This is a genomic window from Paenibacillus sp. BJ-4, from assembly GCF_020404765.1.
GTDB lineage: Bacteria > Bacillota > Bacilli > Paenibacillales > Paenibacillaceae > Paenibacillus.
Genome location: NZ_JAIVEM010000052.1, coordinates 57672 through 115342 on the forward strand (window position 1 = coordinate 57672; position 57671 = coordinate 115342).

The 57671-nt window shown below is 45.3% G+C and carries 55 protein-coding genes and 2 pseudogenes (2 of these 57 cut by a window edge); 41 read left to right on the forward strand and 16 right to left on the reverse strand.

Annotation, left to right across the window (positions count from 1 at the left end; genetic code table 11):
- From LCF57_RS10140 to LCF57_RS10150, 3 genes are all read left to right on the forward strand, one after another.
- On the forward strand, positions 1-87 hold the 3' portion of the coding sequence (locus LCF57_RS10140; protein WP_226000576.1) for a hypothetical protein. The gene continues 336 nt to the left of window position 1, outside the view; only the last 87 of its 423 coding nucleotides appear in the window; its start codon lies off the left edge, out of view; the stop codon is at positions 85-87.
- Positions 88-299: 212 nt separating this feature from the next.
- Complete coding sequence (locus tag LCF57_RS10145) at positions 300-1460, forward strand: rhamnogalacturonan acetylesterase (protein WP_226000577.1); 1161 nt, start codon at positions 300-302, stop codon at positions 1458-1460.
- 188 nt (positions 1461-1648) lie between these two features.
- Entirely contained in the window at positions 1649-1972 is a 324-nt protein-coding gene (locus tag LCF57_RS10150) for an MGMT family protein (RefSeq protein WP_226000578.1), read from the forward strand.
- A 141-nt stretch (positions 1973-2113) separates the two neighbouring features.
- Here the strand turns inward: LCF57_RS10150 and LCF57_RS10155 are convergent, their stop codons facing one another.
- Positions 2114-2302: a hypothetical protein gene (locus LCF57_RS10155; protein WP_010346071.1), complete on the reverse strand. Its 189-nt coding sequence runs from the start codon at positions 2300-2302 to the stop codon at positions 2114-2116.
- A 318-nt stretch (positions 2303-2620) separates the two neighbouring features.
- Between LCF57_RS10155 and LCF57_RS10160 the strand changes: the two genes are divergently transcribed.
- The 9 genes and pseudogenes from LCF57_RS10160 to LCF57_RS10200 all read left to right on the forward strand — a co-directional run.
- Entirely contained in the window at positions 2621-3784 is a 1164-nt protein-coding gene (locus tag LCF57_RS10160) for a TolC family protein (RefSeq protein ID WP_226000579.1), read from the forward strand.
- 13 nt (positions 3785-3797) lie between these two features.
- Complete coding sequence (locus LCF57_RS10165) at positions 3798-5255, forward strand: efflux RND transporter periplasmic adaptor subunit (RefSeq protein WP_226000580.1); 1458 nt, start codon at positions 3798-3800, stop codon at positions 5253-5255.
- A 6-nt stretch (positions 5256-5261) separates the two neighbouring features.
- The gene (locus LCF57_RS10170; protein WP_226000581.1) at positions 5262-5981 is read left to right on the forward strand and encodes an ABC transporter ATP-binding protein; all 720 of its coding nucleotides are present in this window, start codon (positions 5262-5264) and stop codon (positions 5979-5981) included.
- Positions 5978-7189, forward strand: a complete 1212-nt coding sequence (locus tag LCF57_RS10175; RefSeq protein ID WP_226000582.1) for an ABC transporter permease — start codon at positions 5978-5980, stop codon at positions 7187-7189. The genes LCF57_RS10170 and LCF57_RS10175 overlap by 4 nt, the downstream gene beginning before the upstream one ends.
- Positions 7190-7420: 231 nt before the next feature.
- Complete coding sequence (locus LCF57_RS10180; RefSeq protein WP_226000583.1) at positions 7421-8041, forward strand: helix-turn-helix transcriptional regulator; 621 nt, start codon at positions 7421-7423, stop codon at positions 8039-8041.
- Positions 8042-8054: 13 nt separating this feature from the next.
- Entirely contained in the window at positions 8055-8858 is an 804-nt protein-coding gene (locus tag LCF57_RS10185) for a pyruvate, water dikinase regulatory protein (RefSeq protein ID WP_226000584.1), read from the forward strand.
- A gap of 204 nt (positions 8859-9062) precedes the next feature.
- Positions 9063-10040 carry a class II fructose-bisphosphatase gene (gene glpX / locus LCF57_RS10190; RefSeq protein ID WP_226000585.1) on the forward strand — a complete coding sequence of 326 codons (978 nt, stop codon included), beginning with the start codon at positions 9063-9065 and terminating at the stop codon, positions 10038-10040.
- 807 nt (positions 10041-10847) lie between these two features.
- Positions 10848-11672 (forward strand): thioesterase II family protein, encoded by an 825-nt coding sequence (locus tag LCF57_RS10195; RefSeq protein ID WP_226000586.1) that lies wholly within the window; start codon positions 10848-10850, stop codon positions 11670-11672.
- 216 nt (positions 11673-11888) lie between these two features.
- Positions 11889-12410, forward strand: a pseudogene (locus LCF57_RS10200) (ABC transporter transmembrane domain-containing protein); the annotation flags it as partial.
- Here LCF57_RS10200 and LCF57_RS10205 read toward each other — a convergent pair.
- Positions 12299-12544: a condensation domain-containing protein gene (locus LCF57_RS10205; protein WP_226000587.1), complete on the reverse strand. Its 246-nt coding sequence runs from the start codon at positions 12542-12544 to the stop codon at positions 12299-12301. The pseudogene LCF57_RS10200 and the gene LCF57_RS10205 overlap by 112 nt on opposite strands.
- Before the next feature lie 125 nt (positions 12545-12669).
- Here LCF57_RS10205 and LCF57_RS10210 point away from each other — a divergent pair, with 125 nt between their 5' ends.
- A complete protein-coding gene (locus LCF57_RS10210) occupies positions 12670-13389 on the forward strand; it encodes a hypothetical protein (protein WP_226000588.1) in 720 nt (239 codons plus the stop codon).
- Between the two features lie 104 nt (positions 13390-13493).
- Positions 13494-16529: an endonuclease gene (locus LCF57_RS10215; protein WP_226000589.1), complete on the forward strand. Its 3036-nt coding sequence runs from the start codon at positions 13494-13496 to the stop codon at positions 16527-16529.
- A gap of 294 nt (positions 16530-16823) precedes the next feature.
- Here the strand turns inward: LCF57_RS10215 and LCF57_RS10220 are convergent, their stop codons facing one another.
- Positions 16824-17183 (reverse strand): hypothetical protein, encoded by a 360-nt coding sequence (locus LCF57_RS10220; RefSeq protein WP_226000590.1) that lies wholly within the window; start codon positions 17181-17183, stop codon positions 16824-16826.
- Positions 17184-17435: 252 nt separating this feature from the next.
- Between LCF57_RS10220 and greA the strand changes: the two genes are divergently transcribed.
- Complete coding sequence (gene greA / locus LCF57_RS10225) at positions 17436-17915, forward strand: transcription elongation factor GreA (RefSeq protein WP_226000591.1); 480 nt, start codon at positions 17436-17438, stop codon at positions 17913-17915.
- Between the two features lie 134 nt (positions 17916-18049).
- Here greA and LCF57_RS10230 read toward each other — a convergent pair whose 3' ends face one another.
- Complete coding sequence (locus tag LCF57_RS10230) at positions 18050-18589, reverse strand: transcription repressor NadR (protein ID WP_226000592.1); 540 nt, start codon at positions 18587-18589, stop codon at positions 18050-18052.
- Entirely contained in the window at positions 18586-19737 is a 1152-nt protein-coding gene (locus tag LCF57_RS10235) for an IscS subfamily cysteine desulfurase (protein WP_226000593.1), read from the reverse strand. Before LCF57_RS10235 ends, LCF57_RS10230 begins: the two co-directional genes overlap by 4 nt.
- Positions 19738-19904: 167 nt before the next feature.
- Here LCF57_RS10235 and nadA point away from each other — a divergent pair, with 167 nt between their 5' ends.
- From nadA to LCF57_RS10260, 5 genes are all read left to right on the forward strand, one after another.
- Positions 19905-21011, forward strand: a complete 1107-nt coding sequence (gene nadA / locus LCF57_RS10240) for a quinolinate synthase NadA (protein WP_226000594.1) — start codon at positions 19905-19907, stop codon at positions 21009-21011.
- A 103-nt stretch (positions 21012-21114) separates the two neighbouring features.
- On the forward strand, positions 21115-21444 hold the full coding sequence (locus tag LCF57_RS10245; RefSeq protein WP_226000595.1) for a hypothetical protein: 330 nt from the start codon (positions 21115-21117) through the stop codon (positions 21442-21444).
- Entirely contained in the window at positions 21410-22243 is an 834-nt protein-coding gene (gene yidC / locus LCF57_RS10250) for a membrane protein insertase YidC (RefSeq protein WP_226000596.1), read from the forward strand. The genes LCF57_RS10245 and yidC overlap by 35 nt, the downstream gene beginning before the upstream one ends.
- Before the next feature lie 228 nt (positions 22244-22471).
- Entirely contained in the window at positions 22472-23248 is a 777-nt protein-coding gene (locus LCF57_RS10255; RefSeq protein ID WP_226000597.1) for a GNAT family N-acetyltransferase, read from the forward strand.
- A 67-nt stretch (positions 23249-23315) separates the two neighbouring features.
- Positions 23316-23960 (forward strand): phosphatase PAP2 family protein, encoded by a 645-nt coding sequence (locus LCF57_RS10260; protein ID WP_226000598.1) that lies wholly within the window; start codon positions 23316-23318, stop codon positions 23958-23960.
- A gap of 65 nt (positions 23961-24025) precedes the next feature.
- On the opposite strand, the gene LCF57_RS10265 is transcribed toward LCF57_RS10260, so the two are convergent.
- Complete coding sequence (locus LCF57_RS10265; RefSeq protein ID WP_226000599.1) at positions 24026-24676, reverse strand: undecaprenyl-diphosphatase; 651 nt, start codon at positions 24674-24676, stop codon at positions 24026-24028.
- Positions 24677-24822: 146 nt separating this feature from the next.
- On the opposite strand from LCF57_RS10265, the gene LCF57_RS10270 reads away from it, so the two are divergent.
- The gene (locus LCF57_RS10270) at positions 24823-25533 is read left to right on the forward strand and encodes a response regulator transcription factor (RefSeq protein WP_226000600.1); all 711 of its coding nucleotides are present in this window, start codon (positions 24823-24825) and stop codon (positions 25531-25533) included.
- The gene (locus tag LCF57_RS10275) at positions 25530-26906 is read left to right on the forward strand and encodes a sensor histidine kinase (RefSeq protein ID WP_226000601.1); all 1377 of its coding nucleotides are present in this window, start codon (positions 25530-25532) and stop codon (positions 26904-26906) included. The genes LCF57_RS10270 and LCF57_RS10275 overlap by 4 nt, the downstream gene beginning before the upstream one ends.
- A 52-nt stretch (positions 26907-26958) precedes the next feature.
- On the opposite strand, the gene LCF57_RS10280 is transcribed toward LCF57_RS10275, so the two are convergent.
- Complete coding sequence (locus tag LCF57_RS10280) at positions 26959-27432, reverse strand: C40 family peptidase (protein ID WP_226000602.1); 474 nt, start codon at positions 27430-27432, stop codon at positions 26959-26961.
- Positions 27433-27794: 362 nt separating this feature from the next.
- Between LCF57_RS10280 and LCF57_RS10285 the strand changes: the two genes are divergently transcribed.
- Together LCF57_RS10285 and LCF57_RS10290 are read left to right on the forward strand one after the other, a co-directional pair.
- Complete coding sequence (locus LCF57_RS10285; RefSeq protein ID WP_226000603.1) at positions 27795-28814, forward strand: glycosyltransferase; 1020 nt, start codon at positions 27795-27797, stop codon at positions 28812-28814.
- 20 nt (positions 28815-28834) lie between these two features.
- Positions 28835-29569 (forward strand): succinylglutamate desuccinylase/aspartoacylase family protein, encoded by a 735-nt coding sequence (locus LCF57_RS10290; protein WP_226000604.1) that lies wholly within the window; start codon positions 28835-28837, stop codon positions 29567-29569.
- 130 nt (positions 29570-29699) lie between these two features.
- Here the strand turns inward: LCF57_RS10290 and LCF57_RS10295 are convergent, their stop codons facing one another.
- Together LCF57_RS10295 and LCF57_RS10300 are read right to left on the reverse strand one after the other, a co-directional pair.
- Positions 29700-31043 (reverse strand): sugar phosphate nucleotidyltransferase, encoded by a 1344-nt coding sequence (locus LCF57_RS10295; protein WP_226000605.1) that lies wholly within the window; start codon positions 31041-31043, stop codon positions 29700-29702.
- A gap of 71 nt (positions 31044-31114) precedes the next feature.
- A complete protein-coding gene (locus LCF57_RS10300; protein ID WP_226000606.1) occupies positions 31115-31951 on the reverse strand; it encodes a DUF6492 family protein in 837 nt (278 codons plus the stop codon).
- A gap of 210 nt (positions 31952-32161) precedes the next feature.
- Between LCF57_RS10300 and LCF57_RS10305 the strand changes: the two genes are divergently transcribed.
- From LCF57_RS10305 to LCF57_RS10315, 3 genes are all read left to right on the forward strand, one after another.
- Positions 32162-32953, forward strand: a complete 792-nt coding sequence (locus LCF57_RS10305) for a YheC/YheD family protein (protein ID WP_226000607.1) — start codon at positions 32162-32164, stop codon at positions 32951-32953.
- 288 nt (positions 32954-33241) lie between these two features.
- Positions 33242-33889, forward strand: a complete 648-nt coding sequence (locus LCF57_RS10310) for a DUF421 domain-containing protein (RefSeq protein ID WP_226000608.1) — start codon at positions 33242-33244, stop codon at positions 33887-33889.
- Between the two features lie 266 nt (positions 33890-34155).
- Positions 34156-34935, forward strand: a complete 780-nt coding sequence (locus LCF57_RS10315) for an ABC transporter ATP-binding protein (protein WP_226000609.1) — start codon at positions 34156-34158, stop codon at positions 34933-34935.
- 16 nt (positions 34936-34951) lie between these two features.
- Here the strand turns inward: LCF57_RS10315 and LCF57_RS10320 are convergent, their stop codons facing one another.
- Together LCF57_RS10320 and LCF57_RS10325 are read right to left on the reverse strand one after the other, a co-directional pair.
- Positions 34952-35878, reverse strand: a complete 927-nt coding sequence (locus tag LCF57_RS10320) for an AEC family transporter (protein WP_226000610.1) — start codon at positions 35876-35878, stop codon at positions 34952-34954.
- Between the two features lie 223 nt (positions 35879-36101).
- Complete coding sequence (locus tag LCF57_RS10325; protein WP_226000611.1) at positions 36102-36995, reverse strand: rhodanese-related sulfurtransferase; 894 nt, start codon at positions 36993-36995, stop codon at positions 36102-36104.
- Between the two features lie 211 nt (positions 36996-37206).
- Between LCF57_RS10325 and LCF57_RS10330 the strand changes: the two genes are divergently transcribed.
- From LCF57_RS10330 to LCF57_RS10345, 4 genes are all read left to right on the forward strand, one after another.
- Positions 37207-38496, forward strand: coding sequence for a glycoside hydrolase family 27 protein (locus LCF57_RS10330; protein ID WP_226000612.1), 1290 nt, complete (start codon positions 37207-37209; stop codon positions 38494-38496).
- Between the two features lie 235 nt (positions 38497-38731).
- The gene (locus LCF57_RS10335; RefSeq protein ID WP_318840654.1) at positions 38732-39775 is read left to right on the forward strand and encodes a carbohydrate kinase family protein; all 1044 of its coding nucleotides are present in this window, start codon (positions 38732-38734) and stop codon (positions 39773-39775) included.
- Positions 39776-39839: 64 nt separating this feature from the next.
- Entirely contained in the window at positions 39840-40520 is a 681-nt protein-coding gene (locus LCF57_RS10340; protein ID WP_226000614.1) for an adenylate kinase, read from the forward strand.
- Between the two features lie 349 nt (positions 40521-40869).
- Positions 40870-42591, forward strand: a complete 1722-nt coding sequence (locus LCF57_RS10345; RefSeq protein WP_226000615.1) for a proline--tRNA ligase — start codon at positions 40870-40872, stop codon at positions 42589-42591.
- Here LCF57_RS10345 and LCF57_RS10350 read toward each other — a convergent pair.
- The gene (locus LCF57_RS10350; protein WP_226000639.1) at positions 42564-43328 is read right to left on the reverse strand and encodes a spermidine synthase; all 765 of its coding nucleotides are present in this window, start codon (positions 43326-43328) and stop codon (positions 42564-42566) included. The two genes, LCF57_RS10345 and LCF57_RS10350, sit on opposite strands and share 28 nt — an antisense overlap.
- 218 nt (positions 43329-43546) lie before the next feature.
- Here LCF57_RS10350 and LCF57_RS10355 point away from each other — a divergent pair, with 218 nt between their 5' ends.
- Positions 43547-44266, forward strand: a complete 720-nt coding sequence (locus LCF57_RS10355) for a YebC/PmpR family DNA-binding transcriptional regulator (protein WP_013310214.1) — start codon at positions 43547-43549, stop codon at positions 44264-44266.
- A gap of 434 nt (positions 44267-44700) precedes the next feature.
- Here LCF57_RS10355 and LCF57_RS10360 read toward each other — a convergent pair whose 3' ends face one another.
- Positions 44701-46293 carry a hypothetical protein gene (locus LCF57_RS10360; RefSeq protein WP_226000616.1) on the reverse strand — a complete coding sequence of 531 codons (1593 nt, stop codon included), beginning with the start codon at positions 46291-46293 and terminating at the stop codon, positions 44701-44703.
- Positions 46294-46757: 464 nt separating this feature from the next.
- Between LCF57_RS10360 and LCF57_RS10365 the strand changes: the two genes are divergently transcribed.
- A complete protein-coding gene (locus LCF57_RS10365) occupies positions 46758-46931 on the forward strand; it encodes a hypothetical protein (protein WP_226000617.1) in 174 nt (57 codons plus the stop codon).
- A 123-nt stretch (positions 46932-47054) separates the two neighbouring features.
- Here LCF57_RS10365 and LCF57_RS10370 read toward each other — a convergent pair whose 3' ends face one another.
- The 3 genes from LCF57_RS10370 to LCF57_RS10380 form a co-directional block, all read right to left on the reverse strand.
- Positions 47055-48248, reverse strand: a complete 1194-nt coding sequence (locus LCF57_RS10370; RefSeq protein ID WP_226000618.1) for an oxalate decarboxylase family bicupin — start codon at positions 48246-48248, stop codon at positions 47055-47057.
- A 78-nt stretch (positions 48249-48326) separates the two neighbouring features.
- Positions 48327-48806: a Cys-tRNA(Pro) deacylase gene (gene ybaK / locus LCF57_RS10375; protein WP_226000619.1), complete on the reverse strand. Its 480-nt coding sequence runs from the start codon at positions 48804-48806 to the stop codon at positions 48327-48329.
- A 43-nt stretch (positions 48807-48849) separates the two neighbouring features.
- Positions 48850-49185 carry a ribosomal protein L7/L12 gene (locus tag LCF57_RS10380; RefSeq protein WP_226000620.1) on the reverse strand — a complete coding sequence of 112 codons (336 nt, stop codon included), beginning with the start codon at positions 49183-49185 and terminating at the stop codon, positions 48850-48852.
- Positions 49186-49594: 409 nt separating this feature from the next.
- Between LCF57_RS10380 and LCF57_RS10385 the strand changes: the two genes are divergently transcribed.
- The 8 genes and pseudogenes from LCF57_RS10385 to LCF57_RS10420 all read left to right on the forward strand — a co-directional run.
- Entirely contained in the window at positions 49595-50503 is a 909-nt protein-coding gene (locus tag LCF57_RS10385) for an ROK family protein (protein ID WP_226000621.1), read from the forward strand.
- 219 nt (positions 50504-50722) lie between these two features.
- Positions 50723-52138: a glycoside hydrolase family 1 protein gene (locus tag LCF57_RS10390; RefSeq protein WP_226000622.1), complete on the forward strand. Its 1416-nt coding sequence runs from the start codon at positions 50723-50725 to the stop codon at positions 52136-52138.
- 367 nt (positions 52139-52505) lie between these two features.
- Positions 52506-52886 carry a VOC family protein gene (locus LCF57_RS10395; RefSeq protein ID WP_025718240.1) on the forward strand — a complete coding sequence of 127 codons (381 nt, stop codon included), beginning with the start codon at positions 52506-52508 and terminating at the stop codon, positions 52884-52886.
- A gap of 422 nt (positions 52887-53308) precedes the next feature.
- On the forward strand, positions 53309-53860 hold the full coding sequence (yfcE, locus tag LCF57_RS10400) for a phosphodiesterase (RefSeq protein ID WP_226000623.1): 552 nt from the start codon (positions 53309-53311) through the stop codon (positions 53858-53860).
- A 167-nt stretch (positions 53861-54027) separates the two neighbouring features.
- On the forward strand, positions 54028-55059 hold the full coding sequence (locus LCF57_RS10405; protein WP_226000640.1) for an agmatine/peptidylarginine deiminase: 1032 nt from the start codon (positions 54028-54030) through the stop codon (positions 55057-55059).
- A gap of 35 nt (positions 55060-55094) precedes the next feature.
- Positions 55095-55970, forward strand: coding sequence for an N-carbamoylputrescine amidase (aguB, locus tag LCF57_RS10410; RefSeq protein ID WP_226000624.1), 876 nt, complete (start codon positions 55095-55097; stop codon positions 55968-55970).
- A 383-nt stretch (positions 55971-56353) separates the two neighbouring features.
- Positions 56354-57127 (forward strand): annotated as a pseudogene (locus tag LCF57_RS10415) (2,4-dienoyl-CoA reductase); the annotation flags it as partial.
- Between the two features lie 121 nt (positions 57128-57248).
- Positions 57249-57671: the 5' end (the start) of an aminoglycoside phosphotransferase family protein gene (locus tag LCF57_RS10420; RefSeq protein WP_226000625.1), read on the forward strand. It continues 495 nt past the right edge of the window; the window shows 423 of its 918 coding nt (coding positions 1-423); the start codon lies at positions 57249-57251; its stop codon lies beyond the right edge, outside the window.

Genomic DNA, 57671 nt, shown 5'->3' on the forward strand with positions numbered 1-57671 from the left:
GTGTATACAGCTTTTGTTTCTTCTAACCTGCTGGGTACGGTACGGGTAGGTCCAGAGAGCTTCGACGGTATTTTGGTTGGAGACTAATGTCGCTACTAAATACAGTAATTGTGAAATAAAGAATTTAGATTCACGAAGCTTCGCAGATGTACCTGCGAAGCTTTTTTGTGCTGCTTTTCTTTTGCATAGAAATCAAATAGGTACAAACTTGTATCTATGTGGTAAAATAATGTATGCGCTTACAATAAAATTTAAAATGCTCTTTTAGTACAATATAAACTTTGGAGGAGGAATGAAGATTGAAGTGGAAAAAAGGATTGACAGGTATGCTTTTAGCTGCTTTTTTATGTGGTGCACCAAGTTTGGGCGTAGCTACGCCGGCATATGCAGCCACTGGCGAGTACAAGTTTGATTTTGGGGGAGGCACGGTCGAAGCGGGCTATACCGGAGTGAGCGCTTCGCTGTCCTACGACAAGGCACGTGGCTATGGTTTCCGTACTCCTGAGAATATGCGCAATGTCAGTGCCTCTGGGACTGGAGTGGCTAGTGATGCGGTACAATTTATGGCTACCGGAACAAAAAGTCAAAACACCTTTGATGTTGATCTTCCTCCCGGGTTATATGAGGTATCGGTTACGTTAGGAAATACCTCTCGTTCGAGTATTGCCGCCGAGGGTGTGTATCAGGTTATTAATATGACAGGGAATGGAGCGAAAGATCGCTTTCAAATTCCGGTGACAGACGGACAGCTCAACCTGCTGGTTACAGAAGGCAAAGAGGGTGCAGCTTTTACACTCAGTGCATTGGAAGTCAGGCAATTGTCTAGCAGCCCGGTTACCAATCGAACGATTTATATCGGCGGGGATTCTACCGTATGTAACTACTATCCGCTAGATAGCAGCGTGCAGGCCGGGTGGGGGCAACTGCTGCCAGCGTTTGTGAATAAGAATACTTTCCAAATTCGCAATATGGCTTCAGGCGGCCAAATTGCTAGAGGCTTCCATCAGGATGGTCAGTTGGAGGCCATTGTGAAATATATTAAGCCGGGAGATTATTTTATTCTGCAGTTAGGCATTAATGATACCAATCCAAAGCATAATGAAAGCGAAGCGGAGTTTAAGAACTGGATGCGGGATATGATCCGTCAGGTCAAGGCCAAAGGAGCGACTGTAGTACTGTCGACACCGCAAGGCCGAGCTACTGATTTTAATGCGAACAATGTACACAACGCTGAAAACAGATGGTATAGAAGTTCTATTTTGGCGTTGGCTCAAGAGGAACAAACACCTTTGGTCGATCTGAACGTTCTGAGCTCAGCTTATTTCACTTCTATTCGCAAAGAGGCTACACTCGCCCTCTATATGAATGGAGACACGCTTCATCCGAACTTTGCAGGTGCAAGGGAGCTGGCACGATTGGTAGCGCAGGATTTAAAAAGACAGGGTTTGAGCGGATTCTGAGTTTACAGTTGGGATTTTGGGGTTGTCCCTAAAGTAACTTCTCTACCGAATAAGACAGTCCTGTTTATTTGGAACAATGGTCCGTTCGCGGAACGTCCACACGAGCGTCAACGCATATCCTACTCGAAAAACAACGGGGGTGATATAATTTGTAGAAAAAGCAATAGTAATGCAGGAGGAATCAGAGCATGCAGCCTTTCACTACCCGTGTGCTTCAAATTATATTGCTGATCCCTGAGGGAAAAGTAATGACTTATGGGCAAATTGCGGCAGAAGCCGGCAGTCCGAGAGGAGCCAGGCAGGTAGTCCGCATTTTGCATTCACTAAGCCAAAAACATCGGCTTCCCTGGCATAGAGTAGTTAACCGCTTGGGCGAGATTGCTTTGCAGGAGGACGGGGCCGCATCGTTGCAGCGTCTGTATTTGGAGGAAGAAGGCATACGTTTTAATGCAAACGGACGTATCCCGCTGGATCAATATCTGTATGATCCGCAGGCGGAGATGGAAGAATAGGCGAGGTAAAGCGAAGATTGGATTATCACCAAAAGAGCCGGGACAAATCGTAGTTTGATTTGTCCCGGCTCTTTTTAATCTAGCATGTCATGCGGCGATAGGGATGCCCGTTCATATATAGCCTAAAATTCGCCTGTCGGCTTATCCAATCAGGTGCTGCTGATTCCGCTGGGCAAGATGAAAAGAAATACTGTTCATCAGCGGTATATCGTTATTTTTCCGTGCTTCCCGGATCAATTGCATCTTTTGCTGTTCCGATTCACGTAAAAAACGGGTCATCCACAAATCAGACGGTTCGTTAGTAGTTGTCATGCGAGATTCTTTTATCATCTATTAACCCTCCTAGTGAGCGGCTGTTATTCTTTCTCTAGTATATGTCCCAAACCTTAATAGATGCTGTTGTTTTCCTTAAAATTAGCTGAAAATCAGGTAAAGTTCAGGTAAAAACAGACTAAATCTGATATTTTCAGTGCACGATGGGGCTTAGGTACGATTGGAGTGAAAGCAAAGGTTACAAAAATGTATTGTTTTTACACCTTGTACCTACATAAACCGGAAAGTACAATAGATTGCGATAGAGAGTGGAAATTTCTGTCGAATTGAATTGAAATGATGCGAATAACGCACGGAAAGGGGAGAAATTCATCTATGAAGCAAAAAGCGGCTGCCACGCTGCTTGTATTGTCCTTATCAGCAGGTCTGGCCTCGACTGTCCAAGCCGACAGTGCGCCCGGAAATACATCAGCAAGTACGTCAGGTGCTTCATCTTCTGAGGTTACATCAAAGACAGCATCCACAACGGGACAGGCTTTGCCTACATTAACACTTAAGCAGGCAGCAGAATGGGCACAGACCAACAGCTACAACACGCGTACCACCGAGCGTGATATAGAGCGTCGCAGAATCGAGTTTAAGAATGCGGAAAAGAGTCTGGGAAATTCATTCGTCGATTTTATAGACGGTGAATTTGTTGATGATGACGTTTCCTGGAGAAATTATAATTCGTCGACGTTATCTTATCTAGCCAGTAAAAAGCAGGCCCAGTACGCCAAAGATCAGATTTATTTTAACGTGATGAAAAGCTACCAGAGCGTGTTTGTAGCAGAGAATCAAGTGAAAAATGATCTGGAAGCGCTTGAAATTGCAAAAGCGGAGGAACAGATTGCACTCGCCAAGTTTGCCCGCGGGAAGCTGTCTGAGTATGCGAAAAACGAGAGCGTGCAGGCTAGAAGTCAGGCACAGCAGACCATAGAGCAGAGCAAGATAGCGCTGCAAAAATCACGGGATGCACTGAATTTTCTCATGGGTCAGCCTAACGGAACAGTCTATGAGTTAGTGGATCGGCCTGTGTATAAGGAACCGAAGAAACTGGATATAGAAATACATATACAACAGCTGATGGATATGAATCCGAATTTATGGAAGCTGGAAGACAACATCAAGACTTCGGAACTCAATGTAAGATATTTTGACTTTAACAGCGGCGCCAGTGCTTATGATCTGGCCAAGTTGGATATCGATACAGCTAAAGACGAGCTGGACAAGGGACAAAAGGATTTTGCCGAATCGCTCCGCAATCTTTATGCCACGGTCAAGGAAAACCAAAAAAAATACGTACAACTGGAAGAAAGTCTGCGTACGGCCAAAGAGGGACTGGAGTTGTCACGCAAAAAGTGGGCCAGAGGCTTAATTATTGAGCTGGAGCTGAAAAATAGCCAGTTGAAGGTGGACCAAATTGAACGGCAAATGGAAGAACTGGCGATTGAGTTGAATCAGAATGAGTACACGTTGAACAAGCCATGGAGCACATAGGGAGGAAACGGCGTTGGCAGAAACGGTTTTAAACGATGCTTTAATCAAGTTACGGAGAAAACGGAGAAAGAAATGGATCTGGACTGCAATTGTTCTGTTGGTTGTAGGCGGGGGCGGAACGGCAGTATATATGAATCTGCCCAAGGAGCAGGCCGCACCAATGGTTCAGGACGAGACTCTTAAAGTGGAGCGCGGGGATGTGAGCGAGAAGCTGGATACGTCCGGCACAGTGCAAGCGTCCAAGGAAGTAAAGCTGAACTTCACGAGCGCAGGTGAAAATAAGCTGGCAGCGGTACATGTGAAAGCCGGGGACAAGGTAAAAAAAGGACAGGTGTTAGCGCTTCTGGACAGTTCTGAAATTAAAATGAAAATCCAGAGTGCGTCTGATAATTTGGAAATATCCAAATCCAAGCTGGCAGAATTGGAGAAGGGGCCAAAGGCGGAGGATATTGAAATACAGGAGACAAACGTACTTCGGGCCAAAATGGCTGTCGATACAGCCAAGGAATCATTTGAGCTGGAAGAAGCTGAAAGTCAGAAGAAGGCTTCCCAAAAGCAGTTACAGCAGGCACAGAAGGCATATGATGATCAAAAGTTTTTACATGATGCCGGGGCAGTGTCCAACAGCGAATTGGAGCAGGCAGAGCAAGCGCTCGATAAAGCACAGACGGACTATGATGGTCTGGATTTACAATTCCGCAAAATCATGTCACAAAAGCGTCGCGCCATCTCAGAGGCTGAAATTGGCTACCGTTCGGCTAAGGCTGAGCTTCGCAAGACTCAGGTTCCGGCTGATGCTTCCAATATTCAAGCCTCGCGGATAGAGGTTCGAAGACTGGCGACTGAGCTGGAGCAGAAAAAAAATGAACTTAACAAGCTTCAGGTCACGGCACCGTGGGACGGAGTGATCTTGAAGGTGAACGGGGATGTCGGAACCAGTCCGACGGCTCCATTTATTGTCATGAATAACTCGGATTCCAACGATCTTAAGGTGGTTGTGAAGGTTAGTCAAACCGACATTGTCAAGGTGAAAAAAGGTCTTTCGGCGGTGTTATCCACCAATGCATATCCGGGTGAATCTTTTCCGGGGAAAGTACAATTCGTTTCACCGGAGGCATCTACAGATGAAGGGATGACGACGTATCTGATGGAGCTGTCCGTTCATGACCCGAAAGGGAAGCTTAAAACAGGTATGATTATGAATGTGGCCGTTATTTTGGGAGTGCACAAAAATGTACTGTTCGTACCTGCGACTGCGCTGAGATCCGAAGGTGGACAGGATGGCGTCTATCTTGCTGCGAATCCTGCAAATCCGGGGGCGCGCATGTTCAAGCCCGTAGAGCTTGGATTTTACACGCCAGACCGGGTTGAACTGAAATCGGGTGTAAAGGAGGGCGACACGATTGTCATACCAGCTCCTGAAGCACCGCCAGACCCTTCCAACATGGGTGGCATGCAGGGAGGATTTTAATAGGTCATGAGATACGTCATTCAAATTGAAAATCTGAAAAAGGTGTATCAGGTCGGGGATCAGGAAATTCATGCCCTGCGTGATGTGAAACTCGACATTGCTGACGGTGATTTTGTTGCCATCATGGGACCGTCTGGATCAGGAAAATCAACGATGATGAATGTCATCGGCTGTCTGGATTTGCCTACAGCGGGACAATTTTATTTGGATGGTTATTCGATATTGGATGCCCGTGAGGATGAACTGGCTATTATACGTAATCAGAAAATCGGATTTGTATTTCAGAAATTTCATTTACTCCCGCGAGCAACGGCTTTGGAGAACGTGGAGCTGCCTATGATCTATGCGGGTGTTCCTGCCAAGGAGCGTCGTTTGCAGGCGATGGAGGCCCTCACTAGCGTAGGTCTAGGCGATCGGATGAACAACAGGCCCAACGAATTGTCAGGCGGTCAGCAGCAACGGGTATCCATTGCGCGCGCGCTTGTGAACAATCCGGTTATTCTTTTGGCGGATGAGCCGACAGGCGCATTGGACTCCAAAACAAGCGTTGAAATTATGGGAATTTTTCAGCGTTTGAACGATCAGGGGAAAACGGTTGTACTGGTTACACATGATCAGGAGGTTGCGGAATACGCCAAGCGTCTGATTCATTTTCGTGATGGGCGGATTGAAGAGGATCAGCCTGTTGGGAAACGAACAATGGCGGTGGAGGAAGTGAAAGCATGAAATTTCGGGAAATTATCCGGGTATCACTTAATAGCTTGAGAACCAATATGCTGCGTTCCTTGCTGACCATGTTGGGAATTATTATTGGAGTAGCTGCCGTAATTACGATTGTAGCTATCGGAAAAGGCTCTACCGCAACGATTACATCACAGATTAACAGTATGGGGAATAACTTGCTTATGATTTATCCTTATGCTCCGTATGATGGCTCCAGCTCTATGTCCTTTACTCAGACCAAAGGAATTTCACTTGAGGATATCGAAGCACTGGAACAGCAAAAATCGGTAGCGGATGTTGCTCCAAGTGCCATGACCAATGCGGATATTACGTGGAGTCGCAATAAGGTGAGCGGGCAAATTGAGGCAACTTCCCTGGCTTTTATCCATGTGAGAAAGCTGTCACTTGCTCAAGGCAGGTCGTTTACCCATTATGAAGTGGATAAACGGTTGAATGTTGTGGTGCTGGGGAGCGACGCGGCCCGAAATATTTTTGGACCGGATACATCCAAGGCAGTCGGTGAGACGATCATGATCAAGCAGCTCCCTTTTAAGGTAGTCGGGGTTCTAACAAATTCCAACTCTAATATGAGTAATAGTTCACAGCAGGTGTATATACCGATTACGACGGGGATGGAGCGGCTGGGGAATATGAGCATTCAGCAGGTCAACGCTTCTGCGACAACAGAGGACAAGATTGACCAGGCACGTAATGAAATCAGGCAGACGTTGCGTATACGGCATGAGCTGAAGCCTTCCGAGGGGGATGATTTTCAGATTACGACCCAAACGGACATTCTTGAAACGGTTTCAGGTGTGGACAAGGTTATGAATATGCTGTTGATCGGTGTGGCTGCGATTGCGCTCGGCGTCGGCGGTGTCGGCATTATGAATATTATGCTGGTGTCTGTTACGGAACGGACGAGGGAAATTGGGATTCGCAAGGCGATTGGTGCGCAGCGCAGTGATATCATGCTGCAGTTTCTGGCTGAGGCCGTTTTTCTCAGTCTAATGGGTGGATTGGTTGGCGTTATGGCGGGTCTTGGGGGCGCAAAGCTGCTCGAAAAATTCGTCCAAATGCCGATTGTGTATTCGATGGAGCCGGTGCTGTACTCTTTTCTGTGCTGTATGGGGGTCGGTGTGTTGTTCGGAGTCTATCCGGCGCGGAAGGCGTCCAAGCTGCGTCCAATTGATGCTTTAAGATACGAATAGGGGAGCGGATACTCCACCTTACTCGAAAGAGTATGGTGAAAGTATCCGCTTTTATGTGTGGAATAAGTGCTTTAAACGATAAAAAAGCAGGAATAACCGCCTTAATTTTATATATGTGATGTTTTATATGCTTTTATAGGTTGATTTATAAATATATATGACGTATTATATTTAATATCAGATGACAAGAAAAAAGGAGGGGCGTTCATCATCGACCTTACGGCAAGACAAGTGGAAATTTTAACGATCGTACAAAAGCATGCTCCGATTACCGGTGATCAGATTGCGGAAATGCTTAATCTCAGCAAGGCGACCATTCGGACCGACCTATCCAAGCTGGGCATTCTGAATTACATAGATGCAAAGCCCAAGGTTGGCTATTTTGTCGGAAAGCGGGGTACGCCGAACCGGGAGGAAAAATTCCGGCTTATGCAAATGAAGGTTGGCGATCTTCACGGGGTTCCGGTTATCGTACGAGAAACAACAACGATTCAGGAAGCCGTAGTGGCACTTTTTTTGGAAAATGTGAGCAATTTGATCGTCACCGATGAAGATGGGGATTTGGCGGGTGTAGCTTCCCGTAAGGATTTGCTCAAGGTTACGTTAGGCAATCCGAATGCGGCGACCATTCCTGTCAGTCTCGTAATGACCCGTCAGGCGAATGTTGTCACCGTTTCCCCAGAGGACACCGTTCTGGAGGCAGCACGCAAAATTATTGCCCGTCAAATCGACAGCTTGCCTGTCGTCGTCCCTTCCGACTCCGACAAACCAGGAGAACACTGGAAAGTCGTGGGACGCATTACGAAAACGAATATTATTAAAATGTTGCTCGATATGGTAGCAGAAGATTAATGGGAGGAATCGAATGGTTCAGGCGAGCAGTCATTTTATAGCGATCTGTTCAGACTCGATTGGTGAGACGGCGGAAGCTGTCGTACAGGCGACCATGCGCCAATTTGAGCTACCGGACACAGAGATCAAAAGATTTATGAATGTAAGGGATGAAGATGAGCTGAGCCGGGTGATGGAGGAGGTCGCCGAGCGGAGAGGTTTTGTTGCTTATACGCTGGTTCAGCCAGAATTGAGAGAGGCGATGAAAGAGGAGGCTGTCCGGCTGAATGTGCGGGCTGTGGATATTATGGGGCCGATGATGCAGGCATTTGCAGACACGTTCCATAATGATCCGAAGGAAAAACCCGGTCTGCTGCATCGGATGGACGATAATTATTTTCGCCGTGTGGAAGCCATGGATTTTGCAGTTCAATATGATGATGGCAAAGATGTGAGCGCCATTCTTAAAGCGGATATTGTATTGCTTGGGGTATCCCGTATTTCCAAAACCCCATTATCGATGTTTCTGGCACACAAAGGTTATAAGACAGTCAACATTCCGATTGTACCGGAGCTGACGCCACCCGCACAGTTGAAGGATGTACAGCACGGCCGGGTGTTCGGGTTGACGATCCAGCCGGAGCTGCTGCTAAAAATACGTAGTGAGCGACTAAAGGTTATGGGGCTTCCTAACAATGTGCAGTATGCTACATCGGCGCGGGTGGAGGATGAGATTGCTTATGCGCAGTCTTTGTTCAAGGAACTGAGTTGTCCGGTTATTGATGTCACGGATAAAGCAATTGAAGAGACAGCAGGTCTGATTATCAGAATGTTGTAGTAGCGTAGTAACTCTTATAGAGAAAATATGAACCGCAGGATACCGGAGTGTAATAGATAAATAGCAGTAAAAACTGCTCTAAAGAAAAGATCGGCCGTAGGATATAGGAGATTATATAAAAATAGATAAATGGCAACGAAGCTGCTCTAAAAATAATGATTTACCATGGGATAACAATGATATAGAAGAGGTGGAGGGATAGGTATGGAGAGTCAATTGGCATTGGAATTCGTTCGCGTAACAGAGGCGGCAGCGTTGCAATCGGCGCAATGGACAGGACGTGGAGATAAGAATAGCGCTGATGAGGCGGCTACGGTAGCCATACGCACCCATTTTAATGCGGTATCCATGGACGGTACCGTCGTCATTGGCGAAGGAGAAATGGATGAGGCTCCCATGCTGTACATCGGGGAAAGAGTAGGCAATCGCAGAGGACCGGCTATAGATATCGCTGTCGACCCGCTGGAGGGAACCGAAACAGTGGCAAATGGTTTGAACAACGCTCTCTCGGTCATTGCTGCTGCACCTCGTGGAAGTTTGCTCCATGCTCCAGATATGTACATGCAAAAAATGGCTGTTGGCCCGGACTTGGCTGGAAAGCTGTCACTGGACGATCCGATCCCGACTACATTGTCAAAAGCCGCACGGATACTGGGCAAATCTTTACCCGATCTTACGGTATCCATTCTGGATCGTACACGTCACGCTGGAATCATCAAGCTACTGCGGGAAAGCGGCGTTCGAATCAAGCTGCTTGGTCACGGAGATGTGATGGGGGCGATTGAAACTTGCCTGGATAGCGGTGTAGATTTGCATATCGGCTCCGGCGGCGCTCCCGAGGGTGTATTGGCGGCGGCAGCACTGAAATGCATGGGCGGAGAAATACAGGGCCGTCTGCTGCCTCATGGTGAAGAAGAAATTGAGCGTTGCAAACGTATGGGGATTACGGATCCAGGAGCATTGCTATCCATGGCTGATATGGTTGGACGTCAAGGTGTGATGTTTGTGGCTACTGGCGTGACACCTGGCGAGTGGTTGCAGGGGGTTCGTTCTCTCCCTGGTCACAGGGCGGAAACTCACTCGGTTGTGATGCACTCGGAAACAAAAACGATTCGCTTCGTGCGTAGTATTCACCACACAACAGACGCTTCCGGTACGCTCGCTGCGGCAGCATCATCTTAAATCTTCACAGCTATATGCAAGACCAAGTCATCATAAGCTTAAAAACAGCAAGTCTCTTACCACATGGAGACTTGCTGTTTGGCGTTTCCGGTTTGTGTACCGATTGTAGAAAGGCTATAACCAAAGATATAAATTTCCTGAAAATCGATCCTTTTGAATGAAGATAAAAACGTTTCAAAGTTTGAAAAGAAAATTCATAGCTTTAGAAGAGAGAAATTCAATTTGAGCTGAAATTTTTAGACGGAGAGTCAAAAAAAATTTCAGCTCAAATTAGTTCTAAAGAACTATAAAACAGCATGATTTATTAAAAAATTAAAGAGTTATTAATTTTGATTGATGTGAGCTTGACGGAATTTAATCCCATAAAATAGGAGGTCAAAGGCTGCTGCGGAAAAAGGCGGAATTTGTCGGATGATATCAGGATGAATTTGTTACATTTATGTTAATGGCATGTAAAGGTAAAATTGTTGTAGCACAAGGCTTTGGAGCTTTATTGCAAATCATAATAATTTTGATTTTACAAAATTCATGAAAATCTGAAAGCTCGTTTTGAATCAAATTAACCGATCATGAGCAGCAGGCAATTCATGCAAAAAGTGAAATTGTTGCTTTTAAAGACTGAAAATAAATAGCATAATCTGGATTATATTTTATTTTTATGAACTCTATCAATTTAGCCCTTTTGTCCCATGCCAAGCGATTTTAAAGTTTGTATATTTAAAATCAGCTAGAAAGTGTTGGAAGGAAAAAAGCGATATAAGGATTTATTGTAAAATCCTGAACTGCATAGAGGATGGAGGAATTCATATGACGACTCGGTCACAATCTTGGTTTGCGAAAAACGCGGTCCATCCGGCTGAGAGGCTCCAACTATTTTGCTTCCCTTATGCCGGTGGTGGCGCTTCCATATTTAGTCCCTGGAAGTCTAGACTTGCGCCCGACATTACTGTTTTACCAGTACAGCTCCCGGGACGTGAAAGCCGTTCAACAGAAGCCCCAATGGACACCATTCAAGACATTGTACACTCGCTGCTACCTGCTATGGCTTCGTACGTACATAAGCCTTTTGCTTTTTTCGGACACAGTATGGGAGCACTGATTGCATTTGAATCAGCACGGCAGTTGTACAGCAAAACTGGAAGATTGCCTATCCACATCATCGCGTCCGGTAAATCCGCACCACATCTTCCGTATTCTAAAAAACAACTTCATGATTTAGCAGATCAACCTTTCACCGAAGAGCTTCGTTTAATGCAGGGAACACCTGAAGAGGTACTGCAAAATGCAGAGTTAATGCAAATTATTATGCCTCGTCTGCGTGCGGATTTTAAGGTATGCGAAACGTATGTTTATCAGCCAGGGAATCCGTTGGCTTGTCCGATGACCATCTTTGGCGGCATGAAGGATTATGAGGTGACCACGGATTCACTTCATGCCTGGCAGCAGCACACCACATTGCCCATAGATGTGCAAATGTTCGAAGGCAATCACTTTTTCATCCATGAACAAGAGCAAAAAGTTATCAGCGCAGTCGTGAATATTTTGTCCGCATCCTCAGCCCAGAACCACGCTGCCGCAGCTCATGCATCATACAGCACCAATACCCTACAACCACGATTCAGGCAGAGTTAAATGACCCACACATCACGATACACTACGTTATTAACATCTCGGCAACCATTCGACAATCAGCCCACCACCAGGATGCAACTCTCAGCATAATTCAAGAACGATTTCATTCCATGCAAACATTCATACATCCAGAGCCAGAGTTTATCTCACTATGTCCATTGCAACTTAAAAAAGTTCGCACTGTGAAAGTGTGAGCAACGAAAAAGAGGGATGTCCTTGTTTCGATCAAATTCTGCTTTTCGGAGACTCGCACGTTATGTAAGACCGTACAATCTATGGGTTTTCATAACAGTGCTCGCCTCCTTATGTTTGGCAGATATTGACATTATTTTAGGTAAGGCCATCGAGCAAATGGCAGAGGGGACCTTCTCGTCCACCGAGAACATGATCTATCTAGTTATTGGTATGACCCTCATTGGAATGCCCTGTAAGTTTGTGATGAGGTACGCTTCAGCGCGATTTAGCGTTAGCGCTCTACGTGACCTGAGAGGCGACCTCGTACATAAGTTTTGCGATTTACCGGTTTCCAGTGTAGAGAGGAAATTTACCGGAGATTTGGTATCCCGTCTTACGAACAATACGGCGATGTTACAGAATTTTTTTATCGAGCAGCTTGCCAATCTGTTTTATTTACCACTTGTGTTTACGGCATCATTAACGTTGCTTTTAATGACAAGCTGGAAGCTGGTTTTGGCGAGAATTTCAGACTCTTCCTGCGGTGTTGCCAGTTTAATTTCGCTTACAGCGATGTTCGGATTGCCAGTAACCTGCTCCAGCAGATGGATAAAATGCCCAGCGATTCGCCGAATATCAGCTGCATCATAAACCTGTGTGTTAAAGCCGAAGCTGAGACGCAGCGCCTCACCCGGCATTACAGCGGAATGGTGTTAATGAACTTGCCGATAATATCCTCAACCCACTAATATCCGATGGACGGCCTGAGACGACACTGCCGACGCAGGCCGCTTCCCAGTCACTGGCTCGTTCTGCCACGCAAGTGAAGCTTTCGCCAGAGATCGAGGGCATATACCAGGTGAATTTGAATCCCGTTCATGGGTGGGGGAAATGGATTCGAATGCTGGGAAGCATTAAATACACCGTTCAGATTCAAGATGATCATACATTGATCGTTAACGGGGAGTACCCGGATGAAAATGAAGCAACGGACAGAATTTTTCAAGCGGCAGGCGATGGTCTGTTTGTGGAAAAGGGGGGGCAGCTTAAAATTTTGCTGTATCAGCAAAACGGTACATGGATGATGGTCGCCCCGGATAGTGAAACCATGAAGCAGACGACACTTTGGCACCGTACCTGGACGCTGCTTGTCAGCTATGGTGCCGCCTCCTTGTTTTTCATCACAACCCTGCTGATTTGGGTCGCAAGATATGTGATCAGAGCTATCCGTAAAGATAAAGCTCATATTTCCTCCGCCCTTGCATTCATCGCGTTGCTGAATACGATTTTTCTCAGCGTGCAGATCATTTATGGTAACAGTCAGATTGTATATGGATATCCCGTTTGGTATATTTGGGGGATTTGCACGCTCCCGCTGATTTCAGCGCTTATTGCCGTATGGGTTCTGATCGTGAATGGCGCTAAGCTGATTACAGGGGAAAGGAGAGCGAAAGCCACAGGCAAAATCCTGTTTGCGGTAGTCACATTGCTGCATACAGTATATCTTTTCTACTGGAATTTCCTCCCTGTTCATTATTCCTAAACATTTACAAAACAGCGCATGTCCGAACATAAATGAAGGCTAAAATTTGTATTTGGTCCCCACTCAGCTGGGGGCCGTAAACTAACAAACAGGAGGAATAGGAATTGGGAATCATTCGTCTTTTTGCATCCCGTAGCTTCAAATACGCAACTGCGATGGTATTCACTTTGTCGTTGTACGCTGGTGCTGTGAGCAGCATACAACCGGCATCGGCAGAAGGCCCGGCTGATCCGGCCCCTTTTATCACCGCCAAAGTGGTCAATGAGAATGCTGGCAAAAAAGTGCTGTTCGATAATAGACACGGACAGACGTCCGGCGCTGCAGATTGGGTCATTGACGGAGGGTTTTCAGACTTCGGACAGGCCCTCGCGAATCGTGGCTATGATGTACATGAGCTGCGTCAATCTACGCCGATTACTTACAATGATCTGAAGGATTATGATGTATTTGTGACGGCAGAGCCGAATATTCCTTTTAAACAGAGCGAACAGGCTGCAATGGAGCAGTATGTCAAGGCAGGTAACAGCATTTTCTTCATTGGAGATCATTATAATGCGGACCGCAACAAAAACCGTTGGGACGGGTCGGAAAGTATAAACGGCTACCGTCGAGGGGCTTGGGAAGACCCTGGTAAGGGCATGAGCTCGGAAGAAAAAAACTCGGCCGTGATGCAGGGGGTAGTCAGCTCGAATTGGCTGGGTAGCAAGTTTGGTGTGCGTTTTCGCTACAATGCATTAGGCGATATTACCGCCAATCAGATTGTCGAGCCAGCGCAGGCCTTCGGCATTACAGCGGGAGTGAGCAATGTCGCTATGCACGCGGGATCAACGCTGGCGATTATCGACCCGGCCAAAGCCAAGGGCATCGTATACCTGCCTCAAACGAACCAGGCTTGGGGCAATGCGGTAGATCAGGGCGTCTATAACGGAGGCGGCATACCGGAAGGACCCTATGCAGCTGTATCCAAAGTAGGACTTGGTAAAGCTGCTTTCCTGGGGGATTCATCTCCTGTTGAAGATGCTACACCGAAATATCTGCGCGAAGAGACGGGAACCAAGAAGACGACGTATGACGGCTTTAAAGAGCAGGATGATGCCGTGCTGCTGGTTAATATCGTCGACTGGTTGTCCAAGAAGGAGGACTATACCAGCCTAAAAGATGTGAAAAGCTTGCAGCTTGACCAGCCGACGGCGTTGCTGCCTTTTGAAGAGCCACAGGCTTCGACGGAGCCGCAAGCTGAGCCTTGGTCCGCTCCCGCAGCAGGCTACAAGTGGTGGGATCAGCAAACTTTTAAAGCCGGAGCCTATGGCGGACCCACGGCCAGTGCGCAGCCAGTGTACAGTATCGTTCGTCAGGAACAGCTGCCGAATGCACAGCCTTTTCAAATTCGAATAACCGCGGACCAGTTGACCCCCAATACCACGACTAGTGGATTCAGCACAGGCATTTATGTAGCGGGCGGCAATCAGGTAGCCCAGATTCAAAACCCGGATGGCAGCTGGCCGACCTCGTATGGTTATAGCGGAGTATTTAGTCTGGAGTCCGACAGCAAGGGACATGCCTACAAAGACCTCACCGTTCGGATCAAGTCGGGAACCAGCGGTGCAGCCAATCTTCGATTGAGACAAAACGGCAGCAATCTGCTGACCCAATCGGTCGTGCTGGCAGATGTCCCGGCCCAGCCGCTGCCTGAGGAAGGAAATAACGTTCCGGCACGTATTCGTATTGCTGAAGCGCGGAGCCTCCCGGCTGGCAAGGTCGTTACCTTGGAGGGCATTGTGACGACAGAGCCAGGTGCCTTTGGCGGTCAAGCTTTTTATATGCAGGACGAAAGTGGAGGGATTTATGTTTATCAAAACCAAAGCGGCTTCCAGCAGGGCGATCAAGTAAAAATTACAGCCAACCTTGCATTGTATAACAGTGAACTGGAGCTGACCGATCCGGTGGCTATTGAAAAAACGGGTGAAGGACAGCTTCCCGCAGCTATAAAAATCACTGAATTAAGCAACGCCAACCAAGGACAGCTGGTTGAGCTTCCCTCTGCCATCATACGTAATGTGATCGATGCGACTCCAGCTGGTTCATTTGAATTTGATGTGGTTTCTGGCGAGACAAGTCACCATGTACGCGTGGATGCACGCACAGGTGTCACTCGGACCTCTTTTCCATATCAAGAAGGACAGCAAGTAAAAGTGAAAGGCATATCAGCAATTTTTAAAGGGAATTATCAGTTAAAGCCACGCGGGCTGGATGATTTTTCAGTTGAAGTAGGGGCGGTGTTGCAAGAAGTAAAGCTTTCGCTGGACCACCAAAATCTCAATGTAGGAGATACCGCAACTACATCTCTTAAAGGTACGTTGACGGATGGCAGCGAAGCTGATTTAAGTAAAGCTTCTGTTCAGTATACCAGCAGTCATGAGGCTGTCACGCTGGATACGTATGGAGAGCTTCGAGCGGTAAAAGAGGGAAGCGCCGAGATTGCAGCGAGCGTCACGCTGGAGGGCAAAACCGTCGTATCCAATCCTGTAACCGTTACAGTCGGAAAAGCCGCAGCTGGTGAAGTGCCGGGCAAACCTGTTCTATCCGATGATAACGGGCAGGATAACGGCCTGAAGGATGGTAATTATCATATCACTATGAATCTGTGGTGGGGCACGAACGGTGATGAACTCAAGCTGTACGAAAACGACGAGCTGATCGGAACTCAACCTCTGCAAGCTGCTTCCCCTGGAGCACAAAGTGCAGTCATTCCAGTAACAGGGAAGGGCAATGGCACCTACACGTATACCGCTGAGCTGATCAACGCTTACGGCAAAGCGACCAGTGATCCGTTAGTCGTCAAAGTGACAGATGCTTCACCCGGCTTTCCGGTGCTGTCACATGACAACTGGGACGGTGACGGTAACTATACGGTTTCCATGAATATGTGGTGGGGCACGAACGCGACCCAATATAATTTATATGAAAATGGTGAGTTGCTCGACACGCAAGAGCTGCCGAACCAAACTCCGCAGGCTCAAAGCGCAGCTACTAACATTCAAGGCCGAAAGCCAGGTACATATGAGTATCGGGCGGAGCTGATCAATGCCTCGGGGCAAGTTTCCAGCAAAACGATTAGCGTCGAAGTGAAGGATCGTTAAATCATAAGAGCAACTATTGGCTTTACAAGAGTCAATAGTTGCTCTTTTTTATTTTTTATCTAAGCTGTCGCTCCGTATGTTGACAGTCGCTTTTCATTCCGAATATTAGTTATTACAAAAATAGCCCCCGGGAACGGGGACCTGCCCATTTAGGATTGGGTTGGCGAAGCAGTAAGTCCCTCTATATCTGAGGAGCCATAGAAGAACAAGGCAACTAGAATCACAATAATGACAACCTCTGCAAAATGTTCTCCATCAAACTCACTCACCACAAATATCTCCTTTCGCCACTTGTTAATTATTTATTTTCTGTGAAAAGGCTTGTATCACCTGATCCAGTGTCATATTGCCGTTATCATTTAAAAATTTCACCATATTATCGACATTGGATGGAGCGGATGCTAATGTTTTGTATTTGCCCGTGAGTCCCAAAAATAATGTTGCTTGTCTGTATAAAGTAACGGAATCGACGTTTAGTTTTCCTGTTAATAGTAGAGCTGCTACAAGAACCTCTACATTTTTTCCTTGAAGAGCGGAAAAAATAGCCGAATTAGTGTTTAATCCGTTTTTCTTTTGACCGTTGGGGGATGATTTGGATTTGCGATTTCCATTCCCACTCCCATTTCCGTTTCTATTCTTTCCTAAGGAAGTCATTGAATCTTCCTCCCACCTTAAACTGTTCTTGTCTGGTATGATAAGGGGTTTGAGACAAGGACAGCGGCACTGCATGTGCTCATCAAAATGCGTTATAATCTTATCATATGCGATAAAAAAACATTGGTTACTGTAAGAATAACCCTGACTGAGTCCTCCCGACTTCTATCACATTGTAATTTCTTTTCGCATGTTGGTTCAATATAGAGTAAACTACAATAAAGCAAGCTAAATAGGAGTTGTGAATAATATATGTCAAACGAAGAAGTATTGTTAACCAAAGAGGGATTAGCCAAGCTGGAGGATGAGCTTAAGGAACTGAAGACCGTAAAACGCAAGGAGCTGGCTGAACGTCTCAAGCTCGCGATCAGCTACGGGGACCTGAAGGAGAATAGTGAGTATCACTCCGCTAAGGACGATCAAGCGTTCATGGAAACACGAATCATGGTATTGGAGAAAATGTTGACCAAAGCTCGGATTGTGGATGAAAGTAATCTGGACCTTGGGACCGTTAGTATCGGTTCAACCGTCATTCTCAATGATATCGAATTTTCGGAGAAGATGGAGTACAAAATTGTAAGTCCTGCTGAGGCAGACGTTCTGGATAATAAGATTTCCTATGAGAGCCCTTTAGGTAAGGCGCTTTTGGGAAAAGAAGTGGGCAGTATCATTCATGTAGATGCACCCATGGCTGTCATTAAATATGAGCTGCTCGAAATTAAGCTCACGTAGTTCATTCCCGATTCCCTTTATAAGGGGGCCGGGATTTTTTTAATTTCTCGTTGCTCACATAACAGCATATGGAGCACCGCCTGCGCTCCATATGCTGGACAAAGTGTTCGTTGTAGCTGCTATAGCGATATAAGCTAGTCCGTCATCAGGAAGCCGGCTTGCTCCAGTGCAGCACAGGCATCATTAATTTTAGCTTCATCCGAGGCGTGTAAGGTATGAAGATGGATGCCACCGGTTAGCTGGGACAAATAAGTAGCCTGAGTGGAGTTGATTTTGCGGATGAAATCCTCCACTTCTTTGCGATTTCCGACCCGTATCGGAGCAGTCAGATCGCCATATACCGGATGCTCCACAATAACATCCTGCACACTTACACCATAGTCCACAATTAGCTTTAATTCCTCTTCTGTCTGTTCGGGTCGGTGATTGCACACGATAATACGTGAGGCTATGGGAGCAGCCTGCGCAGCAGGCTCCATGTAAATGTATCCTTGGCTCGTTGCCAAAATAGGCTCTTGGCTTGCTTTTAACAGGGAAATATCCTGTACAATTACTTGTCTGGAGACGGAGGCTCTGCGTGCCAGCTCGCTCCCGGTCAGCGGCGATTCGTTCTTGAGCCACAGCAGTAGCTGCTTGCGGCGATCCGTTCCTGACCATTTTGAAGATTCAGTCAATGGGATAAGCTCCTTTCTTGTCGATGCGTCAAGTCTGTCAAAATACCTACCAGTACATTCAGGTCCTCAATTGTAGTCGTCCTTCCGAAAGAAATACGGATAAATTGTAAAGCTTCACGGTCAGAGGCTCCAAGCGCTTGTAAGGCAGGCGAAGGTTCGTGGTGTCCAGCGGCACATGCGCTGCCGGTAGATATACAGACGCCGCTGCGGTTACATTCCAGCATAACATATTGTCCCTCGTAACCGTGAAAAAAACATCCCACGATATGATTGAGCACAGCTGTGCCGCTTTCCTGTACGACCCAATGCAACGGAATGGATCTCTCCTGAACTTGGGTAATAAAGTATTGCCTTAATGAAGCATACCGTTGCTGATGCAGATCCATTTGTTCAGTCATCATTTCTGCTGCTGCGACAAACGCTGCAATACCGGGAACATTAACCGTTCCGGGACGAAATCCGTTTTCATGTAGTGTATCAGGGTACACAGGACGCCAAGGGATGCCCGGCTTGAGATAGGCAGCACCGACACCTTTTGGGCCGTACACTTTATGGCTTGATACGGAGAGGGCGTCCACTCCCAAAGCTGCTACATCAATGGAAATGTTTCCAAAGGTCTGTACCGCATCGCTGTGGAGCAAAATACCACGATCTCGCAATAGGGGAGATAAGGCAGCAAGATCCTGAATCAGTCCAGTTTCCGAATTGGCGTGTTGCACGGATACGAGACCGGTGGTTTCTCTGAGATGAGGTAAGAGAGCTTCGACGGTTATTCGTCCGTTCTTGCCCGGCTGTACAATCGTCAGCTCATAGCCCTGACTCTCCAGCAAAGTGGCAAGATTGTACATGGAATGATGCTCCAGTGCGCTCATAATCCAATGTCTTTTGTGCTCTGGCAATCCATTCAGAATCGACTGCACAACCAACATATTGGATTCCGTTCCTCCTGTTGTAAAATAGATGCCTTCCTTTTGCCCGCCAATCATATTCGCCATCCGTTGTCTGCAGTAATCGAGCACATAAGCCGCTTGACCGCCTGCATCATGGAGGCTGCTGGAATTTCCGAACATTTCTTTATTTAGTGCGCTATACATATTCAAGGCTTCGTCACACATCGGTGTGGAAGCGGCATAGTCCAGATAAATCACAGCCAATCCTCCCTGCTTAAAAATAATTCCATTACAAAAATCCTTGAGATTATTGTAGGCATGTGTAAATATAAGTGTCAAGACACTTGTAAATATGCATGTAACACGACGGTTATCTGTTCATAAAAGCAGAGACAGACAGCTACAAAGATAATGGAGGGATTAGGATGTCTATACTTGATGTTTTACAAGGAAATCGAGGGCTGATGCCTGAGCATTATAAGACACTGACAGTTGAGGATATGGAGCGTCGCGTTGCTGAGCTGAAACAAAAATGGGGGCCAAAGCTGCTCATTCCGGGCCATCACTATCAGAAGGATGAAGTGATTCAGTTCGCTGATATAACAGGGGATTCTCTACAGCTTGCCCAAATGGCCGCACAAAACCAGGAAGCGGAGTTTATTGTGTTTTGCGGAGTTCATTTTATGGCGGAAACAGCCGATATGCTGACTGCCGATCGACAAACGGTCATACTGCCAGATATGCGCGCAGGCTGCTCAATGGCAGATATGGCGAATATGGAGCAAACCGAACGAGCTTGGAAGCATCTGCAGGAGCTTGTAGGAGACACGATGATTCCGTTAACCTATGTGAATTCCACAGCGGAGATCAAAGCCTTTGTAGGACGGCATGGCGGGGCTACCGTAACGTCTTCGAATGCCAAGCAAGTGCTGGAATGGGCGCTGAAGCAAAAGGAACGTATTTTATTTCTACCGGATCAGCATTTGGGTCGCAATACAGCCTACGATCTTGGAATTCCACTGGATGAAATGGCCGTATGGAATCCGATGACCGATCAGCTGGAGACTGAACAGGACCCCGCAACTGTAAAAATTATTTTATGGAAAGGGCATTGCTCTGTTCATGAAAAGTTTACAGTAGATCATATTCGCAACGTCCGTGAGCGTGACAAGAACATCCGGGTTATCGTTCATCCCGAATGCTCTTATGAGGTCGTACAGCTCGCAGATTGCGCCGGCTCCACAAAATTTATCATCGATACGATCCGCGCGGCAGAGCCGGGGACCCAATGGGCCGTCGGTACGGAGATGAATCTCGTGCAACGAATCAAGCAGCAGTACCCTGAACAGCAGATCGAATCGCTCAATCCTGATATGTGCCCTTGCCTGACCATGAATCGGATCGATCTTCCACATCTGCTGTGGGCAATGGAGCAGATTGATCAGGGAGAGCCTGTGGGTGTAATTCGTGTAGATCATCAGGTCAGACAGGAGGCTGTACTGGCATTGAATCGCATGCTGGCTATTCGTTAAGCTTTTGCCGCTCCGGCGAGACTGTAAATCTAACTGTATCTCTATTTGAAGATTAGTCGTTGGCCCGGTTTCGTGCTATAATCGTAGCAACGAACCGAAGGAGGTGAATCCCTTGTTTGAGCTTCAGGACCTGCTCCCCTATTTATTTACAATCGGCTTGCTGTGTACGGTAACCTATGCGTATCTCACTCATTTGCACGGCAATGTACCCGAATGCTGGGTAGAAGGCGGGGCCGTGCGGTCGCATGCTTCTTCGCTGATGCCGATATCTGCCCGTGGACAGGACATGCCTGTCCGATTGGCACGCCATATCCGGCGTAAGGAAGCGCCGGATGAAGACACGTCAGATTGTTTCCCCTCGTTGAACGATGGTACAGCCAATCAACGAGGAGGAACATATGAAACGTTTCAAGGGATTCACCTTTTGGGGTAAAAAAGAACGGATAATAGGAATGATGGTAGCATTGGCGGTGATCATGCTGCTATCTGGCTGCGGTGCGGCTGCTGGAGAGATTAATGCTCAGACACCCGGATTTTTTAATCATTATGTAGTATTCCCGCTTTCTTGGCTCATCCAGCAATTGGCGCAATGGTTTGGTGGAAGCTTTGGGCTGGCCATCATGACATTGACGTTAATTGTTCGTCTGGCGTTACTACCGCTTATGATGCGTCAAACACGTGCCCAGCAAGGGATGAAGCGCAAGATGAGCGCCATGCAGCCCGACTTGGACCGAATCAAGAAGAAGTACGAAAATAAGAAGGATGCTGCCAGCCAGCAGAGCATGCAGCAGGAAATGATGGCACTTTACAAAGAGCATCAATTCAATCCGCTCAATATCGGCTGTTTGCCTATTCTCATTCAGCTCCCGATATTGAGTGGTATGTACACTGCCATCCGGTTAACCCCGGAGCTGGCCTCTCATTCCTTCCTATGGTTCCGACTCGGACAGCCGGACTGGATTTTGGCAGTGATCGTCGCAGTCGTTTACTTGGCACAGGCCAAGCTTTCTCAGCTTCAAATGACGGCTGACCAGCGCAAGCAATTTGCCATTATGGGATATCTTTCACCCATTATGATGGCGGTCTTTTCCTTCAACGCCCCTGCAGCCATGCCATTATACTGGACAGTCAGCGGCACCTTTTTGCTGCTCCAGTCGCTATGGTTCCGTAAACGGTATCCAACGGAGGAAGCAGAGAGCAAGACTAAGCTTGGAGAAGTCACACCGACCTAAAAGTAGATGATATTTGTGTAACATCGTAATTGCGTTTCCAGTATGTCATGTGTAATGACAGGATGCCATTCGAGCCGTTATAAGGCTTGAATGGCATTCTTTTTTATGTTGCTCCTTCCTTTAACGCGAGTAGTGGCAATGCTTATTATGCATAATTCGCTTGCGTTATTTTAGTCACTGTGAAATTCTTAATGGAATAAGTTAATTCTTAACGTTGGGAGAGGGCATATGAAAAATTCAACCACGTCCATTGAATGGTATGAAAATCAAATCAGGGAGGACGGCTGCTATTGCATGAGAAGTATGCAAAAAGCACCGGGCTATATACAAAAGCTGAATTGGACAGAAAATGAATTTTCCCAAGGTTTGACTTACATACAGATAAGAAAAGACAATAAACCAGTAGGATTTATTGAGTATGCGATGGGTGAACAGGCATGGAGGGCGGTTCATGCGGATGGATATCTTCTGATTCATTGTTTATGGATGGGTATGACCGGATTGGGGCTAGGCTCCCAACTTATTCATCGTTGCATCGAGGAAGCTGTCAGGTTGGGTAAAAAGGGGGTCGCTGTGGTTACCAACACCGATACATCGTGGGCGCCTGGCCCCGACATTTTTCTAAAGAACGGGTTTCAGCATGTGGAGAACGCACCTTTTTCTTTTCAGCTGTATGTTTATAAGCTTAATAGGAATGACCCTGATCCTTATTTTCCAAATAACTGGGCGCAGCGGCTGGAGAGCTTTAGTGAAGGCTTAACCATCTTGCGAACTCATCAATGCCCCTATTTGGAGATTGCCACGCAAAATGTGATTGAAGCGGCAGAGATTGTGGGTATACAGCCCGAAATCATGTATATACGCAATCGTCCACAACTGATGGAATGGTCTCCGACACCTTATGGTGTATTCCATGTGATCTGTAAAGGAGAATTGATTTCATATCACAGGCTGACTCCGCGTTCTTTTGCTAAAAAACTGAGCCTGCTTTACGATAAAAGCTGATTCTTTGGGTGAAAATATTAAAGAAGTGTGGGAACTGTAAACGAACATCACGGAGGACCAACAAGACATGAAACAAGCACCAGTAAAGCTGCCCATCTCTTTGGCCCTACTTACATGTATAGTATGTGCGCTCGGTTTTGCTTTAATCGCATTATGGGTCAGCGATCATCAGGTGCGGCATTTTGACTACATGATCATTGCGGATATTCAACAGCTGGAATCCCCAGCAATGACTCGTATAATGAAATTTTTCACCCTGATCGGCAGCGGGATTCCGATTGTGATCATTATTTTAATCGCCATGTTTGTGCTGCACAGAGTATTGGGACACCGTAGAGAACTGCTGTTTTTAGCAATTGCTGTACTGGGTTCGGTATTGCTGAATACGGTATTAAAGTTGCTTTTTCACCGTGCGCGTCCCGAAATTAACCGTATTATTGAGGCAAATGGATACAGTTTTCCAAGCGGACATTCGATGACTGCTTTCAGTATGTATACGGTACTGGCCTTTTTAGTGTGGAAGCATATTCCTTCCAGGCTGGGACGTATCCTGCTGATCGCGCTCAGCAGCCTGCTGATTGTAGCGATCGGGATAAGCCGTATTTATTTGGGCGTGCATTATCCGAGCGATGTTCTAGGTGGTTATTTTATGAGCGGCTGCTGGATGATGGCCTGTATTTGGTTTTATCAGCGATATGAAGAACGAATGTAGGGCTTCGCTTCAAATGACAGCATTACCGGTGTCAGGCATTAAAGGCTGTAAAAAAAGCAGACGCATTAGCGCCTGCTTTTTATTTGGGAAGAGGAAGTGGGGCCAGTGATATGAGTTCTGGACTGTACGGGAGGCTTGAGCCCTAGTTTTTTCTCCCCATTTTCATAAAGAATAATAGCCGCCTGTATGAAAATACCAGGAAGCTTCCGACTCCGTATGAATGTATGAATGCCGACAGCGCAGCCTGCTCCAATGACCGCACCTACCAAAATATCCGAAGGATAATGCACACCGGTCCAGACTCGGGATACGGCAATGAGAATAGCCAGGATAACCCAAAGCACGCGATATTTTTGACGATGAAGCCAAAAAACTACGGCCAGAGCAATGGCTCCAAGCGCATGATTACTCGGAAATGAAGCGTTGGCATCATGGTGGATAAGCTGAATGACATCATGACCGACGAAGGGTCGATCTCTGTAAAACAAATGCCCCAGGCCCCAACTGATTACAAAGCCAATACCAGCAGTGACAATAGCTTCTATAACCATCATCCGATGCGGCATTTTAAAGGAGAACCAGTAAATCAGCAAAGCCACACCAAACAAATAAGGTGCATATTGAGCCAAGAAACACATGATTCCATTTAAAAAGGAGAGGTGATTAGCCAGTTCATTGATCCAGTGAAATAAAGCATAGTCTACATTAATTAACATGAATAAATTACTCCTTAACATCAAAAAATGAATTACAAAATTACATTATAGAGCGTCCCAACGAATAAAAGCTTAAAATCAAATAAAAAATGCATGTCTTTTCCACTACTCAATTTGTTTTTCTATAGAAAATAGGTGGTTTTGCGGTGAGAAAATCGGTGCTGGTCATTGATGACGAAGAGAAGATATCTAGATTACTCCAATTGGAATTAACCCACGAAGGATACGCAGTTGAAATTGCTCAGACGGGCAAAGAAGGATTGGAAAAAGCTTTGGCACACACATGGGATATCATCATTTTGGATGTGATGCTGCCGGAACTCAATGGGGTCGAGGTGCTAAAGCAGATTCGAAAAGTGGACAATCATACGCCCGTCATTATGGTCACTGCACGTAACACGACTACTGATAAGGTTTCCGGTCTGGACGAAGGTGCGAATGATTACATTACGAAGCCTTTTGAAATCGAGGAGCTATTAGCGCGGATGCGGGCCAGTATGAGACATCAATTGGAGTTCAGAGCTACGCCTCAACAAGAAGAGGAGAAGCCGCCGTTTCTTCAGGTCGATAGCTTGGTGCTTGAATCCAAGACACGTTCTGTGATGCGGGAAGGGAAGCGAATCGAACTTACGCCCAAAGAATTTGATCTGCTTCACTACCTCATGGAGCACAAAAATCAAGTATTGCAGCGGGATCAAATGATTCAGGACGTGTGGGGATTTGATTTTGTGGGGGATACGAATGTAGTCGATGTGTATATCCGATATGTTCGTAAAAAAATCGATCATGGCTACAAAAAAAAGCTGATTAAAACCGTACGTGGCGTAGGGTATTGCATCAGGGAGGAAGACCATTGAAGCTGCGGACCAAAATTACCCTGCTCAGCTCAATTCTAGTGATGACCATTCTCCTGTTTGTAGACGTTACCGTTCATCTGTTGTTTGTCAAAATCGCCACTCGCAATGAAAGAGAAGTGCTGCAAAATAAGTGGACTGATATCATTTCCGAAACCGGTTCCAAGATGATTTTAAAAAATGCATGGGGACCCGAGTTGAAAGATGAGCTTGCAGGAGACACAATCCTGAGGGTTTTTGATCAGCAATCCCGCCTTCTGTATGAAGTAAGTCGTCAGTCTCGCTTCAAGCTGGGTAACATACGTTTTAACACTTCTCAAAGCTCACAGCTGATAGATGTACAGGGGCATAAAATCCTGGTAATTCATCTTCCAGTGCTTTCTCCGGAGGGAAATCAAGAGGGAACGCTGGAGATCGTGGAACAATGGGATGCGCTCGAAAACAATCTCGATATTTTAAATACGATCCTCATCACCTCGACTACAGGAGCCATGTTACTTAGTTTGGTAGGCAGCACGATTTTAGCGAATGCCATATTGCTACCGATTTCAAGCAGTATTCAGACGATGCAGGAAATTGAAAGAAGCCTTAAATTTAAAAAAATCCCTGGTCGCACTCAGAATCAAGATGAATTGTCCCAAATGACCGCAACCTTTAATCGAATGATGGATAGGTTAGAAGAGAGCTTTGAAAGCCAGCAACAATTCGTCTCAGATGCTTCGCATGAGCTAAACACGACATTAATGATCATTGAGGGCTATGCTAATATGCTGCGGCGCTGGGGCACGCGTGACGAGGATATTCATAAGGAATCCATTGAATCGATCTATGAAGAAACTCAGCGAATGCGAACGATGACACAGCAATTACTGACTTTGGCTTCCTCACAGCAGAAAGACCCTGAGACGTATGAGCGAATAGAGCTGATCGGCTGTTGTCAACAGGTAGTAGCACATCTCACACTTGTACATGATCGTCAAATTACTATTGTTACAGATGAAAAAGAAATTTGGCTTGATGCCAACCTTGCAAAAATCAAGCAGTTATTAGTTATTTTGCTCGATAATGCGTTAAAGTACAGCTCAGATTCAATCGATATCCTTTTGTCTGCAGATAAAAAAGATGTGCACATCCGGGTCAAGGATTATGGAATCGGGATTCCAGAGGGCGAGATCAAGCGAGTCTTTGAACGATTTTATCGTGTAGATAGCTCCAGGCATCGTAAAACCGGAGGGACCGGGCTTGGGCTGCCGATTGCAAAGGCTATTACAGACGTCCATCAGGGTACGATATGTATGGAAAGCGTAGAAGGAGAAGGGACAGAGGTGACCATCACGTTGCCTCGAAGACAACAGGAAGGGCTGTCCCACTGGTAGGCAAATCTACTCGCGGAACAGCCGTTTGTGTTGATTCTTATCTATGCCTGTCCTAGAGGACACGACGTGCTGTAGTGTAATGGGAATTCCACCAGCCTGAATTAAGGTCCGTGATCGTTACGCCACCTTTACCGAAGGTGTGCAAAATCTTGCCGTCTCCCATATAAATGGCTACATGGTGAATTGGCGCATAGAAAAAGACCAAATCGCCTTTTTGCAGCTGACTACGTGGTACAAAAGTACCGACGGTTGATTGCTGTCTGGACGAACGCGGAAGCTTGATTCCATTTTGTCCAAATACATATTGAGTAAATGAAGAGCAATCAAAAGAGCTTGTGTTGCCTGCTGGTGCTCCATGTTGATATCGTACACCCATAAACTGGTAACCTGTAGAAATGACCCGATCAGCTGTGCTGACAGAAGCGGCATGAGTGGTGTCTGGTCCAACTACAAAGCTTCCTGCGCCGAATGCTAAAGTCATTGTAAAGCAAATGCCCAACCATAATTTTTTCGAAGTGTGTTTCATTTAACATTCCTCCGTTAATTTGTATTTTATATCTTGTCGTGATGTCCTGAGATGACAATAACACAAATAAAATATCCGAAATTTACCGCCCAAGGTTACAATCCTGTTACCCCAACGCTTTTTCCTCATTTATTAGAAAACGATGAGAATTTTCACCTCGATTTTGGATTGACAAAATATACAGTTCCCCCTTATCGCTGGGTTCGTATGACAAAAAGCGACTTGCAGATGATTCGCACAAGCAATCACGCAAAATATACATACCTATATAATACAGTTTATAACTTGTACGGGAGCAAGCTCAGGTTCCCGTTCATATCGTAAAGATCACACCGTATTTCCGGTCAGGAAGGGGGATTCGTATGGCTTCAAAGTGGATTAAAATGCCCAGAGGCCGACGTCTAACCATTGTTCAGGTCATCTCCAACTATCCCAACGCACAGCCGGTACCCTCCATTAAGGGCGGAACGGAAAAGGTCGTGTATGAATTAACGGAGGAACTAGTAAGGCGCGGACATCATGTATCTTTGTTTGCTGCCCGTGGGAGCAGGAGCAGTGCGCGACTGATTACCTATCCCAAGGGTTTAAAGCACGATCAGATCCACCGGTACGTCCTACAGCACATGCTTCCCGGCACACACATCATTCATGATCATACCTTTCGCTCTGCTGTAGGGCGCAGGAAGCTGCCTTGTCCGTCGGTATGTACGGTCCATCTTCCAGTGAAGAGACACGGTAGAAACCCGGTATATGTCAGCAAACGGGCACGCCAGCTTATGGGTGGGGGCAAAGGCTTTTATATCTATAATGGCATTAACACACAGGAATATGAGTTCAGCAGCGAGAAGCACGGCTATTTGCTGTTCATGGGCCGGATTATACGAGATAAAGGCGTATTGCAAGCCATTCAGGTTGCAGAACGAACAGGAAAAAGATTGCTTATTGCCGGTCCCATCAAAGCACCTATATTTTTTCGCCAAGAGATTCAAAAGCGAATTCAGCATAATCCCAAAATCCGCTATGTAGGGGCGGTGGGGGGGGGCCAGAAGCAGAAGTTGCTGAAGCATGCAGAATGTCTGTTGTTCCCGACACTTTGGGAAGAGCCTTTCGGACTTGTGATGGTCGAGGCGATGGCTTGTGGAACACCCGTACTGGCTTTAAATAACGGCTCCGTTCCCGAGGTCCTATCAGGCTTTCCACAGCTGATTTGCAAATCCGTTAGCCAAATGGCGCGAAAGGCACAGCAAAAAAATTACCCGTCACCAGCTCAGCTTCGTTTGTATGTCACCCAAAGATTCACCAACAAACAGATGACCGATAAATATTTGAGACTATACCGCGAAATTATCCGTCGGCAAGGACAGAAGAAGAGCCAGGGATAGCTTATGCGGAGGTGAAAGGGATGCAGGTCAAACAGTATATGCTTGGAAAGGGTTATTCTTGGGCGACCCCTTATTATATAGCCATAGGGAAACAGAGAGGTCCGCATGTGATGGTGGTCGCGGGCATACACGGCAAGGAAATCGCAAGCATACGCGCGGCTGAGAAGCTGGTGAGGCTGTTAGACCAGCAGAAGCTGCGAATCAGCCAAGGCAAGCTCATAATCGTACCTATAGTCAATCAAGAAGCTTACCGCAAACGGATTAGGGGAATACCTGACCTTAATCGAACCTTTCCACGCACAAAAAAGCAAACGGCCTCCAATCCGCTTTCCGCTGCGGTATTCCAATTAGCACAAAAGCATCAACCCGAGTGGTATCTCGATCTGCATGAAGCCAACGGATTGTCACAAAAGGATGCCAAGGTGCTTGGTCAAACGCTAATTTCCGATAAGGGCAATCCGGTAGTTCCTGCGGTGCGTCGAACTATAAAGCGAATGAACCATTCCATCAAGATCAAAGAACGGCATTTCAACCTTCGGTTGCATGAGCTGCCGGGCTCCTCCCGTACGGCAGCAGCCCGATTCTTAGGCGCACGGGCGGTCACGGTGGAAACATGCTGGAGTCTACCCAAGAAGGTACGTATTAAGTATCAGCTGGAGATCGTGCAGCATTTCTTAAGAGAAGCTGGGCTGATCAAGGCCAACGAGGTATATTTATCTGCCAAGGTTAGAATGGGTCATTCCATGAAAATGTAAAATGTAACATTAAAAAATAAAAATCGCTTCTAGAGCCAGGGATTTTCCTTTCCCATACTCAAGAGCGATTTTTTTTATTTGCCATCTCGTGCACAAATTGATGTTGGTGCTTATATGACATCTCTATACGTCAAGATTCGGATTTATAGAAGGCACTCACCAAGCTTTCTCCCAGGCGAACCTCAATTAGCTCCAATGGTTTATCCAGATCGGCCCGGATCGTGTGATACGTATCGACCGGGATACGAAAGACTGAACCGCTTGCTGCCATAAAGCGTTCTCCATTCAGCATGACCTCCCCCCGGCCGGAAACGATCGTCCACACTTTCAACCCACTGCCGTGACAATGGCCGTTTAAGCGTTGATCTGGGAGCACCGTCAAGCGTATAGCAAGAATATCGTTCAAGCTCCGATGATCGAATTCGTCCATCACCCGGTAGCTACCCCAAGCGGTTTCACCATGCATGGGGCGTCGATGAAGTGCCCCCAGCTGCTCTTTGATCGCGTGGGCATGACTCTTGGCGGCAATGAGGATGCCGTCAGGGCTGGCAGCAGCAATAATATCCTCCACGCCAATGACATGGAGTGGATAGGGCAGCTCATTGACGATATGCGTGCCATGAGCGGGGCCACTGATCTGTCCGCGCCCAATCACTCGGTTGCCGAGCTGTTCCGTTAATGCCTGCCAGCTGCCGATGTCACGCCATTCACCCTCGTAGGGGAGGACGACCGCACGTTCTGCACGTTCTGCAATCTCCTCGTCGAAGCTGCGAACAGGGAGGCAGTCGTACATCGCGCATAATGCCTTATCGTTCAGCGGCAAATCGCTACGTTCCATGCAGGCCAGCATATACCGTAGCTTAAAAGCGTAAATGCCACAGTTCCAGAGCGCACCTTGGCTGATAAGCTGTTGCGCTCCCAGGCGATCCGGCTTTTCTGTGAAGCGGGCAACTGACGCATAGGCGGGTTTCTTCTTTCTTATCATTCGCTGACCCGGAACGATATAACCGTATTGGTCAGAAGGATGAGTGGGCCTTGTCCCAAGCATGGCCAGATCAGCTCCACTATCGAGCAACAGACCGGAGAGTGCCGCTACACTTTGGAAGAAATCCTCTCCCACAAACATATCCGCTGGAGCGATACAAACAATTTCGTCCAGTCCCACGCCATTGGCGTGAAAATGAGCAGCTGCCAATGCAGCTGCGGTGAAGGTTCCCCGTTTGGCAGGCTCACCTAGAACGGGCAGATGACCTTCCGTATGACGAAAGGCTAAATTCACCTGACTCCGATGAGCCAGCAGCAGGGCAGAGGAATCCAGCCCGGCTACAGTAAGCTGTCGATACACTCGACTGAGCATAGATTCCTTTTGCCCGTCAGGGGCAGGCAACAATCGGAGAAACAGCTTCGAGCGGATATCGTTGGACAATGGCCACAGCCGTTTTCCAGCACCACCGCATAACAATACGATGTGCACAGGCACTTCCTCCTTCGATACAGATCCATGTTGGATCTGTATCATTTTGCGAAATTTTCTTGATTCTCTAACTATTTCACCGATGATGTGAGCTTTGATTTTGGAGCTATCTGATACACCTTACGTTGATGAAAGGATAAAGAACGATGGCTTTTAGCAAAGGTATCCAATTGTTTTTGAGAGAGGGAAGCAGCCCGACTATGAAGCGCTTTATTAAGTGACTTGCGCAAAATCATCCGAGAGGGCTGGATGCTGTACAGATAGTTGGCATACGTCTCATATTCGGAGAAACCAAACTGTTTTTTTCGGTCTATACTTTGGATAATCGCGTTGTACCAGGGTTTCCCATGACGGGACTCAATGACCTGCTTGAGTCGTCTGAGCCATGCTTTTTCAAACAGCATATAGTGAGTAACAAAGGACTTCGGTGAGGGAGCCTTCACGCCTATCAGCTTGCGGTAGGTACGGAAATACTCAGGCTGGCTCCAGCTTCGATAGTAAAATATCGTTTTGCCGTCCTTTCGAAACACATGTGGACGAATTAAAATCGTATCCGCATCAATGACGAGAAAAAAAGAGGCTTTACTGATTTTATCCCCGTTCATTTTGAGCAATTGCTGATATAGCCAGCCTGAGCGGTCCCAGCGCGCTGTACCGTAACGAATATGATTTTTTGTGATGGGCAGGACTGCCTTTTCGTCTACAAATGTACAGTTCCTGCTTGCACACAATCGACGAATTCCAGCGCTTTGCGGTGAAACGATATAAATCGTTCCGATTCGGTGCTGCACGTGACGGCGTAGGCTGTCAATTACCAGCGGTAATGTGGCAATATCTTTATCAATTGCAGGAATCAGAACATCAATTGTAAGCGAACCCTTCCGTGGTTCATCCGATTGCGCTGACATGCTATTCACTCCCTATATATGCAAATGTACGCGTCCGGCGTCTTACAATATCGTATGCCTGGACAGGCGACTTCGACCGGGCAAGGCCAGTCGTCCATTTCCAAGCAGTACAGGGCTGATGTAGCTTTCGGATGGGGAGTTGGTGCATACGATGGATTGATCTTTTTTAACAGGAGCGTTCTACCCTGAGAGTAGAGAGGAGAGGGGCAAGTGAATTCTTCACAAGCGCAGGCTTTGCGCAGCAAGTGGCATAAAACTAAATTGCTGCTCCAGCATCGCGGCATCAAGCCGTTTGTGCCGGATACCCGGAAATATACCAAAGCCAATTTGAAGTCAATGCTGGAGAAGTACGGTATGGTCTACGTAAAACCCGATCGAGGAACATTCGGTAAAGGTGTGATGAGAGTAGAGCAGGAGGAAGGTCAGCGTTTTGCCTATCAACATGAGGAAAAGCGTTTGGAGTTCAAAAATGTAGAGGCACTATATGTCAGCCTCTCGAAGAAAATAGGGAAGAAAAGCTATCTCATTCAAAAGGGAATCCATTTACTGCGTCATCAGAAACGCTACTTTGATATCCGGGTTATGGTGCAGCGCAATGCAAAAGGGCCGTGGGAATCTACCGGAATTATTGGTCGGCTCGGTCATCCACGCAAAATCGTGACCAATTATCATAGCGGCGGCAAGCCGATGGCACTGGAGGAGCTGCTACAGTCTCATTTACCCAAAAGCAAACAGGCTGAGCTGGTAAAGAAACTGAATGCCATGGGCATTACCATTGCCGCCCAACTGCAAAAAACTTATCCGAATTTCCGGCAAATTGGAGTGGACATTGGGCTGGATCGCAGCTCTACTCCATGGATTATTGAGGTGAATACGAAGCCTGACCCGTATATTTTTAACCAGTTAAAAGATAAGTCGATGTACCGCAAAGTATTAAGCTATTGGCGACTGGCCAATCAAAAGAAGAAAGCTACAGGCTCTAAAAAAGCAAAAAGCTCATAAGTGAGGAATCGGTTTGGTGACTGAAGCTCTGAACTGGAGGAATAAAAGGATGAATATCTTATCGATTCATCCTTTTTACATAAATAGCGGAGTTACTTTTTAAACACGCCAGGTAACAAGCTGTTTACGTATAAATGTGATTTGCCCGCTATGATACGTATCATGCAGCATCCACCGCGATAAAGCATAACAAAACGGAAAAACCGTAGCCTATCGAAACGAATGTCATGAAAAAAGTGGAATTGGAAAAGCTATATAAAAAAACAATGAGAACTGAGGTCTTGGTGTATGGAACTATGGGAAACCATGCTAAGGTCTGCATTAGCATTTACCGTCATGATGCTTATTGCACGTATATTGGGAAAACCGACTATTGCGCAAATGACCTATCATGATTTTGTGGCTGCTGTTACATTGGGGGCTATTACTGCGAATATCTCCTATAATGACAAAATAAGCGTTTGGAATTTACTTACAGCCTCGTTGACCTTTACCGGAATTGCTTACTTGCTGATGGTATTTGCCATGAAGAATCGGAAACTGCGAAATTGGTTTTCGGGAAAACCAACCGTGTTAATTCAAGAAGGAAAAATTTTGGAGAACAATATGAGAAAGCTTAAGATTACACTGGATACACTGAATCAGGAGCTAAGGGAAAAAAATATTTTTAATATTCAAGATGTTCAGTATGCCGTACTTGAAATGAATGGGAGCATTTCCGTATTACCAAGGCCGGATTCTAAGCCCGTAACCAGAAAAGATTTGCATTTGGACGTACGTTCCGAACAGACTTTTCCTATTGAATTAGTCATGGACGGGAACATCGTTGACGCTAATTTGAAGGAGAATAACATAACAACAGAGTGGCTGTATTCGCAGGTAAAAAAAGAAGGGATTATCGATAGAAAGTATCAATTATGCCGTAATCAGTTCTGATGGAAATATATATTTTGACGAGTATAAGGATCAAATCGAACATCCTATTGATAAAGAGTGAATAAACCAGGTTCAATAGCTTGCTCCCAATGTTTTAGGGAAAAGGCTATCGAACCTGGGTTCGTTTGTTGCTATACAATAAATTTGAAATTGAACAACCTGTAACTCTATGCTATTCTTATATATTAATAGAGAACAGCGCAGTAATATTTAGTTTCTGCGCCTCTAAACATCAGATGATATGATCAATAGAGGGGAGAACAGCCATGAACTCGGTCATTGAACTTAATAATGTAAGCTGGAAAAGAGATAATCGTACCATACTGGATCAAATCAACTGGAAGGTAGCCGAGGGTGAGCACTGGGCTGTACTTGGACTGAATGGATCGGGTAAAACAACGATGCTGAATATGATCAATGGTTACATATGGCCAACTATAGGCAGTGTAAGTGTGCTGGGACATACGTTCGGGGACGTGGATCTGAGGGAGCTGCGCAAATCTATCGGCTGGGTCAGCTCCTCTCTACAGGAAAGAATCAATGGCAGTCAGCGCACGCAGGATGTTGTCATTAGCGGCAAATTTGCCTCCATTGGACTTTATGATCAAACAACGGATACGGATTATGAGCAAGCCGTACACCTCATGACCCAACTGGGCTGTGCTCACCTCGTGGACCGATTGTATCAGGGATGCTCACAGGGGGAAAAGCAAAAAGTGCTTATTGTTCGCGCGCTAATGGCCTCGCCCAAGCTGCTGATTTTGGACGAGGCGTGTAACGGCCTGGACTTCTTTTCCCGGGAATCCTTACTAACCAGTATTCATCAACTGTCCGAATCGCCAGGTTCGCCGAATTTATTGTATGTTACACATCATATCGAGGAAATTTTACCGATGTACACACATACCATTCTGATTCGCCGGGGTACTGTTTTCGCCAAAGGTAAAACGACAGACATTCTGAGCAGTGAAACGCTTAGTGCCTTTTTTGAAACACCTGTGCAAGTTGAATGGAGACAGGAACGTGCATGGCTCTCTATGGTATAGAGGGTCTTTTTTTCAGCTATCCTGCTACGATCATAATGAGGATAGGCAAAATCAGGAATGAGGCTAACGTGCTCCACAGGATACAGGTGGACACGAGTTTGGGCGATGCATTGAATTTTTGTGCTAAGATGACGGCATTCACAGCAACCGGCATGGAGGCCAGAATAAAGAGAACGGAGAATAGAAGTCCAGATATCCCCAGTATCAGCATGGCAAGGCAGGCTGCAAGCGGAGAGAGCAGAAGCCGGATGATGAGTCCTGCATAGCTTGCTTTTTTAATAGACGGCTCCAGCTTGAAGATTTTTACATAAGCCATCTGGGTGCCAAGGATCGCCAGCACGACCGGAGAATAGGCTGCTGCAATCATCGAGACGCCCGATTGAATCCCGGAGGGCAGATGCCAATCCAGCAGCCGAAGCCCCAGGGCAAGTAGGGCCGCATAGATCGCGGGCAGTGAGAATACCGACTTAACGGCGCTTTGAACAGAAAATTCAGAGCGGGCTGCAAAGTAAACTCCAAGGGTATTGACCAGAATTATCTGGATGACAACATACACAGAGGCCTTATCCAATCCAAGCTGCCCAAAGGCAAGTAAAATGAGCGGCAACCCATAATTCGCACTATTGGTCAGTGTGGAGATCAGGGTAAGTCCGGCCGTTTCAGGGGCGCTCAGCTTGAAGATTTTCCCTGCCAATTGGGCGATTCCCCATAATAGTAGCAAATTCAATAATGAAAAGGCGGCAGTCTGCACCACATCATGCCAGGAGAGCTGTGCTTTGAGCAGCGTGTCCAGAATCATCGCAGGACTTAAAAAGTACAAGTATAAAGTCGAGAGCGGCTTAGTTTCCAGCTTCATGAATTTGCCGAGTAAAAACCCGGCGATCACTGGAAGGGACAGTGGAACGATAACGGATAAAAGAGTTGAAAGTACAATTTGAATCATGAAATCCACTCATCCTTTCTGTAATAACAATTTTCATTATAAGGTGCGGCTTTCGAGCCCGTCCAAGATGAAAATACGATCAAGCTTATAGGTATATACTATGAATCTTTAGTTAGTTATTCTAAATATGCACTAAGTAGAACAACAAAAGGGATGCCCACAGCCATGTGAAAGGCTGGTGGAACATCCCTTTTGTTATGATGAAGCAGATGATCCTGCTGAGTTAAGCAGAAACAACAGCTTCCGCTTTAGTCCGGCACTCATCAGAGCAACAGTGTTGATGCTGCTCTTCGCAGTCTGGACATACGATATGCTGGAGATTGCATACCGGGCAGTTGATATAATGATCGTTTGGTGCTTCACAATGGAAGCATTTGCCGACAATAACGTCCTCGTCGGTGTGGTTAATTGGAATCGAAATCCGTTCGTCAAACACATAGCATTTACCGTCAAACAAGCGTCCTTGTACTTCTGGGTCCTTGCTGTAAGTCACAATGCCGCCATCCAGTTGGGCTACATCGTTAAAGCCTTCTTTGATCAGAAGACCGGACAGCTTTTCGCAACGAATACCTCCGGTGCAATACGTCAGGATTTTCTTGTTCTTAAACTGACTCATATTGTCACGAATCCACTGTGGAAATTCACGGAACGATTCAACTTCCGGGCGAATGGCTCCGCGGAAATGACCGATGTCATATTCATAGTCGTTACGACCGTCCAGTACAACTACATCTTCATCTTGAAGATGCTCGTAAAACTTCTTCGGTGACAAACGCTTGCCGCTAATTTCATTAGGGTCGAGCTCATCCTCATGACGCAGCGTAACAAGCTCCTGACGATGACGTACGAATATTTTCTTGAACGCATGCCCGTCAGATTCATCTATTTTAAAAACAATATCGTGGAATTTCGGATTGGTGCGCAAATCACGAATATACTGCTCTGTTTGCTCTACCGTACCAGACAATGTTCCGTTAATACCTTCCTCAGCAATCAAGATTCTTCCCTTGACGCCCAGCTCCTTGCAATAAGCAAGATGCTCTGCCGTAAAGGTGGCAGGATCTTCAATATTTACATATTTATAAAACAACAAAATTCGATAAGCATGCTCACACACGTAAAATCACCCTCTGATTCAAGTCAAAGTTTTTTAAACAATTTTAAATGTACCACATTCTTTAAGTTAGTCAACATAAATGTATAAAAAGTGGAAATGAAAAAGGTCATGAAGATGACAAGCGACAAAAGTATTACATTATAATAAAATCGTAGTGATACGTGAATTTTGGTAGCTGGATGAGTTCTATGAGATGAAAGGATGAATAGAGATGCAACATCATTTGGTAGCGCATACACCACCCATGGGGTGGAATAGCTGGGATTGCTACGGTGCGGCGGTACGGGAAGAGGAAGTACGAGGGAATGCTCAATATATGGCGGAGCATTTGAAAGAATATGGTTGGGAATATGTTGTGGTGGATATTCAGTGGTATGAGCCGGGAGCTGTATCTTCGCAGTATCGCCCGTTTGTTCCTTTGGAAATGGATTCGTTCTCACGCCTTATTCCTGCTGTTAATCGTTTTCCTTCGGCTGCAGATGGACGAGGCTTCCAAGCTCTGGCGGAATATGTACACAGTCTGGGCTTGAAATTTGGCATACATATGATGAGGGGGATTTCCCGACAAGCGGTACATCAGGATACACCGATCCTGGGAACTACGGCAACGGCTAGACAAATTGCGCATCCCAACTCTATTTGTCCTTGGAATACAGATATGTATGGGGTAGATGCATCCAAGGAGGGGGCACAGGAGTACTATAACTCATTGTTTAACCTATATGCGGAATGGGGTGTCGATTTTGTCAAAGTAGATGACATTGCTGCGTCCCGTCTCTACGATATTCACTTGGTAGAAATTGAGCTGATCAGGCGGGCTATTGCTGGGTGTGGTCGTCCGATGGTGTTAAGTTTGTCTCCTGGTCCTGCACCGCTGGAACATGCATCAGAATTAATTGCAAACGCTAATATGTGGCGCATGACTGACGATTTCTGGGATGTGTGGCCTTTATTATATGGTATGTTTGAGCGCTGTGAGAAGTGGGCAGGGCACGTAGGTCCTGGTCACTGGCCGGATTGCGACATGCTGCCGCTGGGTCATCTGGGTATCCGTTCGGTAGATTCGGTAGAGTCAGGCAGCCATGACCGCTGGACACGCTTCACGAAAGATGAGCAGCTGACATTGATGACCTTGTGGAGTATCTTCCGGTCCCCGCTGATATTTGGGGGAGAAATGCGGGATAATGATGCATGGACACTTTCTTTGCTGACTAATGAAGAAGTACTCGAAGCTCATCGCAACGGTATGGGTGCGCGGCAGGTTTATAGAAAGGATGATCATATCGTTTGGACTTCGCATAACGATGAAGGTCATGTATATGCTGCTTTGTTCAATGCTGCAGATGAAGCATCGAAGGTCCGTGTATCGTTAAAAGAGCTTGGTATTGAAGGACAGGCAAGTGTAAGAGACTTATGGAACCATATAGATATAGGTACCTTGGATCAAGAATTGTCCGCAGATTTACCCCCTCATGGAGCTTCTCTATTTATTTTAAAATAGTATGATATAACGAAGGATATAAGCAGTATTTTAACCCAATCACTCTACCGTAAATGGATGGTACCTACGATAGGGTGATTTTTTTGTTGCAGAAAAAAGATGCATTTTCAGGAATTTTAACGGATTCGACATGGTTCTTGGGAATTTGACATTTGGAACATGTTAATTTTATAAAGTACCTATTGCCATAGAATTTTAAATTATCCAGCGTGAACAGACTCGCGAAAGGGGTCAAATGATGTTAAAACTGAGCCGCAAAAATGAACTGGACGAGCCTTGGCCCTCTAGACAACAAATCCTATGTATCGGGGGAGCAAATCTAGACCGTAAAATTATGATTAAAGATACATTTCAGCTTCACACCTCCAACCCGAGCAGCACCAGGCAGCAATCCTGCGGTGGAGTGGCTCGTAATGTAGCCGAAAATTTGGGGAGGCTAAGCCAGCAGGTCAGCTTGTTGACCGCAGTTGGCGATGATGCCGAAGGTGAATTTATAGTCGAGCAATCTAGACTTTACATGAATGTGATTCCGCTGCAGGTCAAGGGAGAACCGTCAACCGGGGTTTACACTGCTTTACTGGACGAGTGTGGTGAGCTGATTGTAGCGACAGCAGAAATGGAGATTTATGATCAGATTCGTCCTTCAGCTATCCTTGAGAATATCCCCTTAATCACCTCATCTCAACTGGTGCTATTGGATACTAATTTCTCTATGAACGTAATTGCCTCAACCATACTGCTATGCCATGAACATCGGATTCCGCTTGTTGTTTCTTCCGTGTCAGCCTTCAAAATGAGAAGACTTCCTCGAAATTTGAACGGGGTGGGCTGGCTGGTATGTAACCAGATGGAGGCTGAATCCTATTTGGGAATACAACTTACAGATGATCAACAACTACTGGACGCAACCCGAATTTTTCATCAACTCGGGGTTCAAAATGTAATTCTGATCCGGGGAGCTGACAGTGTCCTATTTGCCTCTCAGGATGGAGCCCATGGACAAATTTCTATACAACACGTTCAGGAAGTTATTGACGTCACGGGTGCAGATGATGCTTTTATTGCCGGAATGATATATGGAATTATCCAAGGATACCCAATGGAGCAAGTATGCCAATTCGGAATCAGCTGTGTCGCCTTAACCATTCAAACGGATCGAACGGTTTCAGAGACCATTTCTCTAAATAAACTTCATTCCATGTTCAAGGAGCTGTACGGCACACATTCGCAAAATTTTGTGTTTTTTAAAGGTATGTATTTTAAGGAGAAAGATACATAAATAAAAAAGAAGAGAATCTTACCCACATTTTGTTGCTGAAACTATAAAAGGAGCAGGTCGCTTGATGAACCATCTGAGATACGCCATCGTTTTTCTACCGCTATTCCTCATGTATTTGTTTTTAAAGGGAGGTTCTTTCGCGGTAGGTTTGCTTTATCGGTTGATCTACTCAATGCTGCGCTTACATCGGAGGCTAGATGACGAAATTCTGGCTGTGCAGCACGCCAAACGTATTATCGTAATCGGTTCGCCGGGAAGCGGCAAAACCTTTTTGGCCAAACGTCTTTCCAAGTGGACTCATTTGCCGTACATCTCTCTGGATGATTTGTATTGGGGGCCGGAGTGGAGGCGAAGCACGGACAAACAATTTTTTAAGCAGCTGGACGAAGTGCTCGAAAAGGAAGAATGGATCATCGAAGGGAATTATCATGACTATTATTTTACTGAGCGGCTCCAGCGCTCTGACACGATCATTGTGATGGATGTCAGTACGATCGAGGCGATAACAGGGGTTATTACACGATCGCTTAACCGTTTTCTTTTCTCCAAAGAACTGCCGAAAGAAATAGAGCAGAAAGCGGTTCGTATTTGGGACATTTCACCTCGGTTTGTCCGCTTTGTTGTGGGATTTCGCAGGCGTATACGTCCTAAAATTTGGCCGATTATTATGCAATATGAAAACCAACGAAGTTTGATTATTTTGAAATCAAAGTATCGTTCATGTCTCTGGATGAACTCCAGATAGAAAATTATCTCCTTGACTAGAACTTACGTTTCATGTAAAGTGGTGAAAATTGTAATATATAGGAATAGTGTAGACCAAGGATCAAAGGTTCAATACTCGCTGTACAGAGAAGAAACTCATGGGCTGAAAGGTTTCTCGCCGCGAATGAACGTTTCCCTGCCTTGCGAGCTGTAGCGGAGTATATGATAAACCGTTACCGGTTAGACGCCGTTATCTGATGAAGGACCGCTCATGCCCACGTTAGGTACGAGGTACGGTCAAATTAAGGGTGGTACCACGACACATTCGTCCCTGACGGATGTGTCTTTTTTGCGTATATTTAATCGTGAATACAAGGAGGCAGCTACACATGCGCCAAAGTCGACTATTACTGACAACCTTACGTGAAGCGCCCGCAGAAGCCGAGGTAATCAGCCATCAGCTTTTGCTACGTGCAGGGTTTATCCGTCAATTGGCGGCCGGTATCTATATCTACATGCCGCTCGGCAGACGTGTACTTAGAAAAGTGGAACAAATCGTGCGGGAAGAAATGGATCGGGCAGGGGCTGGGGAGCTGCTAATGCCTGCATTACAGCCAACAGAGCTGTGGCAAGAATCGGGGAGATATAACGTGTACGGACCCGAACTGATGCGTATTCAAGACCGGCATGATCGGGAATTTGCTTTGGGTCCTACACATGAAGAAGTGATTACATCGTTAGTGCGGAATGAGGTGAATTCCTATCGAAAACTACCTGTAACGTTATACCAAATTCAAACCAAGTTTCGGGACGAACGACGTCCCCGTTTTGGATTACTTCGCTGCAGAGAATTTTTGATGAAGGATGCCTATTCTTTTGCTGCCGATTGGGAGGGATTAGACCAAACCTACTGGGCCATGTTCGAGGCATATCATCGTATTTTCACACGCTGCGGTCTAAACTTTCGCCCAGTAGAGGCAGATGCAGGCGCTATTGGTGGTGAAGGCGGAACTCATGAATTTATGGCGCTGGCTGACATAGGAGAGGATACGATAGCGGCATGTAACTGCTGTGAATATGCTGCCAATCTTGAAAAAGCCGAGTCACAAGAATATGTCAGCTATTCTTCTTCTCTCAGCACAGATCCAATGGAGAAATTTCATACTCCAGGTCTACGCACGATAGATCAACTGATTGAAGCGCTTCATATAGAGGCAAAAGACATCATCAAAACACTGATTTATATGGCTGATGATCAACCCATGGCTATAGTAGTTAGAGGAGATCATGAGGTCAACGAAGTAAAAGTTCAACATATTTTAGGTAGTGAAAAATTCGAAATAGCAAGTGCAGATATCGTATCAATGGTAACCGGAACCCCCTCCGGGTATATAGGCCCATTTGGATTGAAGATTCCTGTATGGGTGGATTACGCAGTTGCTCAAATGTCGAATGGCATCGCCGGCGCGAACGAGCTGGATTACCATTATCGCCATGTGAATCCAGGACGTGACATAGAGCTTCGTCATGTAGCGGATTTGCGTAATGTCACAGAAGGGGACAGATGCCCTCGCTGTGACGAAGGGGAGTTGAAGCTTTATCGTGGTATTGAGATTGGACATGTGTTTAAAATCGGTACCCTTTACAGCGAGAAGCTGGGAGCGAATTTTTTGAATGCATCAGGAGCGAAGCAGACGATGATTATGGGATGCTACGGTATCGGTATTTCCCGCATTCTGTCAGCTATAGTCGAGCAAAATCATGATCAAAACGGGATCATATGGCCTTCAACGCTGGCTCCTTTTCAAGTTCATATCATTCCGGTTTCTGTGAAAGACAACCTGCAAATGCAGATTGCCGAGGAATTATATAACCAGCTGCAGAATCAAGGCGTAGAGGTGCTGCTGGATGATCGGGAGGAACGCCCGGGAGTTAAATTTAAAGATTCAGATTTGATAGGTATTCCGGTGAGGATCGTCGTTGGTAAAGATGCTGAGCATGGAAAAATAGAGTGGGTAGAGCGAGGAGCCAGCAACAAGGAGACGATTCATGTCAAAGAAACAAGCAAGCGAATTTTGGACATTCAAGCATTAGCGTCTCGTAAAATATGACCTTCCCCAAGTGTAATCTCATAAAAGCCGGCCATTTGACGTGTCTGAAAACGGATCGGTTTGTGCCGGCCTATGATGATGATATTTTGAATATCAGCAGCGCCTTCCGAGGGTAGCGAAAAAGCAGTAACATAAGCGAATTCCTCACGCAATGTCGTATGAATAGCATTTATCACGTGATCGTGTTCACTTTTACCCATTAAGTTCATGATAATAGAGCCCTCGTCATCCAGCTTTTCTTTGACCAGCTTAAAAAATTCTCTGGATACTAAATGCAATGGCGTACCCTGCTCAGTGAAGGCATCCAAAATAATATAGTCATAAGCATCCGATGCTTCTTGCTCCAAGATGCGACGTCCATCCCCAATCGTCACATTGTCTTTATCGTATCCAAAGAAGGTTCGGCTTAACTTCACGACCAGGGCATCCAGCTCTGCAATCTTAAAGTGTTTTTCTCTAAAATGGCCCGCAATCGTTCCGATTCCATGTCCGATGACAAATACGTCCTCGAATGAAGGGTCGTTCAGCTCCATCAGATGGATGATAGCCCTCGGGTATTCGAACAGGATACGTTGCGGATCATTCAAATCTAACGCACCTTGGACAGCCGCATTTGAAAATTGCATCACACGGAATGAGCCCTTTTCACCGTATAGTTCCAGGGTGTCGTACACCATAATTTCATGGTTATTACTGCGTTTGCTATACAATACATCCAAGTGATTAATCTCCTTCAAGTCATACTTCACCACCATATTAGACATTTATGAGCCTGCTGTCCATAGATTCAGCCAAGCAAATGCCCCTGGTGTCAATGAGCCCAAATTAGGTGGATTTGTTTAATTTTCCATAACGAAGTCGTTTGAACTTGTCCATGTGTCCTTTAGGATATATAATATATAAGGATATAATGAAGTTCGTTGTGTATATTCATACAGGAAGAGAGCGGGATATTATGGGACGTAAGTGGAATAACATTAAAGAAAAGAAGGCATCCAAGGATGCTAATACGAGTCGTATATATGCTAAATTCGGTGTAGAAATTTATGTAGCAGCCAAACAGGGTGAGCCCGATCCTGAATCTAATCGGGTGCTAAGAGTTGTACTGGAACGTGCAAAAACGTACAATGTACCGAAAGCGATCATTGACCGCGCTATTGAAAAAGCAAAAGGTGCCGGCGATGAAAACTACGTAGAGCTTCGTTATGAGGGCTTCGGGCCTAACGGTTCTATGGTTATTGTAGATGCACTGACTAATAACGTAAATCGTACAGCATCGGATGTGCGCTCTGCTTTTACTAAAAATGGCGGCAGCCTAGGTGTAAGTGGATCAGTAGCCTACATGTTTGACTCAACAGCAGTTATTGGTTTGGTAGGTAAAACCGCAGATGAAGTGCTGGAACTGCTGATGGAGGCAGACGTAGAGGTACGTGACATCATCGAGGAAGATGAAGCCGTTATCGTATATGCAGAGCCTGACCAATTCCATGCTGTACAAGAAGCTTTCAAGCAGGCAGGAGTGACTGAGTTTACGGTAGCCGAGCTTACCATGCTTGCCCAAAATGACATCTCACTTCCAGAGGATGCACAGGTGCAATTTGATAAATTGATTGATGCATTAGAAGATTTGGAGGATGTTCAACAGGTATACCACAACGTAGATTCTGAGGAATAATCGGATTGCATCATTACATCTGAGCGTTTTGATAAAATAAACATCCCTAAACCATCGTATTTCGGTACGATGGTTTTTTTGTGAATTAATACTACATAAAGTCATAGGCAGGGAGGTGAACATGAGGTTTGGGAAGAGCTAAAGAATTTGATATTGTTTTTTTCGGCTATTCAGCTTTATATACGTGACGAAACCGAAGCTGTAGTCCATCTTCTCAGTCAACCTGGGAGCATTAAGGATGCAATAACAACGATTTTTAATGAATCTGTCAGAGTTTTGACGGATAAGAGGCGTAAGAGTCCTTATAGACGTAAAACCCCATAATACGGCTCATGTAATTACAGGGCCTCAGTCGATAACCTACAGTGAAGTCGGTAAGATGATTGAAAAGAGACAGGCCAGGCTATCCAGCATATCTCGTTGTCTGATGACACTTACATAATGCTTGATGTTACCTTCCAGTTATTGAAATCATAGGTCCGTCTCTCTCTATCATGAACCAAATCGAGTTTATCTCCATTATAATTCTGATGCATCCACGGATCATCCAGCAGAGGCCAATTAGCATAATTGACTTCTACACCCTGAATTTTACGTGAGGTGGCATACACGATTTCCATCTCTTTACCTGTTAATCCTTTGTAATAGACCCGGGGATTAGTATCGTTAACACTGCTGAAATCCACTATGGTTTTCGTCAGTACAGCCTCAGCAAAGCAGTCAAGCTCTCTAATGCAAGAACCTCCTGCATAGTCCATAAGAGGTGCTGTTTCAACAATGACTGCATTTTTTGCCCCGTCACTCCGCAACGCTCTCTGATAACCTCCATATTTCCACGATTCCGTGTCATAAGGCCAATCGTAAGGTTCTGCCGTCCTGACAGCCATCAGCATTTTACCTGTGTGAAAGAATACCCAGCCGTTCCTGTTGAATGGGTCCTGTTCGATCGTTGCCTTAATTCCGTTATATGAAACAGGGCCGTCGATCCATGTATTTGAATTTGTGATATTGTATACTGTAATGAGTACACCGTCGTCCTGAAGCACTTCCTCCATATTCGTTCCGCCAATCCAATATTCCGAGTTGGACGGATTCAAGTTAATCGGCTCACTGAAGTGTTGTTTCATGAAGAACGTATTTGGTTCGTCACTGTATGTATCCCCCACCCATTTGATACCCCAACGGTGCAGCTGGTTTTGTGCGAGCCGATTGTCCTTTTGACTGAATACGGCATAATCCGGGGTGATGTAGCTTGTCTTATACGGTTTGTTGCTGTTTCTAGACATCCGTTCCTTATGTGTGTAAGTTGTAGAACGGGCTGTTGCTATACGCTTGAAAATGTCTGGTAACTCGTAGTCCGCAACCGTAAATGGAATCGTGGTAAATTTCAGATTGGTTTCATTGCCGAGATATATCGGCTTACGACTGTCTCCAAACAACATCCACAGCAGTACTGCACTCTCATCAAGTGTATATCCCGGCTCTTGCTGCGCATTATATGTTCTGGCCTGACTGGTCACCCAGTACCCATGCAGCCACTCTCCTACGATACTGGCAAAATACCACTCCAACGTCAGTTTGGCCATATTCCTCAATGTCGCATCTTTCAAGTGTTCGGTAATGAACAATAGCGGTCCTACATGATGGATAAAATATGTTGGAGAGTCGTATTCAAAGTACCCCTGTTTTGTAATTGTGGGAAGTTCGGACAGCAGATAGCTTCTGGCGATGGTAGCATAATTCACCGGATAATCTGGCCATTCTTCCGCTCCGACAACCCCGACTGCTGCGTACATGAGCCGTTGATTTTCTGTATTTCCCGATAGAGCCGTCCCATCGGCATTCAAAATGTTAAAACTGAGCATTTTTGCTTTTACTTTATCCTTTAATTCAGGTGTGTAAAACTTTTTAAACTTCATATAAGCTTCCATTACGTTAATTCCCCAGAACATGTCTTTGTTCCGATCCAAATGAATGTTGACGTAGGCAAGTCCAGTGCTGATATCTCCTTTTGAAAATTGTGCCATAGCCGCATAACCACCGACTTTTCGCCCCTGATCGTACTCATGGTAAGGGATAGCCCAATGCTGCTACATCATCGATTACGATCTGTTTGCGCTCCTGTAGTGAGCTTGTTAAAATCTCATTTTTAAACATAATTACAGCCAATCCCCAATAATAGAATAATAACGAGAAAATAGTATGAATTTAACAATGTGAGGGAAAGAGAAACCTAAACACAAATTTGGCTGGGACTTGCTGATTATAATTGTTAGAAGAGATTGTTTTTTGTAATTATAAGGTAGTTGTTTATTAATTTCAATAATTTACAATATTATATTGTGAAAATATTGTATTAGAGTCAATCTGCAATCTACCTGGATTATTTCAGTTAGTTCCCGGGTACGTTTTCTTCTATGTTTTTAGCTGATAATAATTTTAGATTTTAGAAACTTATGAGGAATGACAGGCCCATTGATTTGAGTAATCCTTGTGGACGATCAGCATTTGGTCCGGCGAGGCTAACGATTTATTGATTAATGCTCAGATAGATACGGAAGTGACGGGTGAAGCATTAGGCGGTCGAGAAGCTGTCGAACTGACAAAGCGTATCCATCCACATGAGGTGTTGATGGATGTTCAAATGTCAGAAGGGGGGGATTGAGTCTACCCCGGTGATAATACTACAAAAGATATAGGCTACCGGCTAAAGTGGGATGCCTATATCTTTGTTTACAACGTAATTTTTTAATGAGAGCACGGACAAGACACACGTTCAGCGGATTCTTCAGTGTTCACCCTTTGGGTAAAAAGAATAACCCGGATATTTGACGACAGGCCATTTGTCCTTGCGCAATTGAGAGGTCATATCGGTGCCAACATGTAAATTACTCTGAATTAGTTCTGTCGGTGTAAGAGCCATCCATTGATTTAAGGAAACATCTGCAAAACGATCACTTTTAAACATTTCAAGAAACCAAAGTGTGCTGGTGCCTGTATTTTGAATGTAGTGGCCGTAAGCAAAAGGCACATATCCAACATCCCCGGCTCTGAAATCAAATGTACGGGCTGCACCATTACCGCCAAAGACAGTCATCCGTCCTTGCCCGGCAAGATAGTATTGCCATTCGTCATTATTGGGATGCCAGTGCATTTCCCGCATGGCTCCTGGCTCAATCTCAACAAGAGCAGCTGCGATGGTTTTGGATATTGGAAAATTGGAGGAGTCGACGATTCGTACGCTTCCCCCTGGTGTTTTAATCGGCGGCTGAGCAAGTAATTTATGCTTAAAGGATTGAGGTATCGTACCATAGGGAGAGGAAACCGCTTGGCTTTGAAGAGAACCGGGAACGGCATCCTGATAGATGTATACTTGGTCTTGAGGAATCGATGCAAAATCAGCTTCTGGAACACCAAAATTGGCAGACAGTACATCTTTGGGGGTATGGGCGAACCAATCGGAGATGGATAGGGTGTTTAAATCCGAGAAGCTACCATCATCAAAGACCAGCAAAAATTCGCAGCCGTCTTCAAGACCTTGTATAGAGTGTGGAATGCCGGGTGGGAAGTACCAAAGATCGCCTGGGCCCACATCAGCAATAAAATTACGCCCATCTTGGTCGACTGCCGTAATACGGGCACTTCCCAGCAGCATATAGGACCATTCCGCTTGCTGATGCCAGTGAAGCTCGCGGACACCTCCAGGGGTCAAGCTCATATTCACCCCGGCAAGGGTTGTGGCAATGGGTAATTCCCTGACAGTTACTTCTCTGGACCATCCACCATGATTGAGCTGCATATGGGCGTCTGAAAAAGAAAATCTCATGTTAAGAATGAGTCCATTATCCGTTACGGGTGGAACCAGGAAATCGGGATTTTGCAAATCCCTCATCACATCACGGGGGCCCTTGTCGATGCCCCCAGCGCCATCACTTCTAATGGGCTGTGGAACTCCGCCATTTTTCGAGCAATCATTATGCATGATTTGATCTTCCTCTCTAGGTTGAAGCTAAGGATAAGAGAAAATACGCATAAAGATTTTATGAGCAAACGGTGAGTTTTATGCTGTATGGGTCAGATCTGCAAACTGAGCCTGAATAATTTGAGTCAAATCCCGTGGATTCAACTCCAGTTGGATTCCGATTTTCCCGGCGCTTACAACAATGGCTTCCAGTTCCAATGCGGGCTGGTCGATAAAAGTAGGATAGAGCTTTTTCATTCCGATCGGCGAGCAGCCGCCGCGAATATATCCTGTATGCTTTTGCAGATCTTTGACTGGGAGCATCTCGATTTTCTTCTCTCCCGCGGATTTGGCGGCCTTTTTAAGATCAAGCTCTTTATGTACAGGAATTACAAAAACAAACAAATTTTGTTTGCTGTGTGCAACCAACGTTTTAAAAACCGCTTCCGGCGCTCTTTTGATCTTTTCGGCTACGTTCATACCGTCTATTTTGCCATCTTGGTGATCATAACTCAAAATATTGTAGCTTATGTGCTGCCCATCCAGTATGCGCATAGCGTTTGTTTTGCTAGTACTCATCTTATTTCTTCCTTTCCTAACTCATGCGAGGTAATCGCTGCAACTAGAGTCGTTCCAAGGAATCCACGTAGTCTTTTGCTTCTTTTAAAGAGAGATCCCTGGCTGTTCGCAACTCTTTTATCGCTTGAATCTTTTTTCCTTCTCTAATCAGCATAATCAGTCTTTCATTGATATCATCTGAAGCTCCTGTATGTTGGAGATGTGGGGCAACGGTAGGGAATGAGTCTGACAGCAATGTTCCCGGTATTCCTGAACGATTCTCAAGACGCTCCACATCGGATTTCAAGTCATTAAGCCGAGATTGAAGGCTGTAGACCTTGATCAACAGTATGACGGAGAGGATCAATGCGATCATGGCAATGTATTCTATAGTTGACATTGGAATTCCCCCTATTTCACTTGATTGTCTTCAGAAATGGCACACTAAAAATCAGTTCCTTATGAATAGTATAGCACAATGCTTTAAGGGAATAGGGGGATACACATCTCTATATGTGTCACCTTATAACGGTCTATTTTTTTCAAGCGATGTATCCACGAATTTATATCGAGGGTGCTCCGTTTTCTAATCCAATAAGGCTGCAAATTGACTTTTTGTAAACCAAAAGCTATATTACAGCTTATTATAACCGTTTTAATAAATCCTTGAAAAGGAGTGTATTCCAATCCAGCCAGTCTCCAATAATACCATTCGGGTCAAACAAATAAATGTAGAGTTAGTTAAAAACACACTAAAATCCAAGGAATATGCTACCAAATCGTCCATAGCCAGCATTACAGGACTTAGTGTGGCAACCTGCGGGAATATTTTGAAAGAGCTGCTTCAAACGGGAGAAGTATTAGAGATGGAATTGGAAGAATCCAACGGTGGACGTCCGGCAAGACGGTACAAATATAACGCCGATTATTCCTATATCATCTGTTTAAACGTAAAAACGGAAGGCGGAGTACTTTCCCTCACTTACGCTGTTGCCAATTTACTGGGTGAGATCATTGCAGAAAAGACCTCAATTGTGCCTTATATTGATTACGAGGTAATAGAAACCCAAATTGGAGAACTGATTCATAACTATGGCAATGTCAAAGCCATTGGGATTGGCATTCCAGGGGTTGTCCATCAAGGGGTGATCGATGTTTGTGATATTGACCTGCTCATAGGCGTACCTGTAGGGCCGCGTCTTCAAGACAAATATGGGTTGGAAGTTATTATGGAAAATGATATGAATCTGACAGTTTATGGGTTTTATAACATGCAAAATTTTGATGAGGACAAAACCTTCGCCATTGTTAACTTTCCCAAGGACCATTTTCCGGGAGCAGGTTTTATTGTTGACGGACATTTGTTAAAGGGAAATACCAAATTTGCCGGGGAAGTTTCATTTTTACCTTTTGATTTGACGAGAGAAGAACAGCTTAAACAGCTAAATAGCACTCAAGGGTTTGTTCCTCTGGCAGTCAAAACGATAACTTCCATTATTGCGATTATGGATCCTGTATCTATCGCTTTGACCGGAGAGCTATCCAAGCCGGCTTTGTTGGCCGATATTTATAACGGCTGTTTAAAGGACATCCCCAAAGAGCATATGCCAGAGATTTTTGTGAAGAACGATACCTATGAAGAGTACATGAACGGGTTGATTTCGGTTACCCTTGAAAGTCTGACATACCATTTGCAATTAGTGGAAAAAAGAAAATAGAGAAGTGAAAATTTGGAGATCATACCACTATAGGCTCTGAAAGTGTAGTGGTCACATGTACTGTGATACTCACTGCCGCTGAGAATTTAAAAAATACTTGACATGAAACGCGTTACAAACCTTAAGATTCAATTAGAAGTACTTTATAACACATCAGCATAGAGGTAACGTATTTCTATCCTAGTTTATGAAAAAAAAATCAGCAAAGGCGGAGAAAATATGAGTACACAGTTTCCAAAAGATTTCCTGTGGGGCGGAGCAGTTGCTGCGAATCAGCTTGAAGGCGCTTATCAAGAGGATGGAAAAGGCTGGTCCATTCAGGATGTAACTCCTCGCGGTGGTTGGGGACCGATTACGGATGTGCCAACAGAAGATAATATGAAGTTGATCGGTATTGATTTTTATCATAATTATAAGGAAGATATCAAACTTTTTGCCGAAATGGGCTTTAAAGTGTTCCGTACTTCCATCGCTTGGTCGCGTATTTTTCCTAAAGGGGATGAACTGGAGCCTAACGAAAAGGGCCTGCAATTTTATGATGATTTGTTTGACGAGCTTCATAAATACGGTATTGAACCTCTCGTTACATTGTCTCACTATGAAACACCTTTACATCTATCCAGAGAATATGACGGTTGGGTAAACCGCAAGCTGGTTGATTTTTATGAGCGCTATGCTACGACTGTATTTAAACGCTACAAAAATAAAGTAAAATACTGGTTGACCTTTAATGAAATCAACTCCATTCTTGAAGCACCATTCATGAGTGGCGGGATTAGCACACCAAAAGATCAGCTGAGTGAGCAAGATCTTTATCAAGCCATTCACCATGAGCTTGTGGCGAGTGCGAGAGCAGTAAAAATCGGTCATCAAATCAACCCTGATTTCAAAATCGGTTGTATGGTGCTGAGCATGCCTACGTATCCGCTGACACCTAATCCAGACGATGTGATCGCTGCAATGGAGTTTGATCACAGAAACATGGCCTTTGCAGATATTCATGCAAGAGGTCAATACCCAGGCTACATGAAACGTTTCTTTAAAGAAAAAGGAATCACGATTCATTTTGAACCAGGTGACGCTGAAGATTTGAAGCATACCGTTGATTTTATCTCGTTCAGCTATTACATGAGCACTTGTGAAACGGCTGACCAAGCCAAGAAAACGAAAGGTGAAGGTAACATCCTTGGCGGTGTTAGCAATCCGCATCTTGAGGCTAGTGAGTGGGGCTGGCAAATTGATCCGCAAGGTCTGCGTTATGTACTGAATACGTTTTATGATCGCTTCCAAAAACCACTATTCATCGTTGAAAATGGTTTGGGCGCCGTTGATGAGCTTATCACCAATGAAAAAGGTGAAAAAACCGTCGAAGATGACTACCGCATCAACTACCTGAATGATCATTTGGTTCAAGTTGGAGAAGCGATTGAGGACGGAGTAGAGGTTATGGGCTACACGTCTTGGGGCTGTATCGACCTTGTCAGCGCATCGACTGCTCAGCTTAAAAAGCGTTATGGTTACATTTATGTAGACCGTCATGATGATGGCAGCGGTACACTGGAAAGATATCGCAAAAAATCGTTCCACTGGTACAAAGAGGTTATTGCCACGAACGGCAAAAGCCTTAAACGTTAATTTATAAATAAACTAGTGATTAAGTTTTAAATATACAACGAAGGTTATACGTAGCGACCGCTTCTGCTCTTTTACGGGAAGCGGTCGCTAATTTTTTAGGGCATTGGCAACCGAATTGTCAAGCTAAGTGCGACAGAGCTTTCATGAATAATTCGTAAGCGGCATTTTATTGATAATTGGTGATAAATAGATTGGACAAAAGTAAATTATTGAGATACATTAGGACTTATTAAAACATCAATAATAACTATATAGGCCACGAGAAGTAGATCATGAATTTCGCAGAAAGCTACTGAAAAAGCATTGAAAAGTTGAGCCCAGTATAAATGAAGGTTTTTAGGATGAGGGCCACAGAAGGAGGAAAATAGTGAAGATTGAACATGTAGCGATCTGGGTCAGAGACTTGGAGAAAATGAAGAGCTTTTACGAGCAATACTTTGATGGGAAATCTAACGATAAATATTATAATGCGACAAAAGGATTTGAGTCCTATTTTATCACCTTTAAGGATGGAGCAAGGTTAGAGGTTATGCGTCAAACAGGAGTAGATCATTCACCACAGATCAATACTACAGGCTGGGCTCATGTGGCATTTTCCGTTGGAAGTAAAGAACTGGTGAATGAAAAGACAGAGCAGCTCATGCATGCAGGATATGAAGTAGTGGGTCAGCCAAGATTAACAGGTGACGGTTATTATGAAAGCGTAATTAAAGATCCAGAGGGTAATTTGATAGAAATTTCAATGTAATATCTAGATAAACGGAGTGAGGACAGGCAATGACAGAAAAATAAAAATCACAATTAGGACTCCTGTACAATGGGTCATCCTCTTGATGTGGAACAACGTAATGAGTGATTGGAGATTGTATTTCCAATCACTGTGGGCAATAATGTGTAGATCGGTGGTAATGTCAGCGTTCTGGCTGGTGTAACTATAGGCGATGATTTCCGTAAAATCACCGAATATGATAAGCACAAGTATAGAAGGAATTAATAATAAACTACAGCTCATTCGGAGCTGTAGTTTTGTGTCTTAAAAGAATATTACCCAACGGAAGAAACATTTTTGCACAGATTTGTTCAGGGAATAATGTAATAATGGGCTTAAGAGGGATATTTTCTAATTATTCAGCAAATTACAACAGCCTATTCAGAAAGGAAAGAACAATCATGAAATTGATGTGTATATCAGATATTCACGGCTCGCTGCACTGGTTGCAATTGGCGCTTGAAAAGTTCAGAGAGGAGAAAGCTGACCGTCTTGTCCTGCTCGGAGACTATATGTACCATGGGCCGCGCAATCAGCTGCCGGAAGGATATAACCCAGCAGAAGTAGCTGCTTTGCTGAATCAGTACAAGCCGCATATTGCGGTGTCTGTCCGCGGGAATTGCGATGCAGAAGTGGATCAAATGCTGCTTGAATTTCCGATGATGGGTGATTATGCCTTGTTATACCATGAAGGGCGGCGCATCTATGTGACCCATGGACATGGCTTTAGTATCGGAAATTTACCGCCACTGGAAGCGGGAGATGTGTTCATTCAGGGACATACTCATATTCCAGTAGCGGACGTGGAAAATGGAGTCTTTGTTCTGAACCCCGGTTCGATCGCGCTGCCAAAAGAAAACTATCCATCCTCTTACGGTGTGCTGGAGGGAGCGCAATTCACCGTGAAGGATTTTGATGGCAATACGGTGAAAGCCATCACATTTTCAAAGTAATTTCCGTCCATATATATGTAAAACGTTCAAAAATTTTCGCCTCTGATTGAGACAAAGATCATATTATTGTATGATAGGAGCGGAGTCTGTCCGTCTTGTTCATTAGACATCGTTGTTCAGCTATAGATAAGGCTCCATATTATGAAAAAGAAAGAGAGCTTCAATCCATGCAAATTAAGGATTCACATTATAAGATGCCGCCTGAATGGGCGCCGCATGAACGTACGTATATTTCCTGGCCAGTACAGTCTTCTATGGTCTACCCGGATATGCATGTCGATGTATGCACGGGCTACGCCGGAATAGTACGCGCTATGGCAGAGTTTGAACCGGTTACTGTGGTCGTAAATCCGGCTGATCTGGAGAGCGTACGGGCGCTTGAACTCGGGGAAAGGGTGGAGCTGCTGCCGATTGAGCACAGCGATGCATGGCTGCGCGATAACGGTCCCACATTTCTCACCAACGAGCATGGCCAGTTGGCAGGTGTGAACTGGAAGTTTAACGCTTGGGGCGGCAAATACGCTCCATGGGATCTGGATGATCAGGTTGCACCGCAAATTTTGGACAAGCTTGGAGTTCCGCGGTTTGATGCACCGCTTGTGATGGAAGGCGGCTCCTTGCACGTAGACGGTGAAGGCACACTTATTACCACAGAAGAGTGTTTGTTAAATCCGAACCGTAATCCAGAGCTAAGCAGAGAAGACATTGAACGGTACGTGTGCGAGTATACAGGTACCGAGAAAATCATCTGGCTGAAACGTGGACTGAGTGGCGACGAAACGGACGGCCATGTGGACAATATTGCTTGCTTCGCTGCTCCCGGCAAGGTCATTATGCAAGTATGCGATGATCCTGAGGATGAAAATTACGAAATTACGCAAGAAAATCTGCGCATTCTGGAGCAAGCAACAGATGCCAAGGGTCGCAAGCTGGAAGTGATTCGGATCGGCCAGCCGCCGCGAGTGGATTATGAAGATAGCCGATTGACACTGAGCTATATTAACTTCTACTTTGTGAACGGCGGTATTATTTTGCCGGTGTTTGGCGGCACTGCCGCTGAGAGCGATCTTGTAGCCCAACAGGTGCTGGCAAAAGTATTTCCAGATCGCAAGATCCGCACCGTAGATGGTATGGCAGTTATCCGTGAAGGCGGAAACGTGCACTGCACAACTCAGCAGATGCCTGCTGTAAATGGCTAAACTATACGATATTTAAGAGGAGGACTAAAACTAAAGTGAGAAAAGTAAAAGTGGCAGCAACTCAAATGAGCTGCTCTACCCATATCGACGAAAATATTAGCAAAGCTGAAAAGCTGGTGCGTGAAGCGGCGGCGCAAGGCGCGCAAATTATTTTGCTGCAGGAATTGTTCGAGACTCCGTACTTCTGTCAGAAGGAGAAGTCTGATTATTATGTATATGCAACTGAGCTTGAGCACAACAAGGCGATTAATCATTTCAAGAAGATTGCCAAGGAATTGCAGGTTGTGCTGCCAATCAGTTTTTATGAAAAGAAAAACTACGCTCGCTACAACAGTCTTGCTGTAATTGATGCGGATGGCGAAGTGTTGGGTAAATACCGCAAAAGTCACATCCCGGACGGTCCGGGGTATGAGGAAAAATTTTATTTTAATCCGGGCGATACCGGTTTTAAAGTATGGAATACACGTTATGCCAAAATTGGAGTAGGCGTGTGCTGGGATCAATGGTATCCTGAGGCGGCTCGTTGTATGGCGCTCATGGGCGCAGAAATTTTATTTTATCCGACAGCGATTGGTTCGGAGCCGCAGGATTCTTCCATTGACTCCAAGGATCACTGGCAGACCTGCATGCTGGGTCACGCTGCTTCCAACCTGATTCCAGTCATTGCCTCCAATCGTATTGGAACTGAAACGGATGAGGATTCCAGTATCAACTTCTACGGCTCATCCTTTATTGCCGGGCCTCAAGGTAACAAGATTGCAGAGGCTGGTCGCACCGATGAGGAAGTGCTTACCGCCGAATTCGACCTGGACGAGTTGGAGGTGGGACGGATTGAATGGGGCATTTTCCGCGACCGTCGCCCGGAGCTATACAAAATGATTGCTACCTATGATGGTGAATTGAAGTTGTAGTGGAATAGAAATAGAAGTATAATCTTTGTTCACATAAAAGGAACATTCCTCACAGGTTTGTTCCTTTTTTATGTCAGACTCCATTTAATCTAATGATTTAAACTATAATTTAATACATAAAATAGCCTTAGAATTTATGGATTGTATGATATAAAATCAAGTCAAAAGGAATGATCGTACTCAACGAAACCTCGATATTCTTTAAAGTGAAAAAAATCACATACAAGAATCCTTTAATGAATACTTGAAATTGAAACTTGCAAACTCGTAAGGAGGAAGAACTATGAACCACTATCCTGTTATCTTTGAAACTCTGACAATACGGCGTATGACGTTGAAAAACTGGATTGTAATGCCCCCAATGGGAACTAACTTTGCTGCTAGAAGGTGGTAACACACTGGAAGATACACTGGAGTTATTGGAGTATCTTAATGATGAGGTAGATATTCTGAACGTTTCTGCTGCTCTGAATGATTCTATCCAGTTCCAGATTGACGGAATGAACCTGCCGGATGGTTGGCGTTCTTATATGGCCAAAGCGGTGAAGGAAAAGTTCGGGAAGGTCACGATGACCTCTGGTAATATTCGGAGCCCGCAGGCTGCGCAGGATATTTTGGAGAGAGGTGACGCTGATCTTCTGGCAATGGGTAGAGGCTTGATGGCAGAACCGAACTGGGTGCTTAAAGTGCAAAACGGCTATGAACATTTCCTTAGAAAATGCATGTAGGCTGCACAGGAACCCTCTTTGAGGAAAAACCAGAGTTGAGCGATGATGCCGTCACTGGGCAAAGACCTGGATATGATCACCCGAATTTCCATGATGAAAATGGTAGAGGAGCGGGAAGTGAATGTCCATACGGAAACGGCTTTAACAGAAGTGTGCAGCGACCACTTCAAAATAAAGCATGAATAACAGGAGTTCGAGATTCATTTTGATCTTGGATTCGTATGCTTGGGTATGCGTTCATACAGTCCGCTTATGGATAGCTTGCTCGAATATGGTAAAGATCATCAAGTGGAAGTTGTTAATATCGGGGATAGCAAACAAGCTCGTCGTATCATAGATGGCACCCATGAAGGCCGTAATATTCTAAAAACCATTCAAAGGGTAGACGAATTCAAAAATTCATGGCAATTCATTCGTTTACAAGGTTGAAGAGACAGCATTGTCTTTTCAACCTTTTTTATTGGGCGCACGCTATCATTGTAAGTATTGATTTTCTTGCGAAATTAAAGGTAAGCTATGGAGGAATAGGGGGAACAGTGGGAGGTGTCATGTGAATCAAATCTTTAGTGAAGTTCCGGACTCCAGGACGTGGAGCCATGTGGAAGAGATTCATAAAGGCTGGTCTAAAGATAAGAAATACTATGTTCAAACCAATGACGACAGAGAATTGCTGCTGAAAATATCAGACATAACCCAATTTGAAAGAAAACAACATGAGTTTGAAGCTGTAAAAAAGCTGGATCATTTGGAGGGAATTTTAATGTCCCGGCCGCTTGGTTTTGGGATTTGCAACAACGAACAGTCTGTATACTCTTTATTCACCTGGATTGAGGGAGAAAATGCAGAGAAGATTATTCCCACCTTAAACGCTAACGACCAGTACCGATTCGGGTTTCGAGCAGGAGAAATATTAAGAAAAATGCACGAAAACCCGGCGAAGCAAGACCAAGCGCCATGGGCCGAATATTATAAC

Excerpts from the sequence above, each read along its gene's own strand:
- LCF57_RS10150 (WP_226000578.1), top strand. The coding sequence starts at position 1,649 with ATGCAGCCTTTCACTACCCGTGTGCTTCAAATTATATTGCTGATCCCT.
- LCF57_RS10155 (WP_010346071.1), bottom strand. The coding sequence starts at position 2,302 with ATGATAAAAGAATCTCGCATGACAACTACTAACGAACCGTCTGATTTG.
- LCF57_RS10160 (WP_226000579.1), top strand. The coding sequence starts at position 2,621 with ATGAAGCAAAAAGCGGCTGCCACGCTGCTTGTATTGTCCTTATCAGCA.
- LCF57_RS10170 (WP_226000581.1), top strand. The coding sequence starts at position 5,262 with ATGAGATACGTCATTCAAATTGAAAATCTGAAAAAGGTGTATCAGGTC.
- LCF57_RS10175 (WP_226000582.1), top strand. The coding sequence starts at position 5,978 with ATGAAATTTCGGGAAATTATCCGGGTATCACTTAATAGCTTGAGAACC.
- LCF57_RS10185 (WP_226000584.1), top strand. The coding sequence starts at position 8,055 with ATGGTTCAGGCGAGCAGTCATTTTATAGCGATCTGTTCAGACTCGATT.
- glpX (WP_226000585.1), top strand. The coding sequence starts at position 9,063 with ATGGAGAGTCAATTGGCATTGGAATTCGTTCGCGTAACAGAGGCGGCA.
- LCF57_RS10195 (WP_226000586.1), top strand. The coding sequence starts at position 10,848 with ATGACGACTCGGTCACAATCTTGGTTTGCGAAAAACGCGGTCCATCCG.
- LCF57_RS10205 (WP_226000587.1), bottom strand. The coding sequence starts at position 12,544 with ATGCCGGGTGAGGCGCTGCGTCTCAGCTTCGGCTTTAACACACAGGTT.
- LCF57_RS10220 (WP_226000590.1), bottom strand. The coding sequence starts at position 17,183 with ATGACTTCCTTAGGAAAGAATAGAAACGGAAATGGGAGTGGGAATGGA.
- greA (WP_226000591.1), top strand. The coding sequence starts at position 17,436 with ATGTCAAACGAAGAAGTATTGTTAACCAAAGAGGGATTAGCCAAGCTG.
- nadA (WP_226000594.1), top strand. The coding sequence starts at position 19,905 with ATGTCTATACTTGATGTTTTACAAGGAAATCGAGGGCTGATGCCTGAG.
- yidC (WP_226000596.1), top strand. The coding sequence starts at position 21,410 with ATGAAACGTTTCAAGGGATTCACCTTTTGGGGTAAAAAAGAACGGATA.
- LCF57_RS10255 (WP_226000597.1), top strand. The coding sequence starts at position 22,472 with ATGAAAAATTCAACCACGTCCATTGAATGGTATGAAAATCAAATCAGG.
- LCF57_RS10260 (WP_226000598.1), top strand. The coding sequence starts at position 23,316 with ATGAAACAAGCACCAGTAAAGCTGCCCATCTCTTTGGCCCTACTTACA.
- LCF57_RS10265 (WP_226000599.1), bottom strand. The coding sequence starts at position 24,676 with ATGTTAATTAATGTAGACTATGCTTTATTTCACTGGATCAATGAACTG.
- LCF57_RS10280 (WP_226000602.1), bottom strand. The coding sequence starts at position 27,432 with ATGAAACACACTTCGAAAAAATTATGGTTGGGCATTTGCTTTACAATG.
- LCF57_RS10285 (WP_226000603.1), top strand. The coding sequence starts at position 27,795 with ATGGCTTCAAAGTGGATTAAAATGCCCAGAGGCCGACGTCTAACCATT.
- LCF57_RS10290 (WP_226000604.1), top strand. The coding sequence starts at position 28,835 with ATGCAGGTCAAACAGTATATGCTTGGAAAGGGTTATTCTTGGGCGACC.
- LCF57_RS10300 (WP_226000606.1), bottom strand. The coding sequence starts at position 31,951 with ATGTCAGCGCAATCGGATGAACCACGGAAGGGTTCGCTTACAATTGAT.
- LCF57_RS10310 (WP_226000608.1), top strand. The coding sequence starts at position 33,242 with ATGGAACTATGGGAAACCATGCTAAGGTCTGCATTAGCATTTACCGTC.
- LCF57_RS10315 (WP_226000609.1), top strand. The coding sequence starts at position 34,156 with ATGAACTCGGTCATTGAACTTAATAATGTAAGCTGGAAAAGAGATAAT.
- LCF57_RS10320 (WP_226000610.1), bottom strand. The coding sequence starts at position 35,878 with ATGATTCAAATTGTACTTTCAACTCTTTTATCCGTTATCGTTCCACTG.
- LCF57_RS10330 (WP_226000612.1), top strand. The coding sequence starts at position 37,207 with ATGCAACATCATTTGGTAGCGCATACACCACCCATGGGGTGGAATAGC.
- LCF57_RS10335 (WP_318840654.1), top strand. The coding sequence starts at position 38,732 with ATGATGTTAAAACTGAGCCGCAAAAATGAACTGGACGAGCCTTGGCCC.
- LCF57_RS10340 (WP_226000614.1), top strand. The coding sequence starts at position 39,840 with ATGAACCATCTGAGATACGCCATCGTTTTTCTACCGCTATTCCTCATG.
- LCF57_RS10345 (WP_226000615.1), top strand. The coding sequence starts at position 40,870 with ATGCGCCAAAGTCGACTATTACTGACAACCTTACGTGAAGCGCCCGCA.
- LCF57_RS10355 (WP_013310214.1), top strand. The coding sequence starts at position 43,547 with ATGGGACGTAAGTGGAATAACATTAAAGAAAAGAAGGCATCCAAGGAT.
- LCF57_RS10360 (WP_226000616.1), bottom strand. The coding sequence starts at position 46,293 with ATGGCACAATTTTCAAAAGGAGATATCAGCACTGGACTTGCCTACGTC.
- LCF57_RS10370 (WP_226000618.1), bottom strand. The coding sequence starts at position 48,248 with ATGCATAATGATTGCTCGAAAAATGGCGGAGTTCCACAGCCCATTAGA.
- ybaK (WP_226000619.1), bottom strand. The coding sequence starts at position 48,806 with ATGAGTACTAGCAAAACAAACGCTATGCGCATACTGGATGGGCAGCAC.
- LCF57_RS10380 (WP_226000620.1), bottom strand. The coding sequence starts at position 49,185 with ATGTCAACTATAGAATACATTGCCATGATCGCATTGATCCTCTCCGTC.
- LCF57_RS10390 (WP_226000622.1), top strand. The coding sequence starts at position 50,723 with ATGAGTACACAGTTTCCAAAAGATTTCCTGTGGGGCGGAGCAGTTGCT.
- yfcE (WP_226000623.1), top strand. The coding sequence starts at position 53,309 with ATGAAATTGATGTGTATATCAGATATTCACGGCTCGCTGCACTGGTTG.
- LCF57_RS10405 (WP_226000640.1), top strand. The coding sequence starts at position 54,028 with ATGCAAATTAAGGATTCACATTATAAGATGCCGCCTGAATGGGCGCCG.